Annotated in this window: 55 protein-coding genes (1 of these 55 only partly in view); 24 read left to right on the forward strand and 31 right to left on the reverse strand. The window is 65.8% G+C overall.

Annotation, left to right across the window (positions count from 1 at the left end; translation table 11 throughout):
- Positions 1–188: 188 nt before the first annotated feature.
- Together AC3A3X_RS08505 and AC3A3X_RS08510 are read right to left on the reverse strand one after the other, a co-directional pair.
- The gene (locus AC3A3X_RS08505; RefSeq protein ID WP_487582595.1) at positions 189–1334 is read right to left on the reverse strand and encodes a PilT/PilU family type 4a pilus ATPase; all 1146 of its coding nucleotides are present in this window, start codon (positions 1332–1334) and stop codon (positions 189–191) included.
- A gap of 120 nt (positions 1335–1454) precedes the next feature.
- On the reverse strand, positions 1455–2492 hold the full coding sequence (locus AC3A3X_RS08510; protein ID WP_386705023.1) for a type IV pilus twitching motility protein PilT: 1038 nt from the start codon (positions 2490–2492) through the stop codon (positions 1455–1457).
- A gap of 182 nt (positions 2493–2674) precedes the next feature.
- On the opposite strand from AC3A3X_RS08510, the gene AC3A3X_RS08515 reads away from it, so the two are divergent.
- The 3 genes from AC3A3X_RS08515 to AC3A3X_RS08525 are packed head-to-tail and all read left to right on the forward strand — an operon-like array spanning position 2675 to position 4725.
- The gene (locus AC3A3X_RS08515; RefSeq protein ID WP_487582713.1) at positions 2675–3331 is read left to right on the forward strand and encodes a YggS family pyridoxal phosphate-dependent enzyme; all 657 of its coding nucleotides are present in this window, start codon (positions 2675–2677) and stop codon (positions 3329–3331) included.
- Positions 3332–3386: 55 nt separating this feature from the next.
- Positions 3387–4232, forward strand: a complete 846-nt coding sequence (proC, locus tag AC3A3X_RS08520; protein WP_487582596.1) for a pyrroline-5-carboxylate reductase — start codon at positions 3387–3389, stop codon at positions 4230–4232.
- Between the two features lie 19 nt (positions 4233–4251).
- Positions 4252–4725 (forward strand): DUF4426 domain-containing protein, encoded by a 474-nt coding sequence (locus tag AC3A3X_RS08525; protein ID WP_487582597.1) that lies wholly within the window; start codon positions 4252–4254, stop codon positions 4723–4725.
- A 582-nt stretch (positions 4726–5307) separates the two neighbouring features.
- Here the strand turns inward: AC3A3X_RS08525 and AC3A3X_RS08530 are convergent.
- Together AC3A3X_RS08530 and pdxH are read right to left on the reverse strand one after the other, a co-directional pair.
- Positions 5308–6126, reverse strand: a complete 819-nt coding sequence (locus AC3A3X_RS08530; RefSeq protein ID WP_487582598.1) for a cobalamin-binding protein — start codon at positions 6124–6126, stop codon at positions 5308–5310.
- Positions 6123–6725 carry a pyridoxamine 5'-phosphate oxidase gene (gene pdxH, locus AC3A3X_RS08535; protein WP_487582599.1) on the reverse strand — a complete coding sequence of 201 codons (603 nt, stop codon included), beginning with the start codon at positions 6723–6725 and terminating at the stop codon, positions 6123–6125. Before pdxH ends, AC3A3X_RS08530 begins: the two co-directional genes overlap by 4 nt.
- A gap of 62 nt (positions 6726–6787) precedes the next feature.
- Here pdxH and AC3A3X_RS08540 point away from each other — a divergent pair, with 62 nt between their 5' ends.
- On the forward strand, positions 6788–7609 hold the full coding sequence (locus AC3A3X_RS08540; protein WP_487582600.1) for a kinase: 822 nt from the start codon (positions 6788–6790) through the stop codon (positions 7607–7609).
- A gap of 14 nt (positions 7610–7623) precedes the next feature.
- Here AC3A3X_RS08540 and AC3A3X_RS08545 read toward each other — a convergent pair whose 3' ends face one another.
- Positions 7624–7827 carry a dodecin family protein gene (locus tag AC3A3X_RS08545; RefSeq protein WP_487582601.1) on the reverse strand — a complete coding sequence of 68 codons (204 nt, stop codon included), beginning with the start codon at positions 7825–7827 and terminating at the stop codon, positions 7624–7626.
- A gap of 105 nt (positions 7828–7932) precedes the next feature.
- On the opposite strand from AC3A3X_RS08545, the gene AC3A3X_RS08550 reads away from it, so the two are divergent.
- From AC3A3X_RS08550 to AC3A3X_RS08570, 5 genes are all read left to right on the forward strand, one after another.
- Positions 7933–8517, forward strand: a complete 585-nt coding sequence (locus AC3A3X_RS08550) for a shikimate kinase (RefSeq protein ID WP_487582602.1) — start codon at positions 7933–7935, stop codon at positions 8515–8517.
- Entirely contained in the window at positions 8514–9620 is a 1107-nt protein-coding gene (gene aroB, locus AC3A3X_RS08555) for a 3-dehydroquinate synthase (RefSeq protein ID WP_487582603.1), read from the forward strand. The genes AC3A3X_RS08550 and aroB overlap by 4 nt, the downstream gene beginning before the upstream one ends.
- A 51-nt stretch (positions 9621–9671) precedes the next feature.
- Complete coding sequence (locus AC3A3X_RS08560) at positions 9672–9926, forward strand: WGR domain-containing protein (RefSeq protein WP_200604265.1); 255 nt, start codon at positions 9672–9674, stop codon at positions 9924–9926.
- Positions 9927–10073: 147 nt separating this feature from the next.
- Positions 10074–11150, forward strand: coding sequence for a uroporphyrinogen decarboxylase (hemE, locus tag AC3A3X_RS08565; RefSeq protein WP_487582604.1), 1077 nt, complete (start codon positions 10074–10076; stop codon positions 11148–11150).
- A 140-nt stretch (positions 11151–11290) separates the two neighbouring features.
- Positions 11291–11722 carry a hypothetical protein gene (locus AC3A3X_RS08570; RefSeq protein ID WP_487582605.1) on the forward strand — a complete coding sequence of 144 codons (432 nt, stop codon included), beginning with the start codon at positions 11291–11293 and terminating at the stop codon, positions 11720–11722.
- A 106-nt stretch (positions 11723–11828) separates the two neighbouring features.
- On the opposite strand, the gene AC3A3X_RS08575 is transcribed toward AC3A3X_RS08570, so the two are convergent.
- Positions 11829–12140, reverse strand: coding sequence for a hypothetical protein (locus AC3A3X_RS08575; RefSeq protein WP_487582606.1), 312 nt, complete (start codon positions 12138–12140; stop codon positions 11829–11831).
- Between the two features lie 111 nt (positions 12141–12251).
- On the opposite strand from AC3A3X_RS08575, the gene AC3A3X_RS08580 reads away from it, so the two are divergent.
- Positions 12252–12431 carry a hypothetical protein gene (locus AC3A3X_RS08580; protein ID WP_487582607.1) on the forward strand — a complete coding sequence of 60 codons (180 nt, stop codon included), beginning with the start codon at positions 12252–12254 and terminating at the stop codon, positions 12429–12431.
- Between the two features lie 27 nt (positions 12432–12458).
- On the opposite strand, the gene AC3A3X_RS08585 is transcribed toward AC3A3X_RS08580, so the two are convergent.
- The 5 genes from AC3A3X_RS08585 to AC3A3X_RS08605 form a co-directional block, all read right to left on the reverse strand.
- Entirely contained in the window at positions 12459–13724 is a 1266-nt protein-coding gene (locus tag AC3A3X_RS08585; protein ID WP_487582608.1) for a M24 family metallopeptidase, read from the reverse strand.
- 121 nt (positions 13725–13845) lie between these two features.
- The gene (locus tag AC3A3X_RS08590; RefSeq protein WP_487582609.1) at positions 13846–14316 is read right to left on the reverse strand and encodes a hypothetical protein; all 471 of its coding nucleotides are present in this window, start codon (positions 14314–14316) and stop codon (positions 13846–13848) included.
- A gap of 26 nt (positions 14317–14342) precedes the next feature.
- Complete coding sequence (locus AC3A3X_RS08595) at positions 14343–15125, reverse strand: SPFH domain-containing protein (RefSeq protein ID WP_487582714.1); 783 nt, start codon at positions 15123–15125, stop codon at positions 14343–14345.
- Between the two features lie 653 nt (positions 15126–15778).
- The gene (locus tag AC3A3X_RS08600; protein WP_487582610.1) at positions 15779–16243 is read right to left on the reverse strand and encodes a hypothetical protein; all 465 of its coding nucleotides are present in this window, start codon (positions 16241–16243) and stop codon (positions 15779–15781) included.
- Between the two features lie 216 nt (positions 16244–16459).
- Positions 16460–17065: a hypothetical protein gene (locus AC3A3X_RS08605; RefSeq protein ID WP_487582611.1), complete on the reverse strand. Its 606-nt coding sequence runs from the start codon at positions 17063–17065 to the stop codon at positions 16460–16462.
- 306 nt (positions 17066–17371) lie between these two features.
- On the opposite strand from AC3A3X_RS08605, the gene AC3A3X_RS08610 reads away from it, so the two are divergent.
- A complete protein-coding gene (locus tag AC3A3X_RS08610) occupies positions 17372–18469 on the forward strand; it encodes an oxidoreductase (RefSeq protein WP_487582612.1) in 1098 nt (365 codons plus the stop codon).
- A gap of 145 nt (positions 18470–18614) precedes the next feature.
- Here the strand turns inward: AC3A3X_RS08610 and AC3A3X_RS08615 are convergent, their stop codons facing one another.
- Complete coding sequence (locus tag AC3A3X_RS08615) at positions 18615–24440, reverse strand: putative Ig domain-containing protein (protein ID WP_487582613.1); 5826 nt, start codon at positions 24438–24440, stop codon at positions 18615–18617.
- A gap of 287 nt (positions 24441–24727) precedes the next feature.
- On the opposite strand from AC3A3X_RS08615, the gene AC3A3X_RS08620 reads away from it, so the two are divergent.
- The 4 genes from AC3A3X_RS08620 to AC3A3X_RS08635 all read left to right on the forward strand — a co-directional run bounded on the left by AC3A3X_RS08620 (position 24728) and on the right by AC3A3X_RS08635 (position 26968).
- Positions 24728–25258 (forward strand): phage tail protein, encoded by a 531-nt coding sequence (locus tag AC3A3X_RS08620; RefSeq protein ID WP_487582614.1) that lies wholly within the window; start codon positions 24728–24730, stop codon positions 25256–25258.
- Between the two features lie 49 nt (positions 25259–25307).
- Positions 25308–25838 carry a phage tail protein gene (locus tag AC3A3X_RS08625; RefSeq protein WP_487582615.1) on the forward strand — a complete coding sequence of 177 codons (531 nt, stop codon included), beginning with the start codon at positions 25308–25310 and terminating at the stop codon, positions 25836–25838.
- A gap of 11 nt (positions 25839–25849) precedes the next feature.
- Complete coding sequence (locus tag AC3A3X_RS08630) at positions 25850–26389, forward strand: phage tail protein (RefSeq protein ID WP_487582616.1); 540 nt, start codon at positions 25850–25852, stop codon at positions 26387–26389.
- A gap of 90 nt (positions 26390–26479) precedes the next feature.
- Positions 26480–26968 (forward strand): N-acetyltransferase family protein, encoded by a 489-nt coding sequence (locus AC3A3X_RS08635; RefSeq protein ID WP_487582617.1) that lies wholly within the window; start codon positions 26480–26482, stop codon positions 26966–26968.
- Here AC3A3X_RS08635 and AC3A3X_RS08640 read toward each other — a convergent pair.
- Both AC3A3X_RS08640 and AC3A3X_RS08645 read right to left on the reverse strand, forming a co-directional pair.
- Complete coding sequence (locus AC3A3X_RS08640; protein ID WP_487582618.1) at positions 26965–27252, reverse strand: DUF6916 family protein; 288 nt, start codon at positions 27250–27252, stop codon at positions 26965–26967. The genes AC3A3X_RS08635 and AC3A3X_RS08640 overlap by 4 nt on opposite strands.
- An 83-nt stretch (positions 27253–27335) precedes the next feature.
- Positions 27336–28223: a helix-turn-helix domain-containing protein gene (locus AC3A3X_RS08645; protein ID WP_487582619.1), complete on the reverse strand. Its 888-nt coding sequence runs from the start codon at positions 28221–28223 to the stop codon at positions 27336–27338.
- Positions 28224–28365: 142 nt separating this feature from the next.
- Here AC3A3X_RS08645 and AC3A3X_RS08650 point away from each other — a divergent pair, with 142 nt between their 5' ends.
- Positions 28366–28932, forward strand: a complete 567-nt coding sequence (locus tag AC3A3X_RS08650) for a DUF1579 family protein (RefSeq protein ID WP_487582620.1) — start codon at positions 28366–28368, stop codon at positions 28930–28932.
- 47 nt (positions 28933–28979) lie between these two features.
- Here the strand turns inward: AC3A3X_RS08650 and AC3A3X_RS08655 are convergent, their stop codons facing one another.
- From AC3A3X_RS08655 to AC3A3X_RS08720, 14 genes are all read right to left on the reverse strand, one after another.
- Positions 28980–29618, reverse strand: a complete 639-nt coding sequence (locus tag AC3A3X_RS08655; RefSeq protein ID WP_487582621.1) for a class I SAM-dependent methyltransferase — start codon at positions 29616–29618, stop codon at positions 28980–28982.
- A gap of 71 nt (positions 29619–29689) precedes the next feature.
- Positions 29690–30439: a methyltransferase domain-containing protein gene (locus AC3A3X_RS08660; RefSeq protein WP_487582622.1), complete on the reverse strand. Its 750-nt coding sequence runs from the start codon at positions 30437–30439 to the stop codon at positions 29690–29692.
- A 316-nt stretch (positions 30440–30755) separates the two neighbouring features.
- On the reverse strand, positions 30756–31163 hold the full coding sequence (locus AC3A3X_RS08665; RefSeq protein ID WP_487582623.1) for a hypothetical protein: 408 nt from the start codon (positions 31161–31163) through the stop codon (positions 30756–30758).
- 415 nt (positions 31164–31578) lie between these two features.
- Positions 31579–31890, reverse strand: coding sequence for a hypothetical protein (locus AC3A3X_RS08670; RefSeq protein ID WP_487582624.1), 312 nt, complete (start codon positions 31888–31890; stop codon positions 31579–31581).
- Positions 31891–32084: 194 nt separating this feature from the next.
- On the reverse strand, positions 32085–32525 hold the full coding sequence (locus AC3A3X_RS08675) for a hypothetical protein (RefSeq protein WP_487582625.1): 441 nt from the start codon (positions 32523–32525) through the stop codon (positions 32085–32087).
- Positions 32526–32850: 325 nt separating this feature from the next.
- Positions 32851–33378 (reverse strand): hypothetical protein, encoded by a 528-nt coding sequence (locus AC3A3X_RS08680; protein WP_487582626.1) that lies wholly within the window; start codon positions 33376–33378, stop codon positions 32851–32853.
- 67 nt (positions 33379–33445) lie between these two features.
- Positions 33446–34270, reverse strand: a complete 825-nt coding sequence (locus AC3A3X_RS08685; RefSeq protein ID WP_487582627.1) for a S1 family peptidase — start codon at positions 34268–34270, stop codon at positions 33446–33448.
- Positions 34271–34973: 703 nt separating this feature from the next.
- Entirely contained in the window at positions 34974–35162 is a 189-nt protein-coding gene (locus AC3A3X_RS08690) for a hypothetical protein (protein ID WP_487582628.1), read from the reverse strand.
- Between the two features lie 761 nt (positions 35163–35923).
- Positions 35924–36763 (reverse strand): TonB family protein, encoded by an 840-nt coding sequence (locus AC3A3X_RS08695; protein ID WP_487582629.1) that lies wholly within the window; start codon positions 36761–36763, stop codon positions 35924–35926.
- Positions 36764–37942: 1179 nt separating this feature from the next.
- The gene (locus AC3A3X_RS08700) at positions 37943–38536 is read right to left on the reverse strand and encodes an energy transducer TonB (protein WP_487582630.1); all 594 of its coding nucleotides are present in this window, start codon (positions 38534–38536) and stop codon (positions 37943–37945) included.
- A gap of 207 nt (positions 38537–38743) precedes the next feature.
- Positions 38744–39253: a hypothetical protein gene (locus AC3A3X_RS08705; RefSeq protein WP_487582631.1), complete on the reverse strand. Its 510-nt coding sequence runs from the start codon at positions 39251–39253 to the stop codon at positions 38744–38746.
- A complete protein-coding gene (locus AC3A3X_RS08710; protein ID WP_487582632.1) occupies positions 39250–39714 on the reverse strand; it encodes a hypothetical protein in 465 nt (154 codons plus the stop codon). Before AC3A3X_RS08710 ends, AC3A3X_RS08705 begins: the two co-directional genes overlap by 4 nt.
- A gap of 20 nt (positions 39715–39734) precedes the next feature.
- Positions 39735–40091 (reverse strand): hypothetical protein, encoded by a 357-nt coding sequence (locus AC3A3X_RS08715; protein WP_487582633.1) that lies wholly within the window; start codon positions 40089–40091, stop codon positions 39735–39737.
- Between the two features lie 437 nt (positions 40092–40528).
- Positions 40529–40879 carry a hypothetical protein gene (locus AC3A3X_RS08720; RefSeq protein ID WP_487582634.1) on the reverse strand — a complete coding sequence of 117 codons (351 nt, stop codon included), beginning with the start codon at positions 40877–40879 and terminating at the stop codon, positions 40529–40531.
- Positions 40880–41194: 315 nt separating this feature from the next.
- Here AC3A3X_RS08720 and AC3A3X_RS08725 point away from each other — a divergent pair, with 315 nt between their 5' ends.
- Complete coding sequence (locus AC3A3X_RS08725) at positions 41195–42586, forward strand: DUF1254 domain-containing protein (RefSeq protein ID WP_487582635.1); 1392 nt, start codon at positions 41195–41197, stop codon at positions 42584–42586.
- 152 nt (positions 42587–42738) lie between these two features.
- On the opposite strand, the gene AC3A3X_RS08730 is transcribed toward AC3A3X_RS08725, so the two are convergent.
- Complete coding sequence (locus AC3A3X_RS08730) at positions 42739–43845, reverse strand: WD40 repeat domain-containing protein (RefSeq protein ID WP_487582636.1); 1107 nt, start codon at positions 43843–43845, stop codon at positions 42739–42741.
- Positions 43846–43950: 105 nt separating this feature from the next.
- A complete protein-coding gene (locus tag AC3A3X_RS08735; RefSeq protein ID WP_487582637.1) occupies positions 43951–47487 on the reverse strand; it encodes a sensor histidine kinase in 3537 nt (1178 codons plus the stop codon).
- Between the two features lie 230 nt (positions 47488–47717).
- On the opposite strand from AC3A3X_RS08735, the gene AC3A3X_RS08740 reads away from it, so the two are divergent.
- From AC3A3X_RS08740 to AC3A3X_RS08750, 3 genes are read left to right on the forward strand one after another with little or no spacing between them, the layout of a single operon-like run.
- On the forward strand, positions 47718–48416 hold the full coding sequence (locus tag AC3A3X_RS08740; protein WP_487582715.1) for a YceI family protein: 699 nt from the start codon (positions 47718–47720) through the stop codon (positions 48414–48416).
- Positions 48413–48994: a cytochrome b gene (locus AC3A3X_RS08745; protein WP_487582638.1), complete on the forward strand. Its 582-nt coding sequence runs from the start codon at positions 48413–48415 to the stop codon at positions 48992–48994. The genes AC3A3X_RS08740 and AC3A3X_RS08745 overlap by 4 nt, the downstream gene beginning before the upstream one ends.
- Before the next feature lie 14 nt (positions 48995–49008).
- Positions 49009–49572: a YceI family protein gene (locus AC3A3X_RS08750; RefSeq protein ID WP_487582716.1), complete on the forward strand. Its 564-nt coding sequence runs from the start codon at positions 49009–49011 to the stop codon at positions 49570–49572.
- Between the two features lie 80 nt (positions 49573–49652).
- Here AC3A3X_RS08750 and AC3A3X_RS08755 read toward each other — a convergent pair whose 3' ends face one another.
- Positions 49653–49946, reverse strand: a complete 294-nt coding sequence (locus tag AC3A3X_RS08755) for a glutaredoxin family protein (protein ID WP_487582639.1) — start codon at positions 49944–49946, stop codon at positions 49653–49655.
- A 115-nt stretch (positions 49947–50061) separates the two neighbouring features.
- On the opposite strand from AC3A3X_RS08755, the gene AC3A3X_RS08760 reads away from it, so the two are divergent.
- From AC3A3X_RS08760 to AC3A3X_RS08775, 4 genes are all read left to right on the forward strand, one after another.
- A complete protein-coding gene (locus tag AC3A3X_RS08760; RefSeq protein WP_487582640.1) occupies positions 50062–51462 on the forward strand; it encodes an L-serine ammonia-lyase in 1401 nt (466 codons plus the stop codon).
- Positions 51463–51551: 89 nt separating this feature from the next.
- Positions 51552–54398 carry a xanthine dehydrogenase family protein molybdopterin-binding subunit gene (locus AC3A3X_RS08765; RefSeq protein WP_487582641.1) on the forward strand — a complete coding sequence of 949 codons (2847 nt, stop codon included), beginning with the start codon at positions 51552–51554 and terminating at the stop codon, positions 54396–54398.
- Positions 54395–54994 carry a (2Fe-2S)-binding protein gene (locus AC3A3X_RS08770; RefSeq protein ID WP_487582642.1) on the forward strand — a complete coding sequence of 200 codons (600 nt, stop codon included), beginning with the start codon at positions 54395–54397 and terminating at the stop codon, positions 54992–54994. Before AC3A3X_RS08765 ends, AC3A3X_RS08770 begins: the two co-directional genes overlap by 4 nt.
- Positions 54991–55794, forward strand: partial view of a c-type cytochrome gene (locus AC3A3X_RS08775; RefSeq protein WP_487582643.1) — the 5' portion only. Its footprint extends 450 nt past the window's final position; only the first 804 of its 1254 coding nucleotides appear in the window; its start codon is at positions 54991–54993; the stop codon falls past the right edge of the window. Before AC3A3X_RS08770 ends, AC3A3X_RS08775 begins: the two co-directional genes overlap by 4 nt.

A 55794-nucleotide genomic window follows, 5' to 3' on the forward strand; every position in this document is an offset into this window, starting at 1 on the left:
TTGGTAGCCTGCATGCGCAAGCTGCTGACCATCCTCAACGCGATGGTGCGCGACGGTGTCCGCTGGAACGCCCATCGCGAACAAACCGCTTGACGAGAAACACAGTTGCTCACTGCGTTCGGGACGACATGCAAAGCAAAAAAGCCGGGCAATGCCCGGCTTTTTCTTGCAGCAACCAGGCGCAGCCGTCAGCGGATTTCCGCGACCTCGATGCCGTCCATGCCCGCCGCCAGCGTCTTGGCGTCGCCGCCCTGGGCCAGCTTGATGCGCAGGCGCACCTCGTTCTGCGAGTCGGCGTAACGCAGCGCGTCCTCGTAGCTGATCTCGCCGGCCTGGTACAGCTCGAACAGGCTCTGGTCGAAGGTCTTCATGCCCAGCTGCACGGACTCCTTCATCACTTCCTTGATCTTGTGGATCTCGCCGTCGCGGATGTAGTCCTGCACCAGCGGCGTGCCGAGCAGGATTTCCATCGCCACGCGCCGGCCCTTGCCGTCCGGCGTCGGGATCAGCTGCTGCGCAACCACGCCCTTGAGGTTCAGCGACAGGTCCATCAGCAACTGCTGGCGACGGTCTTCCGGGAAGAAGTTGATGATGCGGTCCATCGCCTGGTTGGCGTTGTTGGCGTGCAGCGTGCACAGCACCAGGTGGCCGGTTTCGGCGAAGGCGATCGCGTGGTCCATGCCCTCGCGGGTACGCACCTCGCCGATCATGATCACGTCAGGTGCCTGGCGCAGGGTGTTCTTCAGCGCCGCGTCCCAGCTGTCGGTGTCGATGCCGACTTCGCGCTGGGTGATGATGCAGCCCTCGTGCTTGTGCACGAACTCGATCGGGTCCTCGATGGTGATGATGTGGCCGGTCGAGTTGAGGTTGCGGTAGCCGATCATGGCCGCCAGCGAGGTCGACTTGCCCGTACCGGTCGCACCGACGAAGATGATGATGCCGCGCTTGGTCATCGCCAGCGTCTTGATCACCGGCGGCAGGTTGAGCTCCTCGACCGTCGGGATCTTGGTCTCGATCCGGCGCAGCACCATGCCGACCTGGTTGCGCTGGTAGAAGCAGCTGACGCGGAAGCGGCCGACGCCGGCCACGCCGATGGCGAAGTTGCACTCGTGGGTCTTTTCGAACTCCTCGCGCTGCTGCGGCGTCATCACGTTGAGGACGAGGTCGCGGCTCTGCTGGGGCGTCAGCGGGTTCTGGGTGATCGGCGAGATCTTGCCGTGGACCTTCATCGACGGCGGCATGCCGGCGGTGATGAACAGGTCCGACGCCTTCTGGTGCGCCATCAGCTTGAGGAACGAGGTGAAATCGATGCTGCCGCCGGTGCTGCTGCTCATGCGTTACTCCAGTGCCGGCGGCCTGCCCGGCTCGCGCGGCGTGTGACTGACTAGACTGCCCTCACCCTGGCCGCCTGCGGCGGCCGTCCCCCTCCCGCAAGCGGGAGAGGGGGTGTCAAATCATTCGAAAAGACGCTTGTCCTTGGCGTACTCGCGCGCCTGCGGACGCAGGATCAGGCCGCGCTTGACCAGGTCTTGCAGGTGCTGGTCGAGCGTCATCATTCCGTATTGCTGGCCGGTCTGGATCGACGAGTACATCTGCGCGACCTTGTCCTCGCGGATCAGGTTTCGGATCGCCGGGATGCCGACCATGATTTCCCAGGCCGCGGTACGCCCGCCGCCGACCTTCTTCAGCAGCGCCTGCGAGATCACCGCGCGCAGCGACTCCGACAGCATCGAGCGCACCATCGGCTTTTCGCCGGCGGGGAACACGTCGATGATTCGGTCGACCGTCTTGGCCGCCGAGGAGGTGTGCAGGGTGCCGAACACCAGGTGGCCGGTTTCCGCGGCGGTCAACGCCAGGCGGATGGTTTCCAGGTCGCGCAACTCACCGACCAGAATGTAGTCGGGGTCTTCACGCAGGGCCGAGCGCAGTGCCTCGTTGAAGCCGTGCGTGTCGCGGTGCACCTCGCGCTGGTTGATCAGGCACTTCTGCGAGGTGTGGACGAATTCGATCGGGTCCTCGACCGAGAGGATGTGGCCGTATTCGTTCTTGTTGATGTGGTCGATCATCGCCGCCAGCGTGGTCGACTTGCCCGAGCCGGTCGGGCCGGTCACCAGGATCAGGCCCTGCGGCTGGTCGATCAGTTCGCGGAAGATCGGCGGGCAACCCAGGTCGTCCAGGGTCAGCACTTCCGAGGGAATGGTACGGAACACCGCACCGGCGCCGCGGTTCTGGTTGAAGGCGTTGACGCGGAAACGCGCCAGGCCGGGAATCTCGAAGGAGAAGTCGACCTCGAGGAACTCTTCGAAGTCGCGACGCTGCTTGTCCGACATGATGTCGTAGACCAGCGCGTGGACTTGCTTGTGGTCCAGGGCCGGGATGTTGATGCGGCGGACGTCGCCGTCGACCCGGATCATCGGAGGCAAGCCCGCGGACAGGTGCAGGTCGGATGCTTTGTTCTTTACCGAAAACGCCAGAAGTTCGGCGATATCCATGCGTGCTCCCCTGCACTGCCACTGGAAAAACAGACTTGAAGATCAGTACCTTGAACACAGGGCCTTCAGCGCCCCGTAGTGGATCCAAACTACCCCTGCGCCGCAGTATAGCCCCCTAACCTCGCCATCTTTCCAGCACTTTAGACAGGAATTGAGACGTGCGCGCCAGCGCCCTGCAGGACATGCAACTCAAGCTTGAGAACGCGGCGGCGGCGGCCGGACGGCCAGTGCCGCGGCTGCTTGCCGTCAGCAAGACCCAGGATGCGACGGCCGTCGCGGAACTGGCGGCCGCCGGGCAACGGGCCTTCGGCGAGAACTACGTCCAGGAGACCGCCGGCAAACAGCCGGCATTGGCCGGCCTGGGGCTGGAGTGGCACCTGATCGGCCATCTGCAGTCCAACAAGGCCAGGGAGGCAGCCACCCTGTTCGACTGGGTCCAGACCGTCGACCGGATCAAGCTGGTGACCGCCCTGGCCCAGCATCGGACGGCCGACCGGCCGGCGTTGAACGTGCTGATCCAGGTCAACATCGACGACGAGGCCAGCAAGCACGGCTGCCAGCCCGGCGACGTGCCCGCCCTGGCCGACGCCATCGCCGCCCAGCCGCGCCTGCGCCTGCGCGGGCTGATGGTCATTCCCACGCCGCACCCCGACCCCGAGCAGCGGCGCGGCGCGTTCCGGCGCACCCGCGAGTTGTTCGAAGCGTTGCGCGCGTCCCACCCGCAGGTCGACACGCTGTCGATGGGCATGAGCGACGACCATGCCATCGCCATCGCCGAAGGGGCGACGATGGTGCGCATCGGCACCTCGCTGTTCGGCGCGCGGCCGAGGCCGGCCTGAGGCCTTGCTATCCTCGACGACCGGCCCTGCCCGTCAGTAGACCTCTTCCCCTTACATGTCCCAGACCCAGTCCCCCTCGTCCTCCACCGGCACCATCGCCTTCATCGGGGGCGGCAACATGGCGCGCAGCCTGATCGGCGGCCTGATCGCACGCGGACAGGCGGCCGATGGCGTGCACGTGGCCGAGCCTGCCCAGTCCTTGCGCGAGGCTTTGGAGCGCGACTTCCACATCCACGGTTTCGACAACGCGACTGCAGCCGCAGCGGGAGCGGACGTATGGGTGCTGGCGGTCAAGCCGCAGGTGATGGCCAGCGTCTGCACCGAACTTGCCGGAATCGCACAGGCGCAGCGGCCGCTGGTGATCTCGATCGCCGCCGGCATCACCGCCGACCAGCTCGACGGCTGGCTCGGCGGCGGCCTGCCGGTGGTCCGGGCCATGCCCAACACGCCCGCCCTGCTTGGCGTCGGCATCACCGGCCTGTTCGCCAACGGCAACACCGATGGCCACCAGCGCGACCACGCCGCCGGCCTGCTCGACGCGGTCGGGCCGACGGTCTGGATCGACGAGGAAACCCGGATGGATGCGGTCACCGCCGTGTCCGGCAGCGGTCCGGCCTATGTATTCCTGCTCGCCGAAGCGATGCAGGCGGCCGGCATCGCCCAAGGGCTGGCGCCGGAGGCGGCGCGGGCCCTGGTCCAGCAGACGCTGTTGGGCGCAGCCACGATGCTGACGCGGCTCGACGAACCGGCCGACGTGTTGCGCGCCCGGGTGACTTCGCCCGGTGGCACGACCCAGGCTGCGATCGAAACCTTCGAAGCCGGCGGCTTCCGCGAGCTGGTCGCACGCGCGATTGCCGCTGCCACCGAACGCGGCCGGCAGCTGTCGGAAGCCAACCACTGATTGCCTGAGGAGATCCCGCATGCGCATCGCTCCCCTCTTCGTGCTGCTGGCGGCAGGCCTGACCGGTTGCGGCGGCAGCACACCACCGGCGGCCACGTCTGCCGCTCCCGCCAGCCAAGGTGAAGCGGTCAGCCGGGTCGGCGATGTGAGCATCCGCGCCAACGCCATGCAGACCTCGGCGCTGTTGCCGGCCGTGGCCAGCCAGTACGGCATCAGCCGCGCCGACAACACGGTGATGCTGCTGGTCGCGGTGCGCCAGGGGCCGGAGGCGCAGGAAGTCGCATTGCCGGCGCGTATCACTGCCACCGCCACCGACCTGCGCGGCCGCCGCCAGACGATCGAGATGCGCGAACTGCGCAGCGGGGAACTACTCGACTACATCGGCACGGTCGAGGCGACGCCGCCGGACACGCTGCGCTTCGATATGACGGTCGTACGCGAAAACGGGGCGACGTCGACGATGCAGTTCACGCGCGATTTCTATCCGCGCTGAGGCCTTTGTCATCCCGGCGGACGCCGGGACCCAGGCCGTCACGCCTCCAGCCCGAAGCCAAAGCCAAAGCCAAAGCCAAAGCCAAGATCCTTGCATCCCCGCCTGCGCGGGGATGACGGTTGGCGGCCCGTCATTCCCGCGCAGGCGGGAACCCAGCGTCGTTGCTTTTCGCTTGCCGAAGAGCGTGCAACGAATCACCAGAGCGTTGTCCGCAGGGGCGGGGAGTGCGGAGCAGCGGGACATGGATGTCCCGCGCCCCGCCTTCGGACAGGATGTCCGACGAAGGGGCGGAGCACTCCCCGCCCCTGCGGACAACGCCGCTCCGGAGCAAAGGCAACGTCAAGATGGATCCCGGCGTTGGCCGGGACGACGTGACATTGCTGATGGGCTACCGGCCTGGGTCCCGGCGTTCGCCGGGATGACGTGACATTGCTGATGGACTGCCGGCCTGGGTCCCGGCGTTCGCCGGGATGACGTGACATTGCTGATGGACTGCCGGCCTGGGTCCCGGCGTTCGCCGGGACGACGGTGAGGGGGCGGAAGGGCTACTGGCTTGGAGCGCGGCGTTCGCCGGGACGACGATCACGCCGCTCGCAACGACCAATCCCTGATGATCGCCGCGATCTCCCGCACCCCATCCGTCAACGCCGCCGGCCCCGGCTGCAGGATGATCGGCGACTTGATCTCGTGCAGCTCACCATCACGCACCGCCGGAATCGCATCCCACCCCGGCCGCGACGCCACTTTCTCCGGACGGAACTTCTTGCCGCACCACGACCCGAGGATGATGTCCGGCGCACGGCGCACCACCTCGCCCGCATCCTCCAGGATCCGCTGCTTCGCCAACGACTCGGCCGCACGCTCGGGAAAGATGTCATCGCCGCCGGCGATGCGTACCAGCTCGGCAACCCAGCGGATGCCCGTGATCGGCGGCTCGTCCCATTCCTCGAAGTACACTTTCGGCCGCCGCGGCAACGTCGCCGCCTCCGCCGCGATCGCCTCCAGCCCGCGCTGCAACTCGTCGGCATAAACATTGGCGCGATCGGCCACGCCGACCAGCGCGCCCAGCCTGCGGACGTAGTCGACGATGCCCTCGACGCTGCGATGGTTGCTGATCCACACCTCGACACCACGGCGGATCAGCTCACCGGCGATCTCGGCCTGGATGTCGGAAAAGCCGATGACGAAATCCGGCTCCAGCTTGAGTATCTCGCCGATCTTCGCGCTGGTGAACGCACTGACCTTGGGCTTCTCCCTGCGCGCAATCGACGGGCGCACGGTGAAACCGCTGATGCCGACGATGCGGTCCTGCTCGCCGAGGGCGTACAGGACCTCGGTCGGCTCCTCGGTGAGGCAGACGATGCGCTGCGGTCCTGCAGCCCTTAGAGACGCGGAACTCACGGATACAGCATCCGCTGGTGCCACTCGCCGGCGCGATCGAGCTCATAGCACTGCCGCTCGTGCAGGCGGAAGTTTGCGCCGTACCAGAACTCGATCAGCGACGGACGCACGCGCAGGCCGGTCCAGCGCGGCGGCCGTGGCACGTCGCGGCCTTCGAAGCGCTTCTCCACCTCGGCCAGCCGGGCCTCGAAGGTCTCGCGCGAATCCAGTGTCTCCGACTGCTTCGATGCCCAGGCACCAAGCTGGCTGCCGCGCGGGCGCAGCGCGAAGTAGGCATCGGCCTCGTCGTCGTTGACTATCTCGACAGCGCCTTCGATGCGCACCTGCACGCCCTCGCGGACGCGCGGCCAGTGGAACAGCAGGGCGGCGTGCGGGTTGGCCTGCAACTCGCGGCCCTTGCGTCCGTCCAGATGGGTGTAGAAGACGAATCCGCGCGCGTCGTGCGCCTTGAGCAACACGGTGCGGACCGATGGTCGCGCGTCAATGCCGGCGGTGGCCAGGTACATCGCGGTCGGGTCGGGTTCGCCGGCGTGGCCGGCCTCGGCGAACAGTTGCGCGAAGGTTGCGAGGGCGTCGTTGAGCAGGGCGGGGGTATCCATTGCGCTATTGTGGGCCGATGTCGCCACGGCTGCATCCTTCCGCTGCATTTTCCTCCGCAAGCATGCCCGCAAAAACGTCCCCCGGCTTCGACGCAGACCTGGTCGAAAAGGTGCTCCAGGATGCCCTGGCCCACGGCAGTCGCATCCACGCGCTCGCCGGTCTGCAGGGCTCGGGCAAATCGACGCTGGCCGCACAGGTCGCAACGCTTGCACGCGCTCGCGGCCTGCGCGTGGCGGTACTGTCGATCGATGATTTCTACCTCGGCCGGCGCGAGCGACAAAAGCTTGGACGCCAGGTCCACCCCTTGCTGGCCACGCGCGGACCACCCGGGACGCACGACCTGGACCTGGCCTGCGCGACGCTAGATGCGTTGCGCGAACGCCGACCGGTGCGGTTGCCCCGCTTCGACAAGCTTGCAGACACCCGGCTGCCACCGTCGCGTTGGCCGTCCGCGCGCGCAGTCGACCTGACCCTGTTCGAAGGCTGGTTCCTGAGGACGCCGGCTCAAACCGCGGAGGAACTGCGCGAGCCGATCAACGCGGTCGAACGCGACGAGGATCCAGACGGCAGCTGGCGCCGGTACTGCAACGAGGCGCTGGCACGCGACTATCCGCCGTTGTGGTCGCGACTGGACCGCCTGTTGTTCCTGCAGCCACCCGGCTTCGAACCTGTGCCGCAATGGCGCTGGCAGCAGGAGCAGTCGCTGCAGGCGCGAGCGAAAGCGCCCGCGCTGCGGACGATGGGCGCGGCCGACGTGCAGCGATTCGTGCAGTTGTTCGAACGGGTCAGCCGCCAGGCATTGCTGCGGCTTCCTGGCATCGCGCAATGGACGCTGACGCTGGACGCACAGCGGCGGCCAGTCATCGGGCCTGGCCCTGCCTGACGGCCCCGGACCGGTCACTGCACGACGAAGCTGACCCTCAGGTTGACCCGCCATTCGCTGATGTTGCCGGCATCGTCGGTGACCACCTTGATCTCGTTGACCCAGGCGCCCTTGATGTTCTTCACCGACTCGGCGCACTTCTTGAGCCCGACCTTGACCGCATCCTCCATGCTGGTGGTGGACGCGGCGTTGAGCTCGATGACCTTGACGACCGACATGGCGGTTCTCCCGGGTTCGACGGTGAGGGGAGCAACCGACCGTACGCCGCACCCCGTCAAGATCACGCGAGCACCAGGGCCGTCATGGCTGGCTACAATCGCCGCATGAACCCCGCCAGCAACCTCGTCCTGGTCGGCCCGATGGGCGCCGGCAAGTCGTGCATCGGCCGCATCCTCGCCGATCGCTTCGGCCTGCGCCTGGTCGACGTCGACCGCGAGATCGAGCAACGCGCCGGCACCAGCATCAACATGATCTTCGAATGCGAGGGCGAGGCCGGCTTCCGTGCGCGCGAGCGCAGCGTGCTGGCCGAACTGCTAGCCGAGGACGGCGTGGTGCTTTCGACCGGCGGCGGTGCGGTGCTCGATCCCGACAACCGCCGGCAATTGCGCGAGCGCGGTTTCGTCGTCCACCTGCACGTCAGCGTCGAGTGCCAGATCGAACGCCTGGCCCGCGACCGCAGTCGCCCGCTGCTCGCACGCGGCGACCGCGAGCAGGTGCTGCACGCCCTTGCCGCCGAGCGCGAACCGCTGTACGCGCAGGTCGCCGACCTGCGCCTGGACACCAACCACCACACCGCCACCGAAGTCGCCTCGCGACTGGTGCAGGAGCTGCAGTCGCATTGGCATCGCGGCGTCCCTGCCCCGGTCGACTCCGGCTTGCAGCGCGCGCACAGCAAGGAACCGACATGAGCACCATGCGCACCGTCAGGGTCGAAGGCGAATCGCTGTACGACATCAGCATCGGGCCGGGCCTGCTCGCCGACCCGGTACGGATCAGCCATGTGCTGCGCGGTCGCCACGCCCTCATCGTCAGCGACAGCAATGTCGCCCCGCTCTACGCCGACCGTGTCGAGCAGACCCTTCACGCAGCGCGCGCGGGCTTGCAGGTGGCGCGCTTTGTGATGCCGGCCGGCGAGCAGGAGAAGACGCTGTCGCGCTTCTGCCAGTGCCTGGATGCGCTGGCCGCGCTCGGCGCCACCCGCGATGCGACCGTGATCGCGCTGGGTGGCGGCGTGATCGGCGACCTCGCCGGCTTCGCTGCCGCCTGCTGGATGCGCGGCATCGACGTGATCCAGTTGCCGACGACGTTGCTGGCCATGGTCGACTCCTCGGTGGGCGGCAAGACCGGCGTCGATCTGGCGGCAGGCAAGAACCTCGTCGGCGCCTTCCACGCCCCGCGTGCGGTGATCGCCGACACCACCGTGTTGCGCACGCTGCCGCCGCGCGAGTTGTGCGCCGGCCTGGCCGAGGTGGTGAAGTACGGCGCGGTGTTCGGCGCCGATTTCCTCGGCTGGCTGGAATCGCACGCATCGGCGCTGGCGGCCGGCGACGACGTCGCGCTGACCGAGGCGATCGCCCGCTCGTGCCTGTACAAGGCCGAAGTGGTCTCGCGCGATCCCTACGAACATGGCGAACGCGCACTGCTCAACTTCGGCCACACCTTCGGCCACGCCATCGAGGCCGAGCAGGGCTACGCCGGCGCCGGCAGCCAGGCGCTGAACCACGGCGAAGCGGTCGCCGTCGGCATGGTCCTGGCGGCGCGGCTGTCGACCGCGCTGGGGCGTGCATCGGCGGCTGACGCACAGCGCCTGCAGGCGTTGCTGCAACGCCTCGGGCTGCCGACCACGATCCCGGCCGGGCTCGATCCGCAGGCCCTGCTGGCGCGCATGCGCCTGGACAAGAAGGCCGAAGCCGGCGGACTGCGCTTCATCCTGTGGGACCACGCCGGCCTGGCCAGCGTGGTCCGGGGCGTGCCGGACGATCTCGTGCTCGAGGTACTGCGCGCCGCCTGAGCGGCGACGCCGGGCACGTCTGCCCTGCTGCCGCTCCCGTACAATCCGGCCATGCGCCTGCTACTGCAACAACGGCCGGACGGCCGCGAAGCGCCACGCTTCGTACAACTGATGCTGCAGCCCGACCTGCTCGGCGGCTGGACTTTGGTGCGCGAGACCGGCCAGATCGGCGGCCGCAGCACGCTGCGGCGCGAGCAGTTCCTCGACCAGGCCAGCGCGCTGGAAGCGCTGGAGCAGGCGCGCGACCAGCAGCTCAAGCGCGGCTTCCAGCTGATGTTCGTACAGGGCGCCGACGCCCCGAAGTAACCCTTTGCCGCAACAGTCCGGTGCACGGGCGCCCGCGACGGGGTCGCCAGCCAGGTGCCTCCAGCGGCGATAATGCCGCCCCGCGTGACGCGATCACGCGCCTCCAGAACCATGCGCCCCCGCGCCCAGCGTTACCAAGGACCCGCAATGACCGCAGCCGCCACGCCCCCCAAGAACGACCGCTTCCTGCGCGCCCTGCGCCGCGAGCCAGTCGACGCGACCCCGGTGTGGCTGATGCGCCAGGCCGGCCGCTACCTGCCGGAGTACCGCGCCACCCGCGCCGCCGCCGGCAGCTTCCTGGCGATGGCCAAGAACCCCGAGCTGGCCTGCGAGGTCACCCTGCAACCGCTGCGTCGCTTCCCGCTGGACGCGGCGATCCTGTTCTCCGACATCCTGACCGTGCCCGACGCGATGGGCCTGGGCCTGTACTTCGTCGACGGCGAGGGCCCGAAGTTCGAGCGTCCGGTCCGCAGCCACGACGACATCGCCCGCCTCGCCGTGCCCGACATGGACCGCGAGCTGCGCTACGTCACCGACGCGGTGCGCACGATCCGTCGCGAACTGGACAATTCGGTCCCGCTGATCGGCTTCTCCGGCAGCCCCTGGACACTGGCCTGCTACATGGTCGAAGGCGGCGGCAGCGACAACTACTCCAAGGTGAAGTCGCTCGCGCTCAACGACCCGGCGGCGATGCACAAGCTGCTCGACGTGGTCACCGACTCGGTGATCGCCTACCTCGACGCGCAGCGCCTGGCCGGCGCGCAGGCACTGCAGGTGTTCGACACCTGGGGCGGCGTGCTGTCGCCGTCGATGTACCGCGAGTTCTCGCTGCGCTACCTCAAGCGCATCGCGCAGGAGCTGCCGCGTGGCGACGAGAAGACGCCGCTGATCCTGTTCGGCAAGGGCAATGGCGCCTACCTCGAAGAGCTTGCCGCCAGCGGCACCGAAGCGGTGGGCGTCGACTGGACGGTGGAACTGGGCGACGCCGCACGCCGCACCGGTGGCAAGGTCGCGCTGCAGGGCAACCTCGACCCGGTGACGCTGTACGCGCAGCCCGATGCGATCCGCCGCGAAGTCGGCCGCGCCCTCGACGACTACGCCGCCGGCAACGGCGGTTCGCGCGAAGGCCACGTCTTCAACCTGGGCCATGGCATGTCGCCGGACATGAGCCCGGACCACGTCGCCGCGCTGGTGGCGGCGGTGCACGAGCTGAGCGCGCGCTGAGAATCTCGACGGGGCCGATCTTGCCCCCAGGAGGGGCTGGCATGCCGAAGGGAGCTGACCCATCATGGGCACAGTCGCGGACACGAAGGGATGCAAGAGTGGGTGGAGAACGGGGGGGAATCTATTTCTTCGGGTTTCGGGTGAGCCCGAAGACTCCGCAGGCGCGTCTGATCGTTTACTCGTCCCTTGCACTCATTGTCGTCGCGATGCTCGTCCGCGGCTTTGACGCATCGAAGGAGTTCAGGGCACGCGCGGAGAGCATCGCCGGCTTCGACATGCCCGACGACATGCACTACACGTGGCGGAGCCGCGAGAGACAGCCGATAGCGAGTGAGGCGGTTCGGTTGGAGGAATATCGGCTCCCCGAAGCACTGGCACAGGACCTGATGCGGACCTGTGAGCAGCGAGGCGGCCAAGTGCTGGCTCGCGACGAGGTGCTGGCGAAGTTCCCGGAACTTGAACGCCATGTATCGGCGATGGCACCGGCGTGCGTACGCAGCACTGATAAACCCACTCGCGCCATCTCGATGCTCCAGGGCACCGACCTGTTGATCCGCATCCATCGCTACTGACCGCGTCGGTCCGGCCTGCAGTCCGATTGGTGGCCAAGGCTGCCCTCAGTGTGTTGCATCGACCGGCTGAAACCGCAGTCGGCAGCGGACCCGCCAGCCATCCGCACTAGGGCAACGTGAACTTGCGAGTGGCGCGCAACGGCCAGACCGAGGTGAAGCGCGCGCCACCCACGAGACGGTACGCGCTTGAAACACCCTTCACGACACCCAGGCGCTCCAGAACCTCTCTGGCGCGCCGAAACGACTGTCGCGGGTCGGCGGTCACCATGAAGAGATTGATCTCGTTCTTGCTGACGTCATAGCCATCGAGCTCGACTGTGTCGCCCAATGCCTGCTTCAACTCGCTCTCGATGGTCTCGAGGAAGGTTTCGTCCTCGAGTGACCTGCGCCAGAACTTGATGACCAACTGGTAATCCATTGCGCGATTGTAGGGACAATCCCGGATCGACGCCGACCGGGCCCGCATGCCTGAACCAGCGACACCTCCGGCCGGATTGGCGAGGCCTACGGCGTCGAGACGATCCCGCACATGCTCATGATCGGCAAGGACGGGCGCGTCGACAGCGTTCACCGGGGCTACTCCGAAGAGGACCTGGAGGATATCGCCGCCGATCTCAATCGCCTGATGACGGCCCGGGTTCCGGATGTCGCGACGGCGGATGCCGCAGGAGCGGCCAGTACCCCGGTTGCGGCTGGGTCGACGCGCTGACGGTGCGCCATCTCACGCCCGTGCCGATCAAATCGGATCGTCTATCGACCTGGCCAACTCGGTGAAGAGTTTCGGGCCGGTCTCGGTCATGTGCCAGCAGTCTTCCAGTCGGATGCCGAACTCGCCGGGGATGTAGATTCCCGGCTCGTCAGAAAAGCACATGCCCGGTGCCAGCGGAGTGGTGTCGCCATGCACGAGATAAGGCGGCTCGTGGCCGTCCAGGCCGATGCCGTGGCCGGTACGATGGGGTAGACCGGGTACGCGGTAGCCGGGGCCCCAGCCCTCCTTTTCGTAGTAGGCGCGCACGGCATCGTCGATGGCACCCACTGGCGTACCCAGCTTGGCGGTCGCCAACGCAAGCTCCTGGCCGCGCTTGACCGTATCCCAGACCTTTCGCTGCTTCGCGGTCGGCTGGCCCATGACCCAGGTGCGCGAGATATCCGATTGATAGCCATGCACGGTGCAGCCCACGTCCATCAGGATGACCGAGCCTTCGCGTAGGGTCTGCGGTTGGTTGGAGCCGTGCGGATAGGCGCTGGCCTCGTTCAGCAACACGAGGGCGAACCCCGGCACGCCGCCCAGGGCCACCGTGGCGGCATCCGTCATGGCGGCGATCTCGTCGGGGCGCATGCCGGGGCGTACGTTGCCATGGACGTGGCGCAGCGCCGCCAGAGTGACGTTGCTGGCGGCTTGCATCAGCGCGAGTTCGGCCGCGGACTTGATCAGCCGGACGGCTTTCACCAGGGCGTCGCCCGACACCACACGGTAAGCCCCGGCGCTTGCCTCGCGCACGCCATCGACGATGAACAGACGCGTAGTGGATTCGAACGCGATCGGACCGGAGCTGACACCGCGGTCGCGAAGGGCGCCAACCAGGAGAGCGAACGGGCTCTCATGCTCATTCCAGGGCCGCACTTCGCCGCGCACCGCCAAGGTCTCGCGGACCGAGGGTACTTCGAAGGCCGGGGTCACGACGACGATGTCGCCCCGTGCCGGAATCACGGCCGCCGTCGTACGCTCCGAGCGATGCCACTGGACCCCGGTGAAGTAATCCAGGCTCGAACCCGACTCCAGGATCAAGGCGCCGATCTTCTGGTCGACCATCAGCCGTTGCAGCTTGGCGATCCGCGCCAGGCGCTCCTCAACGGAAATCGGCTTGGCGCCGGTGGTCAAGGAGGTCAACCCGCCCCGCCCGGTGGTCGCAGCCTGAGCCGACCGGCCGATCAGAACGAAGGCAGTAGACGCTGCACCGGTGGCAGCTAAAGCCGCATTGAGGAAATCGCGACGACGCATGGAGGCTCCGGACCGATGAGGATCGGAGGCGGACGTTACCATCAGTCTGGTCGCCCCATCCGGTCTTACGACTGCTAACGGTTGAAACCACTGTCAGGAGCGGACGTTCGCATTTCGAAGGTCACCGCAGGATAGGCGAAAAGGTCGCCGGATCAAGCCGTACAAGTCGTACGGGCCACGGAGCGTTTCCCCCCAGCCCACCTACCATGAAGTACTCGGTCCCACCCCTCGTTTCAGTCTTGCACAATGCAAAGGCAACATCCTGCAGGCATTTGAATGACCTGACGCCAATCCGGGCACGACTGCGCAACTCTTCAATTTGCGGGTCGCTACTCACCGCAAGTTCGCAGTTCTTATGGCAGGTCACATCCTGCCAGTCCCCATCGCCGTTCTTGTGCTCGACAAGCCACCTGCCACCATCAAACCGAAGCCTGGAGATGAAATTGGCCGTATGGCCACCGCCCTTCTTTTCAATGGCGAATGTGATCTGGTCAGCAGCGCTGAATACCGGGGTTTCCTTGCGATGTTCGCAGCCTGTCGCCAGCAGGACGGACAGCGCAAAGATTGATGTCGAGGGAGCTTTCGCCTTCATACTTTGACCGCTGCCCTTCCTGCAGTTCACTTGACGACGACGTTAGTGCCCTGGGGCACCAGGTAGCACGCGGCTGCCGCCTTGCACGCTTCGGCCTGGATCTCGGCCAACTGGCGGGCAAGGTACAGCTCGGGCGACAGGCCCATCTTGTTGCGATAGGCGTTGTCGGCGTCCGCCTTGGCCTCCTGCTCCAGCTTGCGCTGCTGTTCGGCGATCGTGGCGGCCACCAGCGTCAGGTTGCGCTGCTGTTCGGCTGCCGTGTTGTTCATCTGCGCCAGCACGTTGTCATTCGGCTTGGCCTTGCCGAGGTTGACCGCCATCACTTCCACGCGAATGCCGGATGCCTTGACCAGCGCACGCAGTTGGTCGGTCACCTCCTGGTCGACCTTCTCGGCCGCCACGGGGTCGGACATCATCTGCGCCATCTTCTCCGACTTGACCGCCCTGCGGACGATCGAGTTGTAGGGTGACAGCACGTTGTTCGCCCACCACTGCGGACCGAAGCGCTTGAGCGTGTCGGCTGCATCGATGACGCGCAGCTGCACGCTGGTGTCAAAGTCGAGCAGGATGTTGTCCATCGACGACAGGTCCTGGAACGGTACGTGCAGGGTCTGCGGTGCGGTGGTGACGTAGATGACCTTGGTGGTCAGCCACGTGACGTCACGACCTTCCGTCAGCACCTCTGGCCGGATGCCCTCATGACCGAAGAGGTAGGGACGGTCCTGGTAGACGGCCACGTCACCGGGGTCTGGCTGGGCCACTGTGCAACCAACAGTGTGGACGGTCATGCACAGCGCGGTGGCGAGCATCATCAGGCGACGAGCAGAAGGCTTCACTTGGTTCCCCTGGAGGTTGTTGGTTGGTCCAGGCGAAAACCTCGATAGCCATGGACATCCCCAGCCCCGCTCCCCGCGGGTGCGCGCCCAGTATGCCGTTGAGGCGCCTTCCCAGCCAATTACAGCTTCTCGTCTGGCCGCTGTCGCCGCTATGGCCGTTGGATCCCTCGCCCCTGCACTGGCACTTTCCGCTCGCTGTCGCGATCGTCACGGCTCCTGGCCTCGCCGGATGGCGAAGATCCGGTCGGAATCTCCCGAACCTCCTTCTTCCGATCAGCGGATGGAAGGTGCCCTGGCGGTATCGAATCGCGCTTGGACGATCGGTAGTAGTGCTCGCTGGCGGCATGCCGGACCGCTGGCGGTGCGAAGGCCAGTGTGCAGTCCGCACTGGCGGGCTGACATTGCAGCAACATGGCGAGCGCGCCAAGGACAACGAGGGCTTTCATCTGGATCGATTCCGGCTGGAGCGCCTGAGCCTCGCAACTTTCCTGTCGACTCACTATCCGGATCCTGCTTTGGAAGCCTGCGGCGCAGTCCGGAGCCGGCGCGCGCGACGATCGCTCGTCCGTTCGTTCCGTCGTCGTGGCAAGGTTCGTGCCGCATCCTGTCTTCCGCTCGACGGCCGTTCAATACCAGCCTCGGCCATCGAGGCCGTGCACGCGAAGTTCATCACGGCAGGCAATGCTGAACTCGCGCAGGGGATTCATTGCTTCCTGGTCGATGATCTCCTTGACGTCGGAGAACCCCTTGTTGGGCGCCATGTACGTTTCGATGATCACGCGCACGACCTGATCGGCGTGCTCGACGATGCGCGGCGACGACAGCACGCGCATCCGGCTGACCAGGGCATAGAGGCTGATGAGGTTGGCGACCTCCGGGGCATCGTGCTCATAGGCATCTGCGTACCACTTCGATGCCTCTTCGATGAAGCATTTGTACAGATCTTCCAGCCTGTTCAAGTTGGCTGCCTGCTGCTGCGCGCGAAACTGCACCCGCTGCGACAGCCATGACGCCGCCAACGTCGTCAGGCCACCTATTGCCGAACCCGCCAGCGCTGCCAGGGCGGAGAGGGTTGCCGTATCCACAGTCATGGGCCTTCGAAGGCGTGCTGGACAGTGCATCCAGATTCCGCGGCGATGGCTCCGGCGTCAACTGTTGACCGGGTTCAGTCGTCCCGGTCGCATTGGCCGACTCGTCCTGCTCCGCCTTGCGGGCAGGACCAACATCGACTGCACCATCCTTCCAGATTGCATCCTCGACCGCCCAATAGCGCTCCGGATCGAGTCGCCATTCGGCGTACATCGAGGTCAGTTTGTAGCTGGTGCCGTCCATCGGATTGACATTGGCGGACCCCGGCGCATGCACGTGCAACTGGCCGTTGATGTGACCGGTGCGGCTGCCTGTGACCTGGGTGTGTTCTGCCGAAGGATCGCCGCGGCCAGCCGAGGCTTGGCCACCTTGTCGCCGTACTGCGCATATAGCGCCTCGCCCTCGCGCAGCGCGCGTTCGCGCTCTGCCGCGTTCAATGCCAGCCACATCTTTTCGCGCAACACGACGAAGCCCGGGTACATGCGTTCGGCGGCGAGATCGGCCCAGGCGTAAGCCAGTGCGGGGTCGCGCGCCACCGCCACGCCGTGCCAGTACATCAGGCTGATGCGGTGCTGCGAGTACTTGTCGGCATAGCGCGCGGCCTGGGTGAAGTGCCGCAGCGCATCACTCCAATGGCCATCGGCGGCGCTTTCGGCGCCGTACAGACGATACCGTTCGTTTGGGAAGTTGGACGACAATCGGGTGGCCTGATCCAGATCGGTGACACTCGTGCGATCGGTGGAAGCCACTACCGCCTCCGGCGGCATCTGCGTTGGTCCGGCGGCGCCTGCAGTTGCGAAGAGGAGCGGAGTCAGCAGTTCCATGGCGCGTCTCCTGTTGATGCGGTCCGCCCATCACACATGCGCTTCCGACCCAGGTGCATCGCGCGAATCTCTCCGTGCGGCCGGTTCCGGGCAGCCTACGACATTCGACTTTGCGCATTCTGCCGGCTTTCGTCGAGGAACTCGGCGCGAGCTGCGTAACGGTCGCCGGGACCGGCAGCACCTACGGTTCACGGTCACGCATCTTCGGCCTTCAAAAGGTGAACACCATGTGAGAGTTCATCCAGTCGCGCCGTGAGTGAAAGGCGTGTATTGATGCTCTCATCCCACTCTCGAAAGGGTGAACCGATGGTTGAAACTGACAGACAGGATGAAGCGGCCACGATGCTATCCGGTATGAACACGCCTCCCAGTCCAATCCGCATCGCGTTGATCGGCTACGGCTTTGCTGCGCGCACATTCCATGTGCCGCTGATTCAGGCGGTCGCGCGGCTGTCGGTGGAGCTGGTCGCCTCAAGCAGGCCCGAGCATGTGCGGGCCGACCTTCCAGGCGTGGAGGTCGAAGGAGATCCCATGCGGGCGGTCGTCGCCCCCGGCATTGATCTGGTGGTGATCGCCACACCCAACGACACGCACTTCCCGCTGGCTCAGGCTGCGCTGCGCGCGGGCAAGCACGTCGTCGTCGACAAGCCGATGACACCCAGCTTGTCGGAAGCATGCGAACTGCGAGCGACTGCGCAGGCGCACGGCCGACTCCTTTCGGTGTTTCACAACCGCCGCTGGGACAGCGATTTCCTTTCGGTGCGGCAGGTCATGCGCGAAGGCCTCATCGGCGAGGCCCGTCATTTCGAATCGCGCATCGAACGGTTCCGTCCGCAAGTGCGTGATCGTTGGCGCGAGCGAGCTGGGCCGGCGACAGGCCTGTGGTGGGATCTTGGACCTCACCTGGTGGATCAGGCGCTGACCCTGTTCGGATGGCCCGACAGCGTGCAGGCGAATCTCGCGCAACAGCGCAGTGGTGCCACGACGGACGACTGGGCCCACGTCGTGCTTGGTTTCGGTGCGACCAGAGCCGTCCTGCATGCCGGGATGCTCGCTGCGATCCCCGGACCGCGCCTGGTCGTGCATGGAACACGAGGATCCCTGGTCAAGGCGCAACCCGATCGCCAGGAGCAGCAACTGGTTGCGGGACTGCGACCGGGTGACCCGGAATGGGGTATCGATCCGGACCCCTTGCAATGGCGACGCGATGACGGTCCGATCCAGACGCGGGCCGCGGTCCCGGGTGACCAGTCCCGGTTTTATGTGGAACTCGCGGAGGCCATCGCGGGCGAGGGGCCAAATCCGGTTCCGCCGGAAGAGGCCATCCGGGTAATGGCCGTCATGGAAGCGGCGATGCGCTCGGCATTGGAGGGGCGTGCGGTTTCGCCAATTCCCCACGCGTGAATCTATCCGGGTGTGAAGCGGCACCGATTGGGGCGCGATCACCGGCCGGGTGCACCTGCCTGCCAGGCAGGCGCACCCTTTGCAACCATCACCGCGCGCGTGATGGTGCCGTCCTTCGACGGCCGACGCTACAACGAGGGCCCGGTCAGTACTTCTTCTCCAGGTTCAGCAACACACCGTGGTCGCTGTCGTTGTTGCTCTGGAACAGCCCCCTGTATTCCAGTCGCAGGCTGAAGGCACGCTCGGTCTGCAGCACCGCGCCGATGCCGAACACGAGGCGGTTCTGCTCCAGTCCCACCACGTTGGCCCGGTAGAACGGACCGGACAGCATGTCGGCGTAGCTGATCGTCGCGCTGCCGTCATCCTGGAAGTCGTGCTGGTACTCGATGCGGAATTGCGGCGCGATGGAACCGAACGTCGTCGGGAAGCGGTAGTCGACGCGCAGGCCCAGGCTGCCGGTGCTGGTATTCACGTCCTGGTCGGCATAGCGCAGCGCATGGATGTCGTCGCCGGTCTCGGTGTAACCGTCCAGCGTGCCGCGGGCCACGTCCCAGCGGGCGTACGGCGCAACCTGCAGACGGTCGCGACGCAGTTCCGCGCCGAGCGACAGCGAACCGAACCACTGCGTGCCGTCGCGCTCGCCAAGCACCTGCCCATCGTTGGCCGTGACATGGCGGCGCAGGTCGTAGGACAGCCACTGGTAGCCGAACAGTCCGTCGAGGAAGAACACCTCGCCCGGGTGGTAGCTGGCATACAGCGCCAGGCTGTAGCTGTCGGACTCGCTGCGGGTACCGTCGTGACCGACGTCGCTGTCGTCGCGGCCGTAACCGACGCCGCCGCCGATGGCGAAGGTGCGGTTCACGCGGTAGTCGGCACCGGCGCTGACACCGCTGGTCTCGAAGTCGAATCCACTGCTTGCGCTGGTGGCGTCGCGGTCGCCGCGGTTGATCGCACCGCCGGTCCAGATGCCGATCTGGCCGGCATCGCCGCTGCGGCCTTCGCCGTCGGTGGCCGAAGAGGCCTCCTGCGCTGCGGCTTCGTCGTTCAATGCCTGCTGTGCGCAGTCGCTGCCCGGCAGGCGGCGCGACTGGTCCTGGCAACGACGGTCCGCGGAGAAACTCAGGCCGTTGCGGAAACCGCCGCTGCCTTCGCCGCGATGCAGGTTCTCCAGGCGCTGCTGGAAGTTGCCGATCTGCGCGGTGGCGAAGCGGCGTGCGGCCGCGGCCTGTGCGGCCAGCAGGCCGCTGACTTCAGGATCGCGCGACGGATCGGGGCGCGACTGCACCTGCACTTCCACCGTACCCGGCGCCGAGGTGGCGAAGGCATTGGCCAGGGTGTAGCCGATCCGCGCCACGCCGGCGAAGTCCGCCGCGGGCGTGAACGTCAGGCGATAGCGGGCGCTGGCGCCGCTGCCGCTGGCGTCGATGCGGGCCGTGCCCGCCGCGACCGGCGTCACCGCCAGCAACGTGGCGGCGGTGAACGGGCCGCCGGTCGCATCGTCGGTCAGTTCCACCTGCACCGCCGTCGCAGCGATGGCATCCACGTGGTGCTCAGGTGCCATCGGCATCGGATTCACGGTGATGGTGACCGTCGCCGGTGCCGACATGCCGAACGCATTCGCCAGTGTGTACGTGAACGTGATGTCGCCATGCGCATCCGTGGGCGGCGTGAACGCCAGGTTCGTGCCCGTCACGACCACGGTGCCGACGCTGGGCGCCGTCGCCACGGCGAGCGCGTTGTATGGCCCACCGGTGGCGCCTGCGGTGGCGTCGATGGTCACGGTCTGGCCGGCCAGGACGGTGGCGGTCAGGTCCTGCACAGCCGGCACTGGCAGCGCGAGCACCGTGACGGTGACCGTTGCCGGTGTCGAAGTGCCACCCGGACCGCTGGCGACGTAGGTGAAGCGGTCAGTGCCGAAGAAGTCCGCGGTGGGCGTGTAGGTAACCGCCAACCCGCTGATCGACACGGTGCCGTGCGAAGGCGCCGCCTGCACGGCGATGCCGCCGATGACGCCGGTGTCGTTGTCGGCGACGTCGACGGTGACCGCCTGCCGCGCGGGCGTGGAGGCGCTGTCGTTCGCCGCCACCGGCACCGCATTGGTCACCACGATGGTCACCGTGCCGTCGGCGTGGAAGCCGTTGGCATCGGACGCGCGCAGCGTCAGCGGATAGCTGCCGGCGACCTGCGGCGTGCCGGCCAGGGTGCCGGCCAACGAAACCGAGACGCCCAACGGGATGACTCCCGACACCACCGAGAACGTGTACGGCCCCTGCCCTCCGCTGGCAGACAGCGCCGTGGTGAACGGCGTGCCCTGCACTGCGTTGACGGTACCCGGCGTGAACGTGATGGCCGGCGCCACGACGGTCAGCGAATAGGCCTGGTCGATGACGGCCGGCGTGCCTCCTGCGTTGTGGGTGGCGCGCAAGGTGAAGTTGAACGTGCCGGCCGTCGTCGGCGTGCCGCTCAGCACACCGGCACTGCTGAACGCAGCGCCCGGCGGCAGCGCGCCGGCCACCAGCGAATAGCTGTAAGGGCCGAGGCCGCCGCTTGCGGTGAAGGTCTGCGTGTACGGCATGCCGCCCGTGGCCTGCGGCAACGCACCCGCCGTCGGCATCATCGAGAGCACGGGGATGACGGTGACGGTGACCGTCGCCGGCGCCGACGTGCCGCCCGGACCGGTTGCGGTGTAGGTGAAGTTGTCGGTGCCGAAGTAGTTCGCGGTGGGCATGTAGGTGGCCGCCAACCCGCTGATCGAGACGGAGCCGTGCGAGGCCGCCGACTGCACCGAGACGCTGGTGATGGTGCCGGTGTCGTTGCCGGCGAGATCGATGGAAACCGACTGATTCACCAGCGTGCTCGCGCTGTCGTTCACCGCCACCGGTACCGCGTCGGCCACCTCGATGGTCACCGTGCGGTCGGAACTGAAACCGTTGGCATCGGACACGCGCAGCGTCAGTGGATAGCTGCCGGCAACCTGCGGCGTGCCGGCCAGAGTGCCGGCCGACGACACCGAGACGCCGATCGGGATGATCCCCGACACCACCGAGAACGTGTACGGCCCCTGCCCTCCGCTGGGAGTCAGCGTCGCGTTGAACGACGTGCCCCGCACGGCGTTGACGGTGCCCGGCGTGAACGTGATCGCCGGCGCCACGACAGTCAGGTCGTAGGCCTGGTCGAGGGTCGCCGGCGTGCCGCTCGTGCTGTCAGTGGTCCGCACGGTAAAGCTGTAATTGCCGGCCGCAATCGGCGTGCCGCTCAACACACCGGCACTGCTGAACGCCACGCCGGGCGGCAGCGCGCCTGTCACCAGCGAATAGCTGTAAGGGCCGAGGCCGCCGCTTGCGATGAAGGTCTGCGAGTACGGCTGGCCGCCCGTGGCCGGCGCCAGTACACCCTGGGCAGGCGTCATCGACAACGTCGGAACGGCGATGTTGAACGTGTACGCCTGGGAGGACGTCATGGCGTTCGAGTCGGTCGCCGTGATCGTCATGCTGTAGTTGCCGGCGGCGATGGCCGTGCCGGACAGCACACCCGCGCTGCTCAGCGAGATACCGGGCGGTAGCGCACCGGCGCTCAACGAGAAGGTGTAAGGAGCAATGCCGCGCGATGCGCTGACCATCTGCGAGTACGGCACGCCGACCGCCGGCGACGGCAACGTCGCCGGCGAAATCACCATCGTGGGCGCGGCAACCTGGAGCGTGTAGTTCTGCGTGACGGCGAACGGCGCTCCCGGCCCGGTGCTCTGGTCGACGGCGCGAATGCCGATCGGGTAACTGCCGGCCTGCGTCGGCGTGCCGCTCAGGGTGCCGGTGGAGGCAAGACTCACGCCGGGAGGCAGCGCGCCGCCGACAAGGGCGTAGGCATAGGGCCCGGTGCCGCCGCTCGCGGTGAGGGTCTGGCTGTACGGTGCCGCGTAGGCAGCCGTCAACGTGCCCGCAGCCGGTGCGAGCGAAAGCGTGGGCGCGCTGACGTTGAGCGTGACCAGCTTGTCGATCGGGTAGGGACCGGTTCCTGTGCTGCTGTCCGTGCCGCTGAAACCCAGGGTCGCGGTTCCGGCCTGCGTCGGCGTGCCCGACACGGTCACGGTGGTGGCAGTGATCCCGGTGACGCTCAGGCCGGGCGGCAAGCCCGTGGCGCTCATGCCCGTGTAGGGCGTCTTGCCACCGAAGATCGTGAAGACCTGGCTGTAGGCCTGGCCCACCTGCGCGGTGATGGGGCCGGCCGGCGTGATGCTGAAGGTCGGTGCCGACACCGTGACGGTGACCGTCGCCGGTGCCGAAGTACCCGCGGAATTGGTGGCCGTGTAAGTGAACGTGTCCGCTCCGCCGTAGCCCGATGTCGGCGTGTAGGTAAGGCCCAACCCCGACACCACCGCGATGCCATGGAGGGGGAGCGAACCCACGGCGATCGAGGTCGGCACGCCGCCGGTGATGTTCAGCGGGATCGGATTGCCGGTGCTGTTGTACCCCACGGTTGCCGCCACCGCGTTCGCGACCGGCGGCGCGTCGACCACCTGGAGCGCGTAGGCCTGGGTGCCGGTGTAGGTCCCGCCCGTGGTGCTGTCGCGCGCGGACACGGTGAAGGCGAACGTGCCCGACGCGGTGGGCGTGCCGTTCAACTGCGCCGTGCTGGCGTTCAACGACATGCCCGGCGGCAATGCGCCGGCGATGATCGAATAGGTGTAGGGCGCATTGCCACCGGTGGCGGTCGGCAACGCAACCGAATAGGCCACCCCGCGCTGGGCGTTCGCCAGGGATGCGGATGCGAGCGTGATCGTCGGTGCCGCGATGGTCACGGTGTACGCGCGGCTGCCGGTGAACCCGTCGTTGTCGGTGCCGACGACAGTGAAGTTGAAGGTGCCCGTCTGCGTCGGCGTACCGGTCACGTTGCCCGTGCCCGCGTTGAGCGCGAGGCCGGGTGGTGGCGCACCGGTCCAGGAAAGGGAATGCGGATTGGCGCCGCCCGTGGCGGTCAAGGTCTGGCTGTACGCCGCGCCGGCCGTGCCGTTGGCCAGCCCGACGGGACCGACGAGGATGACCGGCGCGGCGGTGATCTCCACCTGCACCGGCACATGCGCAGAGAAGTTGCCCAGGCCCGCGCTGCTGTCACGTACCTCGATGGCGAAGTTGTAGACGCCGACGGTGGTCGGCGTGCCCGACAGCACGTTGTTTGCCAGCGTCATGCCCGGCGGCAACGTGCCGGTGACCGGCCCGTTGGGCGTGGGATACGAGTACGGCCCGATACCGCCCGACGGCACGAAGGTGATGCTGGCCGCCCTGGTCACCACGCGTTGCGCCGACGCCGGCGTCAACATGATGATCGGGTCGGCGATGGTCAGCGTGTAGGACTGCGTCTTCGTGGCCAGCGTGCTGTCGGTGACGGTGAGCGAGAAGGTCACCGGACCACGCTGCTGCGGTACGCCGCTCAGCAGGCCACTGGCGCTGATGCCGAGGCCTGCGGGCAGGTTCGTCCCGGCCCACGTGTAGCCGCCACTGCCGCCGGAGGCGACGAACTGCTGGCTGAAACTCTGGGCCACGCGCATGCTCAGTCCGGCAGACGGCGCAATCACGATGGCCGACGTCGGCGCCTGGATGGTGACGTTGACCGTGACCTCGCCGCCGTCGCCGTCGTTGACGACGAACGTGTCGCTGGTCGCGCTGTCGCCGCCGTGCGAGTAGATGACGTCCTGGTTGCCCGGAACCATGGTGGCGGAACCGTGCTGCGGCGCCGTGGCGACGAAACCCAAGCCGCTGTCGAATGGACCATCGCAGGTCCCGATGCCCGGGACCGATGCGGAACCCGAGTGCGGCACCGTCATGGCGATCGGTGCCGGGCAATGCGTCGACGGCGCCGCGGCGGCGACGCCGGGCAATGCCAGCGACAGGCAGGAGGCCAGGAACAACAAGGCCCAGGACGTCGTGCGCGCGCGCACGGACAACGTGCGCGCACGCTGCGCGAATGGCTGCTGCATGTTTTCCCCTGATTTAGTCTGCGGACCCGCGGCTCGTGTTCCCCCGCCGCCAAGTCCGTCCAACGATCCAATGTTCCCGGCGCCGAGCCTTCCAAGGCCGCCGTCTTCGCTACCGGGCGATTGAATCAGGAAATACCGGGACGCGAAAGTGCTTACCCTGACACAGATTGGCGGTTCGCCCGACGGCGCCCATTGTCATGACCAGGGACTTGTGTTTGTCGCCGGGGCTCGGCGAGAGTAGCCTCCGCCGGCGCATGAGGCGCCGCGCATCACAGGGGGAACAATCGATGACCGAGGTATTCCTGGGGCAGATCATGCTCACCGGGTTTGGCTTCGCGCCGCGCGGATTCGCGGCGTGCAACGGCCAACTGCTGCCGATCAGCCAGAACCAGGCACTCTTTTCGCTGCTGGGCACCATGTATGGCGGCAACGGCACCACCAACTTCGCGCTGCCCAACCTGATGGGTCGCACGCCAGTGGGGTACGGCAGTTCCGCCGACGGTGGCTGGCAGCCCAGCCCCTATGCCCAGGGCGAGATCGGCGGCAGCGAGAACGTCACGCTCACCACCGCGCAGTTGCCTTCCCACAACCACCTGTCCACCGGTACCACGGCCACGGGCAACCTGCGCAACCCCACCAACGCCCTGTACGGCGTCGCGGGCGCCAACATCTACGCGCAGACGGGCGGCCCGCAGGTGGCGCTGAGTCCGACCTCCGTCGCACCTGTCGGTGGCAATCAGCCGCACGAGAACATGCAGCCGTACCGGACCATCAACTTCAACATCGCGCTGAGCGGCATCTTCCCGTCGCGCAGTTGATCCCGTGCCCGGCGCCCACGCGCCAGCACGCACTTTTCGGAGTCACTCCATGAGCACGCCTTATATCGGCGAAATCCGCATGTTCGGCTTCAGCCGCCTTCCCCAGGGTTGGCTGGCCTGCGACGGTTCGCTGCAACCCATTGCCGAATACGACACGTTGTTCGTCCTGCTGGGCACCACCTACGGTGGCGACGGCAACACCACGTTCGCGATGCCCGATCTTCGTGGCCAAGTGCCCGTACACCAGGGCAACGGCCAGGGCCTGTCCCCGCGCGTCATCGGTCAGAGCGGCGGCGCCGAATCCGTCACGCTGACGGCGCAACAGATCCCCCAGCACGGCCATGCCCTCGTCGCGACCACCGCCGCCGCTACCTCGACCAGCATCCCCGCGAACGGCGAACTGGGTCGCGTCAGCGCCGACACCATGTACATCACCGACACCACCGGCGCCAACTCGGCGTTGAGTTCGATCAACGCGACCTACGCATCGGGCGGAAACCAGCCCCACGACAACATCATGCCGACGCTGACGGTGCAGTTCTGCATCGCCTGGGCCGGCATCTACCCGACCCCGGGTTGAGCGAGGACACCATGACCCAACCTTACATCGGCGAAATTCAGCTGTTTGGCTTCAACTACGCGCCAGTCAACTGGGCCCAGTGCAACGGCACGCGGATTCCGATCCAGCAGAACACCGCACTGTTCGCCCTGTTGGGCACGCAGTACGGTGGCGATGGCAAGTCGTTCTTCATGCTGCCCAACTTCGCCAACCGCGCCGCCTGCGAACAGGGACAGGCACCCGGCCTGACACCCCGTGTCATCGGCGAGACGTTCGGCGAGAACAGCGTCACGCTGACGCAGTTGGAGATGCCGCAGCACATCCATCCGTTCACCCTGTACGCGCAGAATGATGCGACCAAGCGCTCGGACCAGCCCACGGCCAACGGCAATCTGGGCATCCCGCAGTCGACCACGAACCTGCCCTTCGTCCGCGACGCCGCGCCGAACGCCGGATTCGCCGCGACCAGCGTCCTGCCCAACGGCGGCAGCCAACCGCACGAGAACCGGCAGCCGTACCTGGCGGTGAACTTCTGCATCGCGTTGCAGGGCGTGTTCCCCAACTTCGGTTGACGCGCCGTGGCATCACCCGCATCGCGGCCCGGCTTCGCGCCGGGCCGCGCTTCGCCTCCCGGATGGACGCAGCGCCCTGCCCGCCCGGGCGTGGCCCTGAGGCCCGCGCACGACGACGACCTGCCATGGCTGCGAGCGCTGTACGCCAGCACCAGGCAGGAAGAGATGGATGCGGCCGGCCTGCCTGCGCTGCTGCGCGCGCAGTTCCTCGGCAGCCAGTTCGAGCTGCAGCACCTGCATTACCTCACCCATTACGCGGCCGCCGACTTCCTGGTCGTCGAGCACCAGGCCCGCGCCATCGGCCGCTACTACCTGCTGCGCGAGGAGGGTCCTGGCAACGATCTGGTAGTGGACATCAGCCTGATGCCGCAGTGGCGCGGCCGCGGCATCGGTGGCGCGCTGATCGCTGCCTCACAGGTCGACGCGGTGGCCCGCGGTCGCGGGATGACGCTGCACGTGCGTGCCGACAACATCGGCGCCCAGCGGCTGTATGCGCGCCTGGGCTTCCGCCTGCAGGCCGACGAGGGCGCCTACTGGCGCATGAACTGGACGCCCGCACCGGGCGATGCGATCGCCTAGTTGAAGATGGCCTGGTAGAGGAATCCGTCGCGCTCGCGCGCGACCGGCACCAGGAAGAGGCCAAGCTCGCCCATCGCGTCGTGGCGCATGCGGTACATCTGCTGTGGAAACAGGAAGGAAGAGCCGTTGCGGAACAGCAGCGAGAACGGCGGGCGGGGAAGCGGCGCCTGCTGTGGCAGTGGCCGCGCCTCGACCAGCACGAACGGCACTTCCATGTCGTTGAGATCGGCGGCGAAGGTTTCGTTCAGATGCCGCGCGAAGTGTTCCACCGTAAGCAGTTCCATCGAATCCCCTTCGACGCCCCTGCGCCGCGAACGAAAGTGTGCAGCAGGGAGGTGGCGACGGACAAGGCGCCGCTCCCGCGGCGTCAGTTGCCCCGTGTCTTTGCTCGCGCGATGTGGGCAGGAGCGGCTCCGCGCATCGCCCGGATGCAGCGGGCCATGTGACTGGGGTGCGCGAATCCGGTCGCGAGCGCGATCTCCGTCATGCCCAGGCGACCCTGGCCCAGGTGCTGGCACGCGCGTTCCACGCGGCGTTGCATGACGAAGCGATGCGCAGGCACGCCAACCGCGTTCTTGAACAGGGCCTTGAAGTGCGAAACGCTGAACCCCGTGACCGCGGCGAGCCCGGCAAGGGCAAGGTCCTCGTCCAGGTGCGCCTCGATGTAATCGACGACCTTCCGCAACTGCCACGCCGGCATCGCCGCAGCGCGGCCGGTGCGCTGCAGCTTCGACGGTCGAAATGCGAGCAGGCGGGCCGCAAGTGCACAAGCCAGCCCGTCTACGAAGAGGCGGCCGGACGGATAACCTTCCGCGCTCTCGCGCTGCATCATCCAGCCGATGCGTTCGATCTGAGGGTCGCGGACATGGATCGCAGGCGCGAGGTCGTACGCGTCCGGCGCAAGGCGCAGCGTATCGGCAGCTTCCAGCAGCTGCGCGGGCGCCAGCCTCAACAGCAGGGATGTGGCCGGCGCCGACAACGTCCAGCGCGTGCTCGAACCGGCGGGTACCACGCAGAACTGGCCGTGCAGGCGTGTCCCGCGACGCTCGGAGCGGTCGGCCCGGTACGAGACCGGCACAGGTGCGCCGAGATGCAGGCAAAGCACGTGACGGTGATCGACCGGTGAATCGAATCGCCCTGAGGGCACCGGCGAGACCAGTACGTCGAGCGGCGGCAGCCTGCCCCCAGGCAAGGCGCCGGCGATGGCTTGCGCAGGAGTCGGCGGATAACAGGAAGGTCGGTCCGGATCGCTCATGGCCCGCATGTTTCCACTGCGACACGGGCGAACGAAGGCCCGAAAGTCATCCTTTCGTGCTGCCAACGGCCGAACGTGCTCGCGACCCTGGAGACCGGGCGGCATCATCGCCCCACCTTCCGACAACGCCCCCTGAGAGACGATGAAAACCTGCATCCCGATCGCGTTCGCCCTGGCCCTGATGAGCACGGGCACCCTGGCTCAAGACGGCGCAGGCACGCCGTCCGATCCTCTTTCCCGCGCTGCGGGCACAGTCGGTGAAGAGCATCTGCGCCTTGCCGCGCTGGCGGGCCAGTGGAACGTGAAGCAATCGCTCTGGCTGATCGCCGGAAAGGCGCCGCAGGTGGACACCGGAACGGCGCAGTTCACCGTCGTGCTCGCAGGCCGCGCGTTGCAGCAGGATCTGCGCATCGATTCGAGCCCGCCATTCCAGGGCATCGGCGTCATCGGCTACGACAACGTCACGCGCACCTACTTTGCGAGCTGGATGGACGTGCACTTCACCGACCTGCTGGTCCTGCGTGGCGTACGCGACGAGCGCGCCATGACCTATCGCTTCAAGGGCAGCATGTCGGCTGCGGACGGAACGGTGGTCCCGACGCGCGAGGACCTGCAAGTCGTGGACCGGAACCACCTTGTGGCCAGGTATTTCGAGACCAGGGGCGGCGAGGAAACCCAGGTGGTCGAACTGGCGTACTCGCGCCGCTGATGGCGACGTGGCACCACATCGATGGCGCCATTGCCCGCACAGTGTTGTCAGGGCGCAGCCGTAGCGTACTCCAGTGCCCAGTAGTACTCCCACTCGTGGTAGCGCAGCCCAGTGGCCAGGGGAGAAACCGCGGCAAGAAGTTCCCGCTTGGAGGGGAAGTTCTTGAGCACTCGATGTGATGTTCCATCGGACAAAAGTCGAGTCTGGTACGTATTGCCCTCAGCGTCTTGCTCGGTGATGGGCGTGCTGCTGCCAGGGACGAAGCGGTTGTCGACAAGCACCACAGGTGCGCCGGGTTCAAGCGCCGCGTGGAAACCGCGGAGAAACTCGCCGACTCTTGCGTGGGGTATGTGAGACCACCAGAAGCCAGCGAAACCTGCGCCGAGCGGCTTGGGCTGAACCGGAAGGCTATATGCATCTCCGACGACGAACTCCACCTTCCCTGGCGCTACGCGAGATTGGGCGACCTGAATCGTCTCTGCGGACGAGTCGACGGCAACGACACGCGAGCAGCGGGGCGCGAAGATTTGTGTCCAGTATCCCGTGCCGCATGCGATCTCGAGCACCGAGCGACCAGCAAGAACGCCAGGCAACCAGCGTTCGATCTGTCGAAGATCCGCTTGGCGCTCCGGCTTCGTATAGACCTTGTCGTACTCGGTTGCGCGTGCCGCGTAATAATCCTGCATCGGTGCTTCCTCTACTGGTCCGCTCCCATGTCGCGCTACTGCGAAATGGGGAGTTTCCGCTTTGGGCGGAACTACGGCATTCGGGCCCATGCGCCGAACATCACATCGCCAATATAGATTCCATCGGACCCGGCGCGCTCCTCGTCCAGGCGCGACTGCAGGTTTTCCACGTCGACTTCGTCCGCGGTCGCGACACCGAGGGAAACGATGCGCATCAAGCACGCTCGGACGATGTGACCGAGGCCGTACGGCGCATCAGGCGTTTGCACCAGACATTCGGCTCGCACCGATTCAACCGTCAGTCCAGCGTTTGTCAGTATCCGGTGCAGATTGAAACCGATGTGGAGATCTGCGCCTTCGCGCGCAATCATCTCACGCACCCAGCCCTGAGCCTTCCTGTGCAGCGGGAAGGCATCCAGGCTCGCCGGAGCCATCGTCGTGTCGTGCTCCTGGAACACCATCACCCCGCCCGGTCGAAGGTGACGCGCCAACGCACGCGTCGCCCCAATCGTGTCGGCCTGATACATGAGCACTCGCCGCCCCACGATGGCATCAAAGGTACCGATCGAGTCTGGCAGATCCGCCAGACGACTTTGGACGAACTCGGCGGCGATCCGGCTCGACGCGGCTCTCTGGCGCGCGATGGCAAGCGCCGCGTCGTCGTGATCGACCCCGATGACGCGACCATGGCCACCCACGAGTTGCGAGACGAGGAACGCAACGTCACCTGATCCGCAGCCTACGTCGAGCACGCGCATTCCACTGCTGATTCCAGCATCGGTCAGCAGGCGCAAGGTGAAATCTGGTCCGGGAACTGTCATGGGTATATCCAGCTCGCAATGGCGGCTATGGGTCGGAATCAGCCACGCATCTACTCGAAGTCAACAGGCATGAATGGGGCGGGACCAAGGGGCTTCGGTGTCTGATCACTGCAGCCAGAAATGCATGTCAGTATCCCCATCTAATGAAACCTTATAGATGGCGCCATGAAGAGGCGATTCATCCCCCTTGGCCGACGTGCATGAGAAGGTCTTGGGTCCACCAACAACCTCACGCATGACAGGCCCAAAGTAGACTTCGAGTGTCCGCTTGGGTCGAAAGCGGTCATTGGCCCCTACCCCAAGGCAGTTGGGCAGATCAGATGCCTCGGGGGTACTCGATCGGGCCATACGGAATCGCAGCGTTGCCTTCCTGCCTCAGCAGGTACATGAGTTCCCGCTCTGTGTCGACGAGCAAGACATACGGCTGATCATCGATGGCCTCTCGGCTGCTGAGCTTGTGCCGGACAAGCCCTTCGGGCAACGGAAGATGGGCCACGGGCCAGCCGCGTTCGGCAATCTGCTTTTGCGAAGGCGTTCCGTACGCGTCGAGGAAAGCGAGCGCCTGCCGACTGCGGGGATCGACCTGCCGGTGGACCGCATCGGACACCTCTGTGTCAGGCAGCGGGGCGCGCGGAGATTCTCTGCGCAAGACAGATTCTGGCGGTGCGGACTGGTGTACCGCTACCTGCATCGCGAAGAGCACGGTGAGTGCAATGCCTTGCATGGGAATCTCCTCGGAAGGACCGTCGAAGGACATCGGGTTCGCGGCACGGCCGAAAGCTGGTCGGACCTGGGTCGAGAAGCGGTTTCAGCCCCTTATTCGTTTCTCTTCTTTCGCGCAGCGTAAGTTCCCGCTGCAGCAACGAGGATGACGATAAAGACAACTACGACGCCAATAGACATGTTGAGCCCCCCTTCAGCCGACTCGATATTGAATGGCGGTGATCACGGTGTGCCTCCGCCCCCGGATTCGGCTTGAGCTTAGGCAGGCTCGGTCCGGCTAGCAAGCCGGCATGATCGGACCCTGTCGGCCGGGGCGGATGAACGACGAAAGGGCCGCTTAGCTGACATCAGCACCAGCTCGACCGCCCCGGCCGCCCCATGACTGCTATCGGCCAGAAGCGGACAAAGGCCGGCGATCAGTCTTCAAAGTACGGCTCACCCGAGGGCCAGAAGAGGTCGTACCTCTTTGCAAGCGCTCTAACAATCGGGTCGGTGTCCGAAGCAAGTTGAAGCGCTTGGAGTGTGTCGCCCCCATAGATCACGTGATCGAACTTCTCCGGAAGCCCAACAACTTCCCAACGGCAACCCGAAACGCCATCACCGATATCGAAGTTCACGCTGCCTTCCTGCACCTCGAATGGGGCGTATAGCCGAATCTCGATATCGTGTCGCTCGGGGTGGCCTTTCGCGCTGTACTGCAGCAACCGCGTCGCAATGACCTCAACCACATCCTCTCCTTGGTGGCCGCCATGGCTCGGAAGCGGACACTAGCACCGCATCGGTCGTTCCGCCCGCCCCCTATGACCGCTAGCGGCCAGAAGCGGTCATTGCAATTGGGCCGCGCTGCGGTCGATTAGAAGTGGAGGACGTTTGATTTCCGCGACTCGGCGTAGCGGCCGGTTTGAGCGAGTCGCCCGGTGCGCTATTCGCCCCATCTGCTAAGGAACTTGCCTCGCAGCTTGGCGAACTCCGAAACGATCACGTCAGTTGTGCACTCGCCTTCACGCCCTGGATTGTGCTCCAGAGTCGGTGTTCCGCCAGCGATATGAAGGACGGTTAGGCGATACTTATCCGAATACCGGCCATCAATCGACGTAAGAACAAACTTGGAAGATGCCATTGGCAGGCTGATCGTGGAGCGAACACCCCACCTCGGAAGCTCATCCTCAAAGCCCCCGGGCATTTCCATGGCAGCTTGATGCATTAGTTGTCTGGCCTGCATGATTTGCTCGTCGTCAGCGACGCGAAACGTAAACTCCGCGCACCTGACAAGCGGATCCATCTCCTTCGTTTGGTTACAGGCGGTTGAACTTGCTGCGATAGCCGCCCCGAAAAGGAGGACGAGCCTGCGCGAACGCTTCATACCGGTCTTTCTCCTCTCGCGTAGCCCATGCGTGCTGGTTCGATCGTTCTCTCGACCGTCGTCCTATCATCGTGCAGCGGATGATTCTCTCCTCTTGGCACGCTTCGATTGTTGCCAAGCCGACCCGGCCGACAAGCCACGTAGAGCGCGGATCGGTGACCCAGCCGGAACGTCGCATAGCGAGCACCCAGTACCGCTGGACAGCGTCCGCTTCGGGTCGGAAGCGGACATTAGCACCGGGGCGGCGACCTTGCCGGCTCCCAATGTCCGCCATCGGCCAGGAACGGGGCGTACGTCATCACCGCGAAGCTGGCTTGAGCTCGCTCTAGTCGTGCGCCTCAGGTGCCCGCTTGCCGACCAATTCGATCTCGCATTGCTGTTTTGCGTAAGCACTGCGCCAGTCGAATCCATTGGACCTGCACAACGCCAACTCGAAATGGCCTCCCGCAGGCTTGACAGAGATCGAGGTCAGCACGCGCTCATCCAACACCTTCCAGTTGAAGTTGGCGACGTCCTTCAGAACTGCCGATCCGCCAATCGTCAGGCTGGAGATCAACATCACTCCCGAGCCCTGTCCTGCGCCGCGTTCCTGAGGGCCATACCTACTGATCTGCAGAACCAAACGACTTGAGCCTACCTTGCAGACGATCGCCTGATCTTCTCCCAATGGAAGGACCTGATAGCCCTCCGGCGCCGCAATGGTCGTTGCCTCGTCGTCGGTCACCGCCATGGGGACCAGCACAAAGCCTTTCCCGTCCGGCGAACAATAGGTTGCGGCGCCGAGCTCGACCCAGTCGGCACGGGCAGCGCCAGTGAGGCAAAGGAGCGCGGCCATGGCAATGAATCGTTGCATGTTCCTTCTCACGTACGCAGGCGCTTTCCGTAGGGATCGAGATCTTGCACTACCGGAGTGTCGATGCTCAGCGCGGCTTCCCGGCAGCACTGACCGTCGTCGTGGTCGTTTCGATCCAGTCGGCGTAGTGGCTCAGCCGCACGCCGTAACTGGTCTCCCCATACCGGCCTGGATAGATTTCCGTGCCGTTGACCTCGGCATGCTTCCATGCAGCGATACCTGCAACGCGCCACTCATTGTCCACGGAGACCAGGATCGGCCCGCCGCTGTCCCCACTACCGGTCGTCGCCTCGAGGGGGAGCGCGTTCGGCGGCTTGTCGAATGTATATCCGATCCATCTGCCTCCCGAGACAGTGATCTCGTTGTAGCCATGGCGCAGGTCGGTCCGGTTTGGGCCGTGCAGATGGTGTCCCTTCGAGCCGGTTCCCGTGGCTCCCCGCCCCATGATCCGAACGATCTTTCCCAATGCCGAGCCGTTGTAGATCGGTGCAGGTGCAACGTCGCGAACCGGCTCGGCGAGCTGGATCAACGCGATGTCGTCGGACGACGCGGTGAAGTCGAAGAAAGCCGCCCAGTCACCCGACTTCATCGCGGCGTCGATCATCGCTTGGGGCGCCCTCTTGTAGCCCGGATGGATGACGACGCGGCTGACGGCCCGGGGAGTGCCACCGACAACGACCACATCCACCGAGTGCTGCCAGCTGACCGCGTGGGCAGCCGTAATAACCCACTGGGGTGCGATGAGGACCCCATGACCCTCGCCAGGAACATCCGCCAGCGCCGGGAAGTCGGATACAGCCATCCGATACTGTAGGTCCGGGACGTCGTCACGGATGACGACTGCGTTAGCGCCGAACGAGGTCAGTAGAAGGAGAAAGGCAGCATGACGCATTTGCAACATCCGTTGTCAGGAACGCTCATTGTCGAGCCCGAGGCACCCATTGGCGATATGCCCAGTTCGACATGTCTGCTTCGGGTCGGAAGCGGACATTAGCACCGGCTCGACCACCCGCCCGCTCCAATCGCACTTGATGTCCGCTCTCGGCCAGGGCCATTCGCCAACGACTGAGTTAAGCCGCCGCGGAGCGATGTCGGCTTGAATGATGTTATCCACAACCCGGGATGGCGAGCTTGTAAGTCTCTGGATGCTCCCACGCCTTGACGACAACAGCGCCAACAGCGCCAACAGCCTCATCCCATACGACCGACTCCAACGAGCTGGAAAAGGTCTTGAGAAGGACCCTGGGACTATCCCAGCCAGGGCGATAGGCAACTATGGAACCCGTTGAGCCATCTTGCCAAGCAGCGATTGAACCGGATGGAGCGACGGACATGCCGTAGCACTGGCCGAAGTCCCGAGACTTGTAGAAGCAGTGGTTGAAGTGGCCGATACCCTCAAACCCAAAGTCACCTGAGACTCGCAGTGTGGCCTCACAAAAACCGCCGGCATACGGATCGCGCTGCTCGACGCCAGCAACACCACCCGCGCAAGTAGCGCAGCCGGATAAGAAAGTTGCCAATCCCAAAGCTGCAAGGAGCTTCATATGATGACTAACGCCTTGGCCAATGACCGCTATGGGTCGAAAGCGAACGGTTTACATATCGTATCCGACGTCATCGAGCCGATCGCGCATGCGAGCTGAGAAGGCGATGGTCTGCGTCTTGTTGAAGCGGCAATAGGTCGGCAACGAACCTTCCAGAATGTTCTGAACGAGCGCTGCGCCGCACGAAATCAGATACCGGAGCTCGTCCGGCGAGAGCTGGACATCAACCGTCTCGTTCATAACTCCACCTCATTCAAAGGCCCGCTTTGGCCGGAGGCAGACGTTAGCACCGTCCCGGCGTCTGGGTGATCCCCGGCCGTCCGCTATCGGCTACTTGCGGACATCTCAGCCCCTACCTCGCTGGGCTCGATTTCTCTGCCTTTATGGCCTGCTTCATCTGCTCGTCGAGTTGCCCGAAGTCGCGGACGAGCTGATCACACGCTTGCTTGCTCGATTCACAATGCACACTCGTCGCCATGCGCATTGCGCCATCTCTCTTGACGACTTGCCGCTTCACTACGGAGGGAAATGCGGCGTGACCCTTCGGTACGAATGACCAGAGTATGAGTTGCCGCCTGTCCTCGAAGAGGAGCCAACCCTGTTGCTCACGCTCAACGATCTCGGTGTCTGACCGCAGTGATTCCAAGGCTTCTTCGACAGTCGAGTAGCCAATAGTCGGGCCGGTCGTCTCTGGCACAGGCGAGAGCTCCCCAGCAGTGGCCCGGCCCACAAAACCTGCGATGAGCAATATCAGAAAGCGCCGCATGGATTCCCCTGGATGATTCCGGCCGGGCAGCCCTAGCGTCCGGCCAGCCATCCTCCGATCCGGCCAGATCTTTTACAAGAGGGCCGGGTGCCAATGACAGCAACGGGTCGGAACTGGACATTAGCCACGCCCCCCAGTCAACTGATCCCGATGGATGAGCGCCCCGATGCCCTGTCAATGCTGAACGTGATACGCCATTGGCGCGCAGGGCTACGCGGCTGGCGATGCGCAAGGGTTATCGCCCGCGTCGGGCAGCCGGTGGCGCCGGCGGTGGCGGCGTTGGCTTCTGACGGGTGGCGCCGTCTCTGATCATTCTGTCGAACTCGCTGCATGCCTCATGCTTGCCTTCGCACATGACCGAGCTCGCCCAGAACGCCCGGCTGCCGTCGCTGACCAAGCGGCGCCTGACCAGCGCCGGTGCCCACGGCCAGCCCGCATCGTCGTAGACCTCGTAGGTCTCCATGCGGAGGTTGTCGTACAGGTTGTAGAAGCGGATGTGGTCCGCCTCCGGCTGGGATTCGCCCTCGCGTGCAAGCCTGGCGAGGTTCTCGCCAATCGTCGGGAAGTCCAAGGGCAGCGGGTCATCGATCCATGCCGGCAGTGTGCCGTCGGCCGCAGGCTTCTGCACGGGCGAGAACTGCATCCGGTCGTAGTGCGCCAGCATCTGCTCGATGCTGGCGGCGGGCTTCGGCTTGACACCCGCCACCCCGGCCTCCTCGGACAATGGTGAGGGCGGCGGGCCATCGGCAGTGAAGGCCACGGGCACCCGAACGCGCCGGTGCTCCTCGCCTTCCGAGAATACCCAACCATGTGCTGCAGCCACTGCGGCAGCGTCGAGCTGCGCATGTCCAGACGAAGACTCGACTTGCACATACTTCACTACGCCGCAGGTGTCGAGCGAGAGCACCAGGACGGTCGTACCGGACAGTTTCTTGGACGCCTCGTCTGGATACTGCGGCGGCTTCATCGGATTGGCCGGCGCGCATCTGCCCGATACGGACGCGGCGGCGGCAGGTTGCGATGATGCTTCGGCGCATGCCACCGGCATGCACAGCGAAAGGCCGAGCGCAAACAAGCGTCTGTCGAGTTTCATCCCTTCCCCGGAATTTTGACATTGAGTGCGGCGGTCCCCACCACCGGTCACATGCGATTGCGGCCGCGTTAGCCTATTTGGGGCGCGCTTGCAGCCGCAAGACCCGACGCACAATCTGTCTTTTGGTCAATATTCAAGCCACATGCGCGCCTGGTCGAGCTCGGCCTCCGGCATGCCGCCCAACTCCGCTGCCTGTCACATGTAGTTGCACGCGGATGGCTCCACGCCTTCCACTGGAGTCCTTACTACAGTGCCGTCCTCGGCCTGAGACAGCTCGTTGACATCAAGATGACAAGTTCCCTGATGGACCGAATGCATGAGCTCGTACTGCCTGTCCGCCAGTGGAGTCAGGGTAACTGCGAAGTCGCACGACCCTACACTGCTGTCCTCCACGCGCTTAGGAACTGCCGGACCGACAGTCCTGAAGGCAACAGTGAACGGTTGCCCCGCTACCACCTTCCTTTCCTTCCGCTTTGCGTCGGGCTTATCGGTTCCACCAAGCATCTTGAGTGTGCTGTTCTCGGCATAGCCTGGCATTACCCAACGTCCTTCAGCCCCTACTATCCCGATCACGGACCTGCCCTTGCAGCTTGCGTTGGAAAAGGTGGCGGCCAACACAAAATAGTCGTCGCTGTCGATCGCAATCCTGACCTTCGCGGTAGGACCTGACGCAGGGGGCACATAGTGCGTGCCGCAACCCGGCGACAACAACGCAGCCGCGATGGTGACCAGGCAAACTGCTCGTGGATTCACTGACTTCCCCTGTGCGAATTTCGATCAGACGGAGCTCCCTCTGCTTGGACACCTGACTCCGGCCCGGCGACTCCCTGATACAGCACGAGCTTATGGCTCTTGACGCGGGCCAGCAAGGCTCCGCATAGCCGATCCGAACGTTTCGAGATGCCAACACTCAAACGAACTTCAAAATGCAGATGTGCGCGCGATCCGGAGAGCGAGCGCGCTGCTAGGTTGACCGGTTGAAACCGCAGTCGAAAGCGGACATTAGCATCCGTGAGGCAACAGGGCATGCCGGCACCACCGGTAGCGACGCGGGCGCACGGCAGAAGCTCTACCGCTCCGTCGCGAGCCAAGTGAGGCGGCACGGGAGCTCGACACCCTCACTTGCGTATGCCTGGCCTCTTCAAGCCCGATGGCTCGAGCTCACTTGTGCACGCTTGCAACGAACTCTTTCATGAACGCACTCTGCGGCCGCTTTGCGCAGGCTGCCGCTGTCTTCTCCGGAGCCGCCTTTAGTCCGCCGATTGTCGACAGGTTGATGTCGCCGCCGGCCATTGCCACGCCGGCCGCCATGTCGAAAATGTTCATGTCACCAACCGGCCTGGTCGGCAACGTGGAGGCGAAGTAGGCGTAGTCCGCGTTGAACTGGGCACACGTCTTGGAAGGCAGGCTCCTGACGCTGTCCTTGTAGAACAACACCGGCAAGAGAATCGGCGTCACGACGGCCTGGGGCTTCGCCTTCAAACCCGACACCACTTCTGCTGCAGCTGCATCGAGCTCGGCTGAGCCGGATGGCTCGACGAGTACTGCAGGCCCGAGCGTGCCATCGGGACGGATTTCAGTTGAGAGCACCACGCGACCCTGGATGCCCTTGTCTGCCAACGCTTGCGGGTAGTGCGCAGTGCCGGCGAAGACCATGATGTCGTCAAGGCGCTGCGCCGCCGCCTCCGGTTGCTGCCCAAGGACCGTCACCGGCACTGTGACCAGCAGGGCCAGGATGAGTTTTTCACGAATCAATGTATCCCCCCGTCCATTCCCAAGAAGCCTTGCAGATGCTCAACCAACTACGCTGACTTGTCGCCGAACCCGATGCTGCTACACCACTAGCCACCTCGCCGAACCCAGCCAGAGCTTCGGGGCGAGATCGCAACCAAGCGGGGAACAGGCTGTTCAGTCTGCTTCCGGCCAGAGGCGGTATTGCCACCGCGAAGGCTCGTCGACCGACTAGCTGCATTCCAATCGGACCGGAAGGTATCCCCTCAACTGCGGCCCGACTACGACGTACTGGCAGAACCTCTTGTCGATACTCTCTGCAACGACGGATACGCTGCGCCCATCGGAAATCATCCTCAGGACGTAGTTCTTTCCTGATTCCGCGTCGATTGAAACATCCATGTTCGCGTACTTGTCGATCAAGGGGTACGGATTCGAAAAATCATTGATGTGAACCGAAAGAACGTGGCGGCCAGGCATGACCGTTACCGAATAAGGGGGATTCTTGTCAGTGACTTTGAACGTTTTTCGTTCATCCACCTTTTTGATGAACATGTACCGACCGTTTGTGTTATCCGCCCAAAGTGTGGACGTCTGGTCGATTGCCGTTCCGAGCGGAATGTCGATCTGAGGCGTTGCCACCGGAGCCACTGCGCATGCGCTCAGCAGTGTCATCAATGAGAAGGCAGCTATCTTCTTGGGCACAAGCAACTCCGTGGTGTTGAAGTAAGGTGCAGTCACGTTGCAGGTTCGTCCTCTGATCCTGTCATGCCACCCACCGGTTCACCCGTCGCGGTGTCCTCGATCCAAGCGCGGAATGTCCGGTAGCTTCCGAAGTCGTAGCGAGCCGAATAGGTCTTGCCCTGTTCCGCAACGAACCAGATATCCGCATAGCCGTATCCGTCTTTCCCAACCACGCGCAGCAACACCCTGTGCTTTCCCGGACGCAGGCGCACCTCATCCAGTACTCGCGTGTCCAGCATCAGGTTGCGGGGCGACGTCTTGCCATCGATCTCGTCGACGAGCAGTTTGTCAGCAGGGGCGAGAAGGACCCGAGCCATTACGCCCTTCTTCTGCGGCGGCTGAACGTTCAGGACGACCGCGTCCTGGGCACCGTCGGCCAGGTCCCATGATTTCGACCAGGACTCCTGTTGCTGCGCCGACGCCTGGGTGGCAGCCAAGGCCCAGATCAGCAAGGCCAATCCGCTCGATCTCCACGTCCTCATTCGTTCGACTCCACGCGCTGCAACTGCGGCGTCATGCCATAGCCGACTATTTTCGCCGAGATCAGGTAGCTGCCGGCCTCGAAATCCTCGTCGAACCGGTAAGGCGTGACCATGTTGCCATGCGCCATTCTGCCGGTGATGGTGTGCTTGCCGGGCGTGATCCTGATCTCTCGCACCGCGGCGTAGCCTCCGTTCCATGTGGTGTACGGATCCGCCAGCTCCTTGCCGTCCAACTCGTGAAAGATGGCATTGGGCGCGACTTTCACAGTGACGGTTTGCCCCTCTGCATGCGCTCCGGCCTGGTACCAGACCGGGGGGACCGACTGACAACTGGCCGACAGGACGACCAACATCAGCGCCAAGAGTTTGCAGCCACCCCGAACTACCCCCTGCCTACCCGGCAACGGCTTCCCCATGACGCCCCCATGTTGTGTGCGTGAGCTTCGACGAACGCGCAGCTCTCCCCCACTGCAATGTATCAACAGGCGAATGCAAGCTGCAACGGACTGCCCGCCTGGCCAAGTTTCGACCGGCAGGCCCAGCGACCATCACAATGCCCGGGCCTTCTCCCGCGCTTCAAAGAGCCGCAGTGCGCGCGTTCTGAACTGCTCATGCTCAAGGCGGTTCCGAAAGACCAGGGGATCCCTGCCGTACGCCTTCTTGTATCCAGCCCTGGTCAGAACAACCAGGTCTCGATTGAGCTTTGTCCCAGAGGGGAACGCCCCTCGGTCAGATAGGTGGCCGTGAAGTAGGTCAGCCTCAGGCGATCCCAGAAGCGGACATCCAGCACTTAGCTCAACTTCTCGCGGAGATAGGCTTGGGCACGTTCGGTCAGTGCCAGCGGCGACGGGCCACTTCCCTCCATGAAATCCACCATCCGACCCACAGGCCAATCGTAGCTACGGCCATCGACGAACGCTATTCCGTGTTCGTCACCTCGGAAATCGTGCCAGTAGCGGGCCACTAACGTGTTCTCTGCATAGATTCGGTACTGGTATTCGCGGAACTCACCAGGCTTCCGGTCATCCTTCTCGATGCGATAGATCATGCAAGAGGCGCCCCAACGTTGAACACGAGTATCGGCCAGAAGCGATCTCTCATCCGGGGCCATCGACGTCCGCTTAGGGTCGAAAGCGGACATTAGCACCGCCTCGGCCGTACCGCCCGCTCTATGACCGCTACGGGCCGAAGCGGACTTCACACCACTGTCACCCCTGCGAGGGCATGAGGTCGATATCTGCTACCGCCGATGACCAGGCATGTCCTCGCCACCGGATCCGGCTCCGTGTCAGTTGACCGTTACGAGGGGAAGGCCATGCGTTCACTGCATATCGCCGTCGCGACATTCGTGTCTGGCGCCGTGCTTCTCACCAGCTGCCAGCGCACTGAGGCACCGCCCCCATCAACCGCCTCGCCCACGAAAGTCGCGCCCGCCGAAATGGTCTCGCCGACACAGGTGCCTGCTCCCACCTCCGCGGCCGACATTGCAGGCACTCCATCCGGCACGGTGATGACGCCGGGCTACATCGAAACCATGGGCCGGATGATCTACGTGTGGGGCTGGCCGCTGGTAAACCACTACAACCGCGCAATGGCCCTTGCGGATCTGCCCGAGCCCGGCCGCAACGGCGGCGTGTTGCCAGTGGCGCCGCCGGGGTCGATCAGCATGCTGACCGACTACATCCAGGCCGACCAGAAGTTCGTTACCTGTCCCAACCAGGACACTGTCTACGGGGCCGGCTATCAGCACCTCGACACGCAGCCGGTGGTCATCCAGGTGCCGGATTTCGGTAACCGTTTCTTCGTCTACCAGATGGCCGATTCACGCACCGAGTCGTTCTGCTCCATCGGCCAGCAGTACGGCACCAAGCCCGGTTTCTATCTGTTGGTCGGACCGAACTGGAAGGGCGAAGTGCCCAAGGGCATCAATGCCACGTGCCGTGCATCGACCGATCTGGTCGCGGTGCTGCCGCGCGTCTTCATGGACGACACGCCCGAGGACCGCGCGATCGTGCGTCCATTGGTCAACCAGGTGGTGCTGTACCCGCTGGCCCAGTTCGACGGAACGATGAAGACGAAGGACTGGTCAAATACGCCGGTGTTCCCGGCGCCGAAGGTCGAAGGCCCGGGCGAAATGAAGTTCGTCTTGCCCGAGAAGTTTTTTGACGAGCTACCCGCCGTCATGAAGGGCGTTCCGCCGCTACCCGGCGAGGAAGCCTTGTATTCGACCGCCCAGTCGTTGCTCGGCGCGGCGGCGAAGGATCCGAAGATCAAGGAGCAGTTGACCCGGATTGCCGTGGCGACCGAGAAGGACGTCATCGCGCCGCTGTTCGAGTTCCGCAACAATGGCCGGCCCGTCGGTAATGGCTGGACGTCTCCGCCCAACGGCGCGCGGTGGGGCTTCGACTACCTCTCGCGCACGGCATCGGCGAAGTCCAACATCTACGACAATGCGCCCAACGAAACCCGCTACGTCTATACCGACGTGGACGCCAACGGCACGCGGCTCAACGGGGCCGGCGGCAGCGCCTATACGGTGACGTTCCCGATGGGACAGACGCCACCGGTGAAAGGCTTCTGGTCGCTGACGCTATACAACAAGCACCACCTGTTCGAGCCCAATGCGCTCAACCGTTTCGGCGTGGGCACCAAGAACAAGGACCTCAAGCTCGGCGAGGACGGCTCGTTGACGCTGTACGTGCAGCACGCGTCGCCCGGTCCCGACAAGGAGAGCAACTGGCTGCCGGCACCGGCGGACGAGTTCTCGCTCTATATCCGTGCGTACTGGCCGGAAGCTGCGATCACGGAAGGCCGTTGGACACCTCCGGCAGTGACCCGGGCCCGCTGATTCGGGATCGTGATGTCCGCATTGGGTTGCGTTTCAACCAGTCGACGCAACACACTGAAAGCTGCCTGGGCAGGAAGCGGACATCGCACCGGGCCGGCAACCTTGCCGGTGCCGAGGTCCGCTTACGGCCAGCAGCGGACATCGAAACCGCTCTAATCCTGGTCCAGATAGCGAATCTGCGTGGCTCCGCCGCTTTGAAGGATGAGACCGGTCCGGATCTCCGGCAGCAGTACGGCAACCGGGTGCGTCGTGTTCGCCTTGTAGCGCCAGGCCACCCCGCCCTCGAGACTGATGAGTTCGATCCTCCCTCGCCGGGATTCACTCCCGGCCAGCACCAGCCACGGCTCTTCCGGCGTGTACGACGCCCAGTGCACGGTCTGCAAGGTGAAGGGATAGGCGCGTTCGCGTTGCCACGTTTTCGTGTTCCATTGGACGACCTCGGCCTGCTGCCCCGCGATGATCGGCGGTTTGTCCTGGCGCATCCTCTTTGGCAGCCAGTTCACCGTGACGAGACGCCTGCCTTGGTCACGCAGCATTACCGCCAGCACGTCGGTGCGAGGTTCCAGCTCATACGTCGTGGTGCGGCTGACGACATGCAATCCAGGGACCCTTCCGGTTCTGTCCAGCCGCAGCAACGCGAGTTCGCCGCTGCTGCTGCCAACGGCAATCAGGCCGGACTTTTTGTCCGATCCCAACGCCGTCACCGAACCCCGGAACTGCAACGCGTCACCGACCACCGAGCGTCGAGCATGGTCGTACAGGCGCAGCTCGTTGGCGCTGGCGATCAGGTAGTACCCCTTGATCGGACTGGCGCTCACCGGGCCACCATGCCATTCGCCAGGCAGCGCGATGAGCAGTTCACCGCTGCGAGCATCCCACACCTTGGGCATGCCCTGCGGATCGAGATTCATCACCGTCGATCCGGCAGACGCGGTCAGCACGATGCCATCCTCACGGCCAATCGCGACATGGTCGATGCGGACGGTATGCGCTTGACGCGTGATGCGTGATTCGGCTTTCCGGGTGTCCCAAAGCTCCAGCCGACCACTGTCCCGTCCAACGGCCAGGATCTTCAAGTGCGGGTCGTACGCGACCGACGTCGCGCTGTCGTCCATGCGACGGTTCAGATCGATGAAGTTCTGTACGAACTCGCCGCTGGCACCTGCATTCCGTGACGCCAGGGCGAACGGCAAAAGCACGAACACCGCACACAGCAATCCAAGCGCGGCTACCCGCTTCCATCGTGTCTTCGCGTCCATGTGATCCCTTGACTGCGCCGTGCGCCCGCTCAGTGAAAAACGGCCCAGGGCCCGACCCGGGGCCCAAGCCTTCCAGTTTGTCGATCGTAGCAAGGCTGCGGTCCGCTACCGGCGCGGCACGCCCTCGAGCAGCCCGGCCAGCATCGCTCCCGTCACCGGCTTGCGCAGGAAACCATGGAAGCCCGCCGCGGTCGCCTGCGGCTCGGCATCGGCATCGGCGCGCGCGGTGATCGCCAGCAACGGACGACTGAAGCCCTGCGCGCGCAAGTGTTCGGCCAGGGCCAGGCCATCCATGCCGGGCAGGTCCAGGTCGAGCAGTGCCGCGTCGAACGACGCCGTCGCCGCTTCGGTCAGTGCCGACAGGCCATGCGCGGCATGGGTGACACGATGCCCCTGTGCGCGCAGCAGGCCGATGATGACTTCGGCAACGGTCGGGTCGTCCTCCACCAGCAGCAGTGTCAGCGGGCCGCCGCGCGAGGCAAGCAACGCGTCGCCGCCGTCGTGCGCGGTGGGCACAGGTGCTTCGGGCAGCGGCAGGTCGACGATGAAACGCGCACCCTCGCCCGGGCTGCTTTCGACACGGATGCCACCGCCCATCGCCTCGGCCAGTTCCTGGCAGATCGCCAGGCCCAGGCCGCTGCCGCCATAGCGCGCGGCGGTGCGTGCGCCCTCGGCCTGCTCGAAGCGTCGGAACAGGCGCGCCAGTTGTTCCTCGCTGATGCCCGGGCCGGTGTCGGCCACTTCGAAGCGAACGCCGTGCGGCGACAACGCGAACACGCGCAGCGATACCGAGCCCTTGTCGGTGAACTTGATCGCGTTGCCCAGCAGGTTGAGCAGGATCTGGCAGACGCGGTTGGCGTCGCCGCGCAGTCCGGCCGGCGCGTCCGCGCCGAGGTCGACGTTGAACGCCAGCCCGCGCTGCTGCGCCAGTGGTGCCATCAGCGAGGCGGCCTCGTCGACGACGCCGTGCAGTGCGAAGGGCGCATCGGCGAGCTCGAGCCTGCCCGATTCGATCCGCGCCAGGTCCAGTGCGTCGTTGACCAGGCGCAGCAGGTGGCGTCCGGCGCGACGGATCGAGTCGACGTATCCGCGTTGGCGGCCATCGAGCGGTGTATCCAGCAGCAACTCGCTCATGCCCAGCACGCCGGTCATCGGTGTGCGCACCTCGTGGCCGAGCGTGGCCAGGAACTGGGTCTTGGCCAGCGATGCCTGTTTGGCCAGTTCTCGCTCCTGCTGCGCCAGTTGCCAGTCGTGCCGGCGCTTGAGGCGACGACGGTAGGCATCGGCCAGCCACCAGCCGAGCAGCACCGCCAGCCCCACGAAGCCGGCGATCGCCGCCCACGTCTGCCACCAGGGCGCGGCCACGGTGAATGCAATCGTCTGCGCCTTCGACCAGACGTTGTCGGCGGTGCGCGCGGCCACTTGCAGTTCGTACTGGCCAGGCTTGAGCTGCGAGAAGACGCGCTCGCCGACCGGTCCGACGTCGACCCAGTTGTTGTCGTAGCCGGCCAGGCGGAATCGATAAGCGTGGTTGCGGGCATCGTTGAACGACAGCAGGCGCGCGACGATGTGCAGGTCGCGGTCGTCGTGGCGGATCTCGAACGGCCGCGCCGGGAAGAACGTGATGCGCCGGTCGTTGCGGCGGGCATCGATGCTCTCGATCACCAGGTGCGGTGCCTGCGTGTTCGGCCGCACCGTGGTCGGGTCGAACAGCACCAGCCCCTCGGGGCTGCCGACCAGGATCTTGCCGTCGCGCGGGCTCGTCACCGGCGCGATGTCGAACTCCTGGCTGGGCAGGCCGTCGCGCACGCCATACACGCGCACCGCGCGCCGATCCGGATCGACACGGGTGAGGCCGCGCACACTCGACATCCAGACGATGCCGGCGGCATCCACGCTCAAGCCACCGGCAGCGACCAGCGGCAGGCCGTCGTCGGTGCCCATGCGCCATTGCCGCTGCAACGCGCCACCGGCCCAGCGATAGGCCTCCAGCTCGCCCAGTCGCGCCAGCCAGACCTGGCCGCGGGCATCGGCGGCGAAGCCGTGGACACGGTCGTGTCCGGCGCCCGGGATCGGCTCGAAACGATGCCTGCCCGAGTTCCAGCGCGACATGCCATTGCTGCCGGCCAGCCAGAGGGCACCGTCGGGCCCGAGCCTGGCCTGCTCGATGAAGACGTCACTGTCCAGGCCGATGTCGGCGCCGGGAACCAGCGATTCGCGGATGCGGCCGTCGGGCGAGCGCACCTGCATGAACCCGTCCTCGGTGATCAGCCAGATCATGCCGTCGCCGGTCTCCACCAGCTTGCTCTCGCCTGCCGGCGCCGGATCGATCTGGTCGTCCACGCTCCAGCGCCGCAGCCGGTGCGTGCCGGCATCGATGCGCGCCACGCCGCCGACGTAACTCACCCAGACCGCGCCGGATCGATCCTCCAGCACGTGCGAAAGGATGTAGCCGTCGCCGACATCGCGGACGACGTGGGTGACTGACCCGCTGTCGGGATCGAGACGGTCGAGCACGCCACCGCTGCCCACCAGCCACATCGCCCCGTCGGCGGAGGGAGCAATGCCACGGACGTGGGCGTTGGCGAGCGAAGTGGTGTCGTCGATCCGCCGCGACATGACCGCAAACTGGCGCCAGTTCGCCGCCAGGTACCACAGGCCATTGCTGCTGCTGGCGAACCACAGGCCGCCTTCGCGGTCCTGGTAGGCACCGACCCAGCCCGGGCGCACCAGTCCCTGCGCGGTGCCGCTGTAGAGCGGCACGACGCTCAGCTTGCCGTGCTCGTCGCGACCCAGCCCTTGCGGGACGTCGAACCAGTACATGCCGCTGCGGTCGCGCAGCAGCACATGCAGGATCGAATCCTTCATCCCCGCGTCCGCCCAGGGCGTCGCCGAAACACTGCCGTCGACACGGCGCACGCCGACGCCGCGCGGCGTTGCGAACCAGAGCGTGCCGTCGGATTCGGCGGTGATGCCGTTGACCAGCGGCGAACTCAGCGCGTTCGGCGGCAAGCGCTCGAAGTCGCGCCCCGTCCAGCGTGCGACGCCGCCCTTGGTGCCGGCCCACAGGCTGCCATCGGGTGCCACGGCCAACTGTCCGACTTCGGCATCGGGCAGGCTGCGCGGGTCGCCGCGCCGCGGCATGTAGCGCGTGACCTTGCCGTCGGCATCGAGGCGATGCAGGCCGCCGAAGGAGGTGCCGAACCAGATCGCGCCGTCAGGCGTGGAGGTCACCGCCCACACGGTGTCGCTGCCCATCTGCGGCGTGTTGCTGCGGTTGAAGTAGCGGAACTGCTTGCGGTCGGCGTCGAGCATCGCCAGCCCCGCCTGGCTGGTGCCGATCCAGACGCGGTTGCGCGCATCGACGTGGACGGCCCAGACGAAGTTGTCGCGCAGGCCGTGTTCGGCGCGCCAGATGCGGAAGCCGTTGCCGTCGTAACGCGCCAGCCCGTCGCTGGTGGCAATCCACAGGTAGCCGTTGTGGTCTTCGGTGATGCCGTTGATGCGGTTCGACGGCAGGCCATCGGCCACGGTGATCTGGCGCGGCCTCGGGGTCTCCGGAATGGCGGCCTTGGCAGGTACGAAGGTTGCGCACGCCAGCAACAACGCAAGCATCACTGTCGGGATTGCTGGTGTCCGCATTGCCCCTTTCCGGCTTCCTGTCCCCGCCGCTAGGCTGGGCGAAGCGCTGTTGCAGCGCAAGTCCGCCGCCCCGGTCCGGCGCCTGCAACGATCCGTTGCGGCCGTCCACCGACCCGTTCACCTGCCTGCGCCTAGAATCGCTGCCTTGGATTCGCCTTCCGGAACCGCCCGCCATGCGCCCCAGCCCGATGCCGAGGATCTGCCTGACTCGCGTGCTCAGCGTGCTCGTCATGCTTGGCCTTGCGCCGGTACTGGCAATGGCCGCGCCACCGCAGACCTGGTCGCTCGACCCGGTGCACACCCGCGTGATGTTCGCGGTCGAGCATGCAGGTTTCTCGCATGCGCTGGGCACGGTATCGGGCAGCACCGGCACGCTGGTGTTCGACCGCGACGACTGGAAGTCGGCGCGGCTCGACGTGCAGGTGCCGCTGCAGCGCCTGGACCTGGGAGATGCCAAGTGGAACAAGGCGGTGCTCGCCAGCAACCTGATCGACGCCGAGCATCATCCGCAGGCGCACTTCGTCTCCTCCAGCGTCGAGCCGGTCGATGCCGACCACGCCAAGGTGTGCGGTGAGCTGAGCCTGCGCGGCGTGACAAAGCCGCTGTGCATGGACGTGACCCTCAACGCGGTCAAGCGCCATCCGTTGCCGCCGTTCCACCGCACCGCCGGCTTCTCGGCCACGGCCACGCTCAGCCGCGCCGAATTCGGCATGACCGCCTGGAAGAACGTGATCGGTGATCGTGTCGATCTGCGCATCGAGGCCGAAGCCCTGCGCGAGCGCAGCGCGGGCGAGCCGGCCGACGAGGCCGCGCCGCCGACCGAAGATGCACCGCCGTCCGCCGAGCCGACGACCACGGAACCTGCCCTGCAGGAGCCTGTTCCGCAGGAACCGGCCACCCAGGAACCCCCTCCGGAAACGACCCCATGACCCTGAAGAACACCGCCGACCGCTGGGGCGCCATCAGCCAGTTGCTGCACTGGCTGATCGTGCTGTTGATCCTGGGTCTGGGCGTGATCGGCCTGGTGATGGTCGAACTGCCCAAGTCGCCGCGCTATTTCTGGGTCTACGACCTGCACAAGTCCTTCGGTATCACCGTGCTGGCGCTGATGGTGCTGCGCCTGGTCTGGCGCCTGTTCGCCGGTGCGCCGCAACCCGTGAGCGGAACACCGCACTGGCAGCATCGCATCGCCACCGTTACCCACGGCCTGCTGTATGCATTGACCTTCGCCGTGCCGCTGTCGGGCTGGGTTTACGACTCGGTCAGCGGCCTGCGTCCGATGCGCTGGTTTGGACTGTTCAAGATGCCCAAGATCGCCGCGCCCAGCCAGCAACTGCAGCCGCTGGTGCGTGACTGGCACGAGTGGCTGTTCTGGATCCTGATCGCGCTGGTGGCCGTGCACGCGGCCGCGGCGCTGTACCACCATCTGTTCCAGCGCGACGACACCTTGTCCCGGATGCTGCCGGGCCGGCGTCGCGCCTCCTCCCCCGTTCCGGAGATCCATTGATGTCGATCCATGCCATGTCGATCAGGCGCTTCACCCTGGCCACCGCGGCGGCCGCCGCATTGCTGGTGGCCGCGCCGTCGTTCGCCGCCGACTACCTGCAGGCCGCCGGCTCCTCCCTGACCTTCGCCAGCAAGTACGAAGGGGAAGTCTTCACGGGCCGATTCCCCGGCTTCGTCACCCACTTCAGCTTCGACCCGGCGCAGCTGGCCACCGCCAAGCTCGACGTGACCATCCCGCTGGCGTCGGCGACCACGGCCAACACCGATCGCGACGATGCGTTGAAGGGCAGCGACTTCTTTGCTTCCGGCAAGTTTCCGCAGGCGCGCTACACCGCGACCAAGTTCCGCAGCCTTGGCGGCAACCAGTACGCAGCCGACGGGGCACTGAGCCTGCGCGGCGTCAGCAAGCCGGTCACGCTGACCTTCACCTGGACCCCGGGCGCACAGCCGGTGCTCAACGGCAAGGCCACGGTCAAGCGCCTGGACTTCGGCGTGGGCAGCGGCGACTGGGCCGATACGGCGCTGATCCCGAACGAAGTGGCGATCAGCACCAAGGTGGTCTTCGCCCCCGCGAAGTAATCCCGCCCTGCGTAGGAGCGAGCTTGCTCGCGATCAGGCCTGACCGCCGCCGATACGCCTGATCGCGAGCAAGCTCGCTCCTACACCGGCGATTCCACGGCCAGGAAAGCCTGCAGCCGCCCGACGTCGAACGGCCAGTCCAGCTCGATGCCGCGGCCTTCGTCTCGCAGCACCGGCACGCGCACACCGTAGCGCTGCTCCAGGCCGTCGTCGCCATCGATGAACACGCTCTCGAATTCGGGCGCACGCGCCACCGCCAGCACTTCCAGCGCCAGATCGCACAGATGGCAGTCGTCGCGCTGGAACAGCGTCAACGCCGGTGCGGCGGCAGGGATCAGGTCATGCAGGGTCGAGTCGTGCAGGGAATGGGGCATGGGAAATCGCTCGCGGTTCCGGGCATCGGCATTCGGCAGGGTATGGCCGGGCCGACCTGCCGGGGCGCGTAGAATAGCCGGATTGTCAGTGCGCATCCCGCCGGAGTAGCCCCACGTGGCCGTCAGCAGTTTCGACTTGTTCAAGATCGGTATCGGTCCGAGTTCGTCCCATACCGTCGGCCCGATGCGCGCCGCCGCGCGCTTCGTGCAGCGCTGGCTGGTCGAAGGCGGCAATGGCGACGCCGGCAACGACCTGCAGCGCACCGCCCGTATTCGCGCCGAAGTGTTCGGTTCGCTTGCCCTGACCGGCCGCGGCCATGGCACCGACAAGGCAGTGCTGATGGGCCTGGAAGGCCACCTGCCCAACCAGATCGACCCGGACATCATCGCGCCCGCACTGGAGCGGATTCGCGCCAGCAAGCGCATCAACCTGCACGGACAGCACGAGATCGGCTTCGACGAGAAGCACGACCTCATCATGAACAAGCGCCAGAAGCTGCCGTTCCACACCAACGGCATGCGCTTCACCGCCTTCGATGCCGACGGCAACGTGATCGCCACGCGCGATTACTACTCCGTCGGTGGCGGCTTCGTGGTCAACCAGGACGAGGCGGCCGAGGATCGCATCGTCGCCGACGAGACCGAACAGCCCTACCCGTTCCGCTCCGGTGACGAACTGCTTTCGCGGGCCCGCGAAAGCGGCCTGAGCATCGCCCAGATGATGTACGCGAACGAAAAGGTCTGGCGCACGGCCGAAGAGATCGATGCCGGCCTCGACGAGATCTGGGAGGCGATGCAGGCCTGTGTCGGCCGCGGCATCCGCGCCCACGGCACGCTGCCCGGCGGTCTGCATGTGTCGCGCCGCGCGCCGACCCTGCATGCCGAACTCACCTCGCGCCCGGAAGCGGCCATGCGCGATCCGCTGACCACGCTCGACTGGGTCAACCTGTACGCCTTGGCGGTCAACGAAGAGAACGCAGCCGGTGGCCGCGTCGTCACCGCGCCGACCAATGGCGCGGCCGGCATCATTCCGTCGGTGCTGCATTACTACGATCGTTTCTGCCCGGGCGCGAACATCCAGGGCGTGCGCACGTTCCTGCTGACCGCCGCCGCGGTCGGCATCCTCTACAAGGAAAACGCCAGCATCTCCGGCGCCGAAGTCGGTTGCCAGGGCGAAGTCGGCGTGGCCTGCTCGATGGCGGCCGCCGGCCTCACCGCCGCCATTGGCGGCAGTTCCAGCCAGATCGAGAACGCCGCCGAGATCGGCATGGAGCACAACCTCGGCCTGACCTGCGACCCGATCGGCGGCCTGGTGCAGATCCCGTGCATCGAGCGCAACGCAATGGGCGCGGTCAAGGCGATCAATGCCAGCCGCATGGCGATGCGCGGAGATGGCAAGCACAAGGTCAGCCTCGACAAGGTCATCAAAACCATGCGCGACACCGGTCGTGACATGCAGGACAAGTACAAGGAAACCTCGCGCGGCGGCCTTGCGGTCAACGTGATCGAGTGCTGACCAGAGGGTAGCCAACCCTCACGCGCCGCCGACACGGCGCTCCCGCCACTGTGGTTACCATCCGCCACAGGCCAGCCGGAGCGCTACCCATGCCAGCCCGCGTCAGTCGTCGCGACTTCCTCAAATGCAGCGTGGTCGCGGGCATCAGCGTGTACATCGCCGCACCTGGCAGTGCCGCGCTGGCGGCGCTGTTCGAGAAGGAGCGGATCCGGCCGCTGCCTTGGGATCCGGGCACCGGCAAGATCCGCTACCGCACCGATGCCACCGCCAAGGTCACCGGCGAAAAAGTCTTCAGCTTCGACATGCGCGGCCGCGACCTGCCCGGCTGGCCGGACCAGCAGGCACACGCGATGCTGCTGCGCGTCACCCGTGCCGACCGCGTCTATGCCGGCTTCGATCTGTCGATCCTCGGCGATGCGCTGCGCCCCGACCGCATCGTCACCGCTGCCAAGCTGCAACGCGACGACGTGCAGTTCCCGCCGTTCTACGGCGAGGACATGCTGCTGCCAGAAGGCAAGACGCCGGCCTACCTGGGCCACGCCGTGGCGTTGCTGATCTGGCACGACTTCCCGCGATTTCGCGCCGCCAAGAACGCGCTCAAGTTCCGCGACGACATCATCCGCTACGGCGCCGTCACCGGCCCGCTTGAACGCGACCCCTGGGCCGCGTTCCGCTACGTGCGCGTCGGTGGTTCGACGGCATTCGACGACGATGCCTATTCGAGCCTCAAGGACACGCCGCTGTTTCCGACCGCCTACAGCAAGAAACGGCCGCGGTGGCCGCAGGCCAATCCGCGAGGCGGACTGGACGCACAGGGCGCAGCGCACGCCACCGCGATCGCCGCGGCCCTGGACGCACCCGGCGCAGACCAGCTGGTGCTGGAGCGGGAATATTTCTCCCAGTCGATCGACACCGCCGCGCTCGAGCTCGACAACGGCAACGCCTGGTTCGATGCCGCCAGCGCGACGCTGCATCTGGTGGTCGCCACCCAGTCGCCACAGGAGATCGCAGCCGACGGTCCGCGCATGCTCGCCGCGAGCGGGCTTGGCGTGAAGAACCTGGTGCTGCATCCCTGCTACACCGTCGGTTACGGCTCCAAGGACCATAACCCGTTCCCGTTCTACGCACTGATGGCCGGGCTGTACGGCGATGGCCGACCAGTGCGCCTGGCCAACGACCGCTACGAGCAGTTCCAGGCCAGTCTGAAGCGGCACAGCTTCCGCATCCGCTATCGCATCGCGGTCGACCGAAAGACCGGAAAGTTCGGCATCTTCCAGGGCGACATGGTCGGCGATGGCGGCGGCCGCCAGAACTTCTCGCCGTCGGTGTGCCTGGTCGCGGCGACGGCCGCGCAATCGATCTACTACTTCCCGCGCAGCGACCTGGCCAGCACCGTGATCGCGTCGCGCGCACTCGATGCGGGATCGGCGCGGGGCTACGGCACGCTGCAGAGCATGGGCGCGACCGAGATGCTGGTCGACGAGGTGGCGGCCGAACTCGGGCTCGACCCGATCGAGCTGCGCCAGCGCAACGTGTTCACCTCCGGCATGAAGAACACCCAGGGCGCCATCCCCGGTGGCGCACAGCGCGCCGACGAAGTACTGGCCCGCTGCCGCGCGCACCCGCTATGGCGCGATCGCGACAAGCGCAAGCGCGAGTACGAAGGCGCGCATCCTGGCAAGCATTACGGCGTCGGCTTTGGCTGCGTGCAGAAGGATTTCGGCACCGGTGCCGAGGCCGCGTTCGTCGAGGTCGCGCTGGCGCCAGATGGCCGCCTGCTGCTGCGCCACGTCGGCGTCGACATGGGCACCGGCATGGCCACCAGCCAGTCCGCGTTGTGCATCCCGTGGCTCGGCAAGCCCGCCGACGACGTGCGCACCGGTGAGACCGTCTGGCCGGAACTGCCGATGATCGCCACCGGCGACCCATGGTTGATGCAGCAGTCCGAGCAGGACCGCAACGTCGGCAATCCACGCTGGACACCGAATCTGGTCAGTCCCAGCAGCGCCAGCAACTCGGCCTACTTCTTCGGCCACGCCACGCGCGAAGCGGCACGGCTGCTGTTCACACAGGGACTGTGGCCGGCGGCGAAGGCGATATGGGCGGAGGGATTCGGCGGCGGCCAGCTGGCGCCGCTGTCGGTGCGGCGCGAGGACGCGCAATGGGTCGATGGCCGGCTCACCGCCGGCGGACTGGTCGGGCTGCCATTGCGGAACATCGTCGCCAAGGCTTACGAGCTGGGCCTGGCCACCGGTGCGATCGTGCACACGTTCAATCGCTGGCAGTGGGCGGAGGCGGAATTCCCGCTCGACGGCGAAGACGCGCGACTGCCGTTGGACGCGATCGCACTGCGCTGGGGCGCGGACGGCAGCAGCGGCAAGGGAACCCCGACCGCCAATGGCTACCGCATGATCGAGCGCACCCGCGCGCACTACCCGCCGACCCAACGCAACAACGCCGGCGTCGTCTACTACAGCGCCATCGCCACGATCGCGGAGGTGTCGGTGGACACCGCCAGCGGCAAGGTCGAGCTGCTCAACCACCACTCCGTGCTCGAGTGCGGCAACCCGATCGTGCCGGAACTGGTATCCGGGCAACTCCAGGGCGGCCTGGCAATGGGCATCGGCCACACCCTGCACGAGTACCTGCCGTTGTACGAAGACGGCCCCGGTAACGGCACGTGGAACTTCAACCGCTACACCCTGCCGCGCGCGGGCGACGTCGCGGTGTGGAAGCAGACCGGCGAGGTGCTGCCAGCCCTGTCGGCCAGCGATCCACCCAAGGGGATGGCCGAGGTGGTGATGATCGCGGTGGTGCCGGCGATCGTGAACGCCATCGCCCACGCCACCGGCCTGCGCTTTCGCGAGCTGCCGGTGACCGCCGAGAAGGTCCGCACCGCGTTGAGCACGGGACGCGTGCAGGAGCAGACGGCATGAGCACCCTTCCCGCCCGGCTCCGGCCGCTGTCGCTGCAGATCAATGGCGTCAGCCACGGTCCGATCGACGTGCCCGAGGACATGATGCTGGTCGACGTCCTGCACGAATACCTGGGACTGACCGGCACGCGCCTGGGCTGCGGCCAGGGGGTGTGCCGCGCATGCACGGTGATCGTCGACGACGAGCGCGGTCCGCGCGAAGTGCGCAGCTGCATCACCGGGGCACACTATTTCGAAGGCAAGCGCATCCGCACCGTCGAAGGCCATGCCAGGCGCGATGACGCGGGCACGATCGTCGAGCTGTCGCCGGTGCAGCAGGCCTTCCTCGACCACTTCAGTTTCCAATGCGGCTATTGCACGCCCGGCTTCGTCAATGCCGCCACCGTGCTGCTGGAACGTCTGCGCAAGGCGCCGATCAACCAGGACCAGGTCGAGGACACCATCAGCGAGGCGTTAAACCCGCACCTGTGCCGCTGCACCGGCTACGTGCGCTACTACCAGGCGGTGAAGGCGGTGGTGCTGGCGACGCCGGGACTGGTGAATGTTGGCGAAGAGCGCGGTGGCAAGGAGCGCGGCAACAAGGAGCGCGCGCCATGACCCGCGTCGGCTGGAGGCGCATCGTCACCTGGCTGGTACTGATCCTCGTGGTGGTGCTGCTGATCGGCTGGATCTCGCGCTGGTGGTCCAACCGCGGCCCGTTGCAGAAGGTCCAGGCCACTCCCGCGCAGATCGAACGCGGCCGCTACCTGGCCGACGCCGCCGACTGCGCCGGCTGCCACACCGCCGACGGCGGTGCGCCGCTGGCCGGCGGACTGCCCTTGCATACGCCATTCGGCACCATCCATGGCACCAACATCACGCCCGATGCCGAGCATGGCATCGGCCGTTACACCGCCGACGATTTCCACCATGCCCTGACCCGTGGCGAAGCGCGCGACGGTCACCAGTTGTATCCGGCCATGCCCTACGTGTCGTACCGCACGATCACGCGCGCCGACAGCGATGCGATCTACGCCTTCGTGATGAACCAGCCGGCGATGAACGTGCCCAACCGCAGGAACGGCGTGCACTTCCCCGCCAACGTCCGCACCGCGATACACGGCTGGAACCTGCTGTTCGCCCGGCCCGAGGTCCGCTCCGCCTCGAAGGGTGACAGTGCCGACTGGAAGCGTGGGCGCTACCTGGTGGAGACCCTGGGTCATTGCGGCGAATGCCACAGCCCGCGCGGCAGTCTCGGACAGATCGACCGCGACCGGCCGCTCGCCGGCAGCAGCAAACTCGGCCGCTTCGCCGCGCCCGACATCACGCCCCAGGGCCTGGCCGCACGCGGCTGGGATGCGGCGTCGTTGCAGCAGTACCTGGCGATCGGCGTCAGCGCACAGGCGGTGGCATCGGAC

This window comes from Lysobacter sp. Soil_N_23, from assembly GCF_057656135.1.

Excerpts from the sequence above, each read along its gene's own strand:
- AC3A3X_RS08575 (WP_487582606.1), bottom strand. The coding sequence starts at position 12,140 with ATGGATTACCAGTTGGTCATCAAGTTCTGGCGCAGGTCACTCGAGGAC.
- AC3A3X_RS08525 (WP_487582597.1), top strand. The coding sequence starts at position 4,252 with ATGCGCATCGCTCCCCTCTTCGTGCTGCTGGCGGCAGGCCTGACCGGT.
- AC3A3X_RS08660 (WP_487582622.1), bottom strand. The coding sequence starts at position 30,439 with ATGACAGTTCCCGGACCAGATTTCACCTTGCGCCTGCTGACCGATGCT.
- AC3A3X_RS08625 (WP_487582615.1), top strand. The coding sequence starts at position 25,308 with ATGAGCACGCCTTATATCGGCGAAATCCGCATGTTCGGCTTCAGCCGC.
- AC3A3X_RS08665 (WP_487582623.1), bottom strand. The coding sequence starts at position 31,163 with ATGCAAGGCATTGCACTCACCGTGCTCTTCGCGATGCAGGTAGCGGTA.
- AC3A3X_RS08605 (WP_487582611.1), bottom strand. The coding sequence starts at position 17,065 with ATGGAACTGCTGACTCCGCTCCTCTTCGCAACTGCAGGCGCCGCCGGA.
- pdxH (WP_487582599.1), bottom strand. The coding sequence starts at position 6,725 with ATGGATACCCCCGCCCTGCTCAACGACGCCCTCGCAACCTTCGCGCAA.
- AC3A3X_RS08690 (WP_487582628.1), bottom strand. The coding sequence starts at position 35,162 with ATGAACGAGACGGTTGATGTCCAGCTCTCGCCGGACGAGCTCCGGTAT.
- AC3A3X_RS08510 (WP_386705023.1), bottom strand. The coding sequence starts at position 2,492 with ATGGATATCGCCGAACTTCTGGCGTTTTCGGTAAAGAACAAAGCATCC.
- AC3A3X_RS08740 (WP_487582715.1), top strand. The coding sequence starts at position 47,718 with ATGCTTGGCCTTGCGCCGGTACTGGCAATGGCCGCGCCACCGCAGACC.
- AC3A3X_RS08745 (WP_487582638.1), top strand. The coding sequence starts at position 48,413 with ATGACCCTGAAGAACACCGCCGACCGCTGGGGCGCCATCAGCCAGTTG.
- AC3A3X_RS08630 (WP_487582616.1), top strand. The coding sequence starts at position 25,850 with ATGACCCAACCTTACATCGGCGAAATTCAGCTGTTTGGCTTCAACTAC.
- AC3A3X_RS08640 (WP_487582618.1), bottom strand. The coding sequence starts at position 27,252 with ATGGAACTGCTTACGGTGGAACACTTCGCGCGGCATCTGAACGAAACC.
- AC3A3X_RS08590 (WP_487582609.1), bottom strand. The coding sequence starts at position 14,316 with ATGAAGGCGAAAGCTCCCTCGACATCAATCTTTGCGCTGTCCGTCCTG.
- AC3A3X_RS08685 (WP_487582627.1), bottom strand. The coding sequence starts at position 34,270 with ATGCGTCATGCTGCCTTTCTCCTTCTACTGACCTCGTTCGGCGCTAAC.
- AC3A3X_RS08585 (WP_487582608.1), bottom strand. The coding sequence starts at position 13,724 with ATGCGTCGTCGCGATTTCCTCAATGCGGCTTTAGCTGCCACCGGTGCA.
- AC3A3X_RS08650 (WP_487582620.1), top strand. The coding sequence starts at position 28,366 with ATGAAAACCTGCATCCCGATCGCGTTCGCCCTGGCCCTGATGAGCACG.
- AC3A3X_RS08765 (WP_487582641.1), top strand. The coding sequence starts at position 51,552 with ATGCCAGCCCGCGTCAGTCGTCGCGACTTCCTCAAATGCAGCGTGGTC.
- AC3A3X_RS08715 (WP_487582633.1), bottom strand. The coding sequence starts at position 40,091 with ATGTTGGTCGTCCTGTCGGCCAGTTGTCAGTCGGTCCCCCCGGTCTGG.
- AC3A3X_RS08545 (WP_487582601.1), bottom strand. The coding sequence starts at position 7,827 with ATGTCGGTCGTCAAGGTCATCGAGCTCAACGCCGCGTCCACCACCAGC.
- AC3A3X_RS08770 (WP_487582642.1), top strand. The coding sequence starts at position 54,395 with ATGAGCACCCTTCCCGCCCGGCTCCGGCCGCTGTCGCTGCAGATCAAT.
- AC3A3X_RS08560 (WP_200604265.1), top strand. The coding sequence starts at position 9,672 with ATGCGCCTGCTACTGCAACAACGGCCGGACGGCCGCGAAGCGCCACGC.
- AC3A3X_RS08750 (WP_487582716.1), top strand. The coding sequence starts at position 49,009 with ATGTCGATCAGGCGCTTCACCCTGGCCACCGCGGCGGCCGCCGCATTG.
- AC3A3X_RS08755 (WP_487582639.1), bottom strand. The coding sequence starts at position 49,946 with ATGCCCCATTCCCTGCACGACTCGACCCTGCATGACCTGATCCCTGCC.
- proC (WP_487582596.1), top strand. The coding sequence starts at position 3,387 with ATGTCCCAGACCCAGTCCCCCTCGTCCTCCACCGGCACCATCGCCTTC.
- AC3A3X_RS08645 (WP_487582619.1), bottom strand. The coding sequence starts at position 28,223 with ATGAGCGATCCGGACCGACCTTCCTGTTATCCGCCGACTCCTGCGCAA.
- AC3A3X_RS08550 (WP_487582602.1), top strand. The coding sequence starts at position 7,933 with ATGAACCCCGCCAGCAACCTCGTCCTGGTCGGCCCGATGGGCGCCGGC.
- hemE (WP_487582604.1), top strand. The coding sequence starts at position 10,074 with ATGACCGCAGCCGCCACGCCCCCCAAGAACGACCGCTTCCTGCGCGCC.
- AC3A3X_RS08655 (WP_487582621.1), bottom strand. The coding sequence starts at position 29,618 with ATGCAGGATTATTACGCGGCACGCGCAACCGAGTACGACAAGGTCTAT.
- AC3A3X_RS08680 (WP_487582626.1), bottom strand. The coding sequence starts at position 33,378 with ATGCAACGATTCATTGCCATGGCCGCGCTCCTTTGCCTCACTGGCGCT.
- AC3A3X_RS08675 (WP_487582625.1), bottom strand. The coding sequence starts at position 32,525 with ATGAAGCGTTCGCGCAGGCTCGTCCTCCTTTTCGGGGCGGCTATCGCA.
- AC3A3X_RS08615 (WP_487582613.1), bottom strand. The coding sequence starts at position 24,440 with ATGCAGCAGCCATTCGCGCAGCGTGCGCGCACGTTGTCCGTGCGCGCG.
- AC3A3X_RS08515 (WP_487582713.1), top strand. The coding sequence starts at position 2,675 with ATGCAACTCAAGCTTGAGAACGCGGCGGCGGCGGCCGGACGGCCAGTG.
- AC3A3X_RS08610 (WP_487582612.1), top strand. The coding sequence starts at position 17,372 with ATGGTTGAAACTGACAGACAGGATGAAGCGGCCACGATGCTATCCGGT.
- AC3A3X_RS08720 (WP_487582634.1), bottom strand. The coding sequence starts at position 40,879 with ATGTCCGCTTTCGACCCTAAGCGGACGTCGATGGCCCCGGATGAGAGA.
- AC3A3X_RS08540 (WP_487582600.1), top strand. The coding sequence starts at position 6,788 with ATGCCCGCAAAAACGTCCCCCGGCTTCGACGCAGACCTGGTCGAAAAG.
- AC3A3X_RS08735 (WP_487582637.1), bottom strand. The coding sequence starts at position 47,487 with ATGCGGACACCAGCAATCCCGACAGTGATGCTTGCGTTGTTGCTGGCG.
- AC3A3X_RS08620 (WP_487582614.1), top strand. The coding sequence starts at position 24,728 with ATGACCGAGGTATTCCTGGGGCAGATCATGCTCACCGGGTTTGGCTTC.
- AC3A3X_RS08730 (WP_487582636.1), bottom strand. The coding sequence starts at position 43,845 with ATGGACGCGAAGACACGATGGAAGCGGGTAGCCGCGCTTGGATTGCTG.
- AC3A3X_RS08580 (WP_487582607.1), top strand. The coding sequence starts at position 12,252 with ATGCTCATGATCGGCAAGGACGGGCGCGTCGACAGCGTTCACCGGGGC.
- aroB (WP_487582603.1), top strand. The coding sequence starts at position 8,514 with ATGAGCACCATGCGCACCGTCAGGGTCGAAGGCGAATCGCTGTACGAC.
- AC3A3X_RS08600 (WP_487582610.1), bottom strand. The coding sequence starts at position 16,243 with ATGACTGTGGATACGGCAACCCTCTCCGCCCTGGCAGCGCTGGCGGGT.
- AC3A3X_RS08505 (WP_487582595.1), bottom strand. The coding sequence starts at position 1,334 with ATGAGCAGCAGCACCGGCGGCAGCATCGATTTCACCTCGTTCCTCAAG.
- AC3A3X_RS08595 (WP_487582714.1), bottom strand. The coding sequence starts at position 15,125 with ATGCTCGCCACCGCGCTGTGCATGACCGTCCACACTGTTGGTTGCACA.